The sequence below is a fragment of the Spirulina sp. LEGE 11439 genome, assembly GCF_059821285.1.
This window is the reverse complement of the sequence record NZ_JCAMRX010000001.1, coordinates 1-57,671: the sequence shown is the minus strand read 5'-3', so window position 1 is coordinate 57,671 and position 57,671 is coordinate 1. Positions and strand designations below refer to the sequence as shown.

Below are 57,671 nucleotides of genomic sequence, written 5' to 3'. Positions count from 1 at the left end.
TCTTCGACTCCCAATGCCGAAACTTTAGTAAAAGCAGAAGGTTCGATCTCTCGTACTCGTGCTTCTAGCGGCTTCTCTCCGCCCCAATATTCGAGGCGAATGTTTGCGCCGGGTTGAATTTTAACGGCATCGGTGGAGAGAACATCGATCGCTAATTCTAAAGCATTGGTATTTCCTAACTCTAATAAGGGCGTTCCTTCGCTGACATAGCGATCGCTTTCTTCATAAACCCGCAAAACTTTGCCGCTTGTGGGGGCAGCGATCGTCGTTTGGGCGGCATCGTTACTCAAACGTTGGATTTCGGCTTGAATGCTGGCAATCTCTGCATCGTATACTCTCAATTGATAATCGGGATCGCGCTGTTCGGCTCGCACCCTTACCAGTTCTTCTTCTGTCGCGCGAATGTCGGTTTCGAGGCTTTCCACTGCTTTTTGAGCGACCTCTAATTCCTGACGGCGGCGGGTTTCGGCTAATTGTGCCAGTTCTAAATCTTGTTGGGGTAATGCACCTTCTCTCACTAAAGTTTCCAGACGCAGGCGATCGCGTTTGGCCTGTTCTAAAGTCGCTTCAACCTCTTGCACCCGGGCGATCGCGGCTTGTTTTTGCGCCTGCAACCCGCGAATATTCGCTCTAATTCCGGCGAGGGATGCTTCTTTGGGTCGCAAAGTGGCAACACCATCTCGTTCGGCTTTTAACGCATTTATCCTTGCGTTGGCTGACTGAATTTGGCTGGTGAGGGGGATGGGATCGAGACGGGCGAGAATTTGCCCTCGGTTGACGCGATCGCCTTCATCCCAGTGCATTCGTCGCAGTCGTCCCGCTACGGGTGCAGAGATCGTATAGCGGGACTGGAGGCGGGTTTTGCCCTCGGCATCGACGGTTACGCGCAGATATTGGCGTTCCACGGGCTGCATATCGACCAATAGGGGGGAAGGGCGCAAAGCCAAAATCGTTCCCCCTGCGATCGCCACTGCTGCGATCGCATAGAAAATCTTTTGCGGTAGGTGGCGAAAGCGTTTGGATTTGGGTTCGCTGGGCTTGGGGCTGTAAGCGGTCGCGGGTTTGCGTCCGTTGGTGAGTATTTTATTCATTTTCTCCCCCTTTGGGTAATCCCCTCTTTTCAATTTTAACGGTTTTGTCTTCGCGATCGCTATGATTTGTTAGAGAGCGATACACTTCTTTCCTATCGCCTCGGCTCAATTCTTCTCAGGGTTCATCTTCTGCGATCGCACGAGTTTCTAAGGAAATCAACCTTGCGTCGATCGCTATTTATTTTAACGCGATCGCATCTCTAGAAAACGCCTCATTGAGGAAGCGCGATCGCACCTCATCTCTATTCTCTTATAAACTCGACAATAGCCGCTCGTATTCTGCATGAGAACCCACCCAAAACCAGATAATAACTTCTCCTTCTATTTGACCTATGGCTCTATAGTTTCTGCTAATTCGAGCAGAATAAATCGGTAATTTTGGATGTACTTTCTTGAAACGCAAACTCGGATGATTTGGGTTTTCTCTAAATTGGCGATATGCTACCCGCGTCTGTTCTTGGATTTGTTCGGGTAAAGCTGCAAATAAATTCCGAAATTGGGCTGTAGTTTGCGATTTCACAATGTTTCTGGATCGAGTTCTAAAGTTTTGCCCGCATGATATTCGGCGATCGCATTAGCAGCAAGTTGGGCGAGGACATCGGGAGAACGAGCAAATGCTTTATCCCAACGGCGATCGCTTTCCAGTTCTTCTAATATTATGGCGGCGATCGCATCTTGTTCCGGAGACGGTAAGTTTTTTAATTGGACGATCGCGCGATCGAGTAATTCGGTCATAATCTTTTGACTATTTTCTGAAGGTACTTTTATAGTAGCGCGATCGCATCTCTATCGAAGGCATCATTGAGGAAGTGCGATCGCTTGTCCTCTCGGTGACGGCTGTGAATTTTATTCTCTGGGAGTGCGACTGAGGGGAAGAGGTGCTAAAACAAAACTAACTCTCGAATAAAACAGAAGCGCGATCGCTATGAAAACCCGCACACGCAAGCAGCACGCCAAAAACCGAACTTTTGCCCGAAAATTTATTGTTCCCCTGCTGTCTTTGCTCTTGTCATTCTGTTTTACTGTTTCTTTTGTAGCAGGTTGGGGACACGCGCAACTTACTAGTACTCGATTCTTGATCCCCAAAAATCGACACCCTCAATCTTGGGAAAGAGAAGGAATTTTAGCTGCTCTTGATGACTCAGACCCGGAAATATGGATTAACGCATTAAATAAATTGGCACAATACAAATTATCATCTGTTAGTATTCCAGATCAAAAATTGAGTCAAATTAAGAACTTTGTAGAATATGAAGAAAACGCAATAGTTCGGACTACAGCTGTTCGTGTTTTAGGAAATATGAGAAAAGTAGCTGTACTACCTAAAATTTTAGAACTGTTAGACGATTCCGATCTTTCTGTCAAAAATGCGGCTATCTACGCTCTAGGAAATATGGGAGAAGTAGCCAAAGATGCAATTCCTAAAATGATAAAACTGCTAGACGATTCCGATTCTTCTGTCAAAAATGCGGCTATCTACGCTCTAGGAAATATGGGAGAAGTAGCCAAAGATGCAATTCCTAAAATGATAAAACTGCTAGACGATTCCGATTCTTCTGTCAAAAATGCGGCTATCTACGCTCTAGGAAATATGGGAGAAGTAGCCAAAGATGCAATTCCTAAAATGATAAAACTGCTAGACGATTCCGATTCTTCTGTCAAAAATGCGGCTATCTACGCTCTAGGAAATATGGGAGAAGTAGCCAAAGATGCAATTCCTAAAATGGTAAAACTGCTAGACGATTCCGATTCTTCTGTTAAAAACACTGCTGTTTCTGCTTTAGGAAATATGGGAGAAGTAGCTAAAAATAAAATTCCTAAAATTTTAGAACTGTTAGGCGATTCCGATTCTTATATCAGACGCGCTGCTATCTACGCTCTAGGAAATATGAGAGAAGTAGCTGTACTGCCTAAAATTGTAGAACTGTTAGATGATTCCGATCTTTCTGTCAAAAATGCGGCTATCTACACTTTAGGAAATATGGGAGAAGTAGCCAAAGATACAATTCCTAAAATTGTAGAATTGTTAGACAATTCTGATACTTCTGTCAAAAATGCGGCTGTTTCTGCTTTAGGAAATATGGGAGAAATAGCCAAAGATACAATTCCTAAAATTGTAGAATTGTTAGACAATTCCAATCTTTCTGTCAAAAATGCGGCTGTTTTTGCTTTAGGAAATATGGGAGAAGTAGCCAAAGATGCAATTCCCAAAATTGTCAAATTATTAAATAGTATTAATAATGAAAATTTTAATTATATATTTTTTGATTCCAATGGTTTTTCTATCAACCTTAAAAGTACTAGTATTTCTGCTTTGGGAAAAATAGGAGAAGCTGCTAAAGACCATATACCTCTCCTTATTTCACTTTTACAAGACTCTGATTTCAATGTCAGAAATAGTACTATTTTTGCTCTAGAAAATATGGGAGGATTAGAATTTAAAACAATATTGCAAATTCTCAATGCAGTTTATTATTATCCATCAGAAGCTCCTCAAATTCGCTTTCTCGCCTACTTTACCAGCAATGCTGAAGAAGAATCGATCGCACTCATAAAATGGCTGGCAGAACCTCACGAGTATCCAGATATCCTCAAACGTGAAGAAGCAGTTAAACTCCTAGAGATTTTTGATAAGGCTTGGCAACAAAGCGGAAATTTAAGTAAATTACGTAAAGATCTCGCTCAACAAATCGCTACTATTAGCAAGAAGATTAATTGGCAAGATCGCGACATTCAATTATTACAACAACATTCTAAAAACCTCGCTGATAATTTCAACGAAGCAGATACTCTCAACACAGTCATCAACAAAATTGAGCGCAAACAATGGTTCTTTCGGGCATGGAAAATCTGGCTGGCTCATATATGTTTCTGGCTGACCCTCATTTTCATCTATCCCAAATCTCCCCCCATCCAAGCGATCTTCTTCTGGAATCCTTGGGTGCGGCGCATCACCGGACTCGGCTACGTTGGCTTTTGTCTCACATGGATTCCCTTCCTCCGCGCCAAACTTTTCGCCCCCTTCCGTGCCTCCCTCCTCGCCGATGCCGATCTCGAAAGCCTGCAATATCAGGAATATTTCCCTAACTCCAACATCAGAAGCCAAGCCTCCCAAAAAATAACCCCCCTCGATCGCACCATCCCCGAAATCAAAGGGCAAATCGTCCTACAAGGGGAATCCGGCTACGGAAAATCCATGTTTCTGCGCCACCTCGCTCACAAATCTCGCCGCGTCGTCGTTTATCTGAGAGCCGATCGCTGCGACAAAGGCGTTATCGAAGCCATTAAACTCAAACTCCACGGACAAACCCAAGACCCCAAATTCCTCCGCAACCTCATCTATAGCGGCGCTTTGGATATCTGCATTGACGGACTCAACGAAGTCAACGCCGAGATCCGTGCCAATATTACTCACTTTGTCGAGCGCTACTTCAAGGGCAATATTATCATGACCACCCAGCCCCTCGAATGGCGATCGCCCACCACCGCCAAAACTTACATCCTGCAACCCCTTGATCGCACCCAAATCGAACAATTTCTCTACACTCGTCCCCTTCCTGACGATGCCCAACTTTCCCAACTCGACTATAAAAACGCCTGTACCGCCTACCTCGCCAAAACCCTTGATGATAAACAAGTCCCGGAAGATCGCGCCGCTACTCGACTCATTCTTTCTAACCCAATGGATCTAACTTTTGTCTCGAGAGCGATCGCGATCGCCCAATCTCCCGATCTTTTCCACCTGCAAGAACAACAATACAACCTCATGGCCAAAGATTATCGCGCCAAACAGCACGAAGATTTCCCTCTGTTCCCTTTTTCCGAATGGGTGTATCAAATGCGCCTCAAAGACGAAGTTGTTTTACCTGAAGAGAAATTCTTCGAAGAGTTGCAATGTATGGCGCGTCACAAACTCGTCATTTGCCAAAAATTCCCCGATCCTGAAGGAAAATCCCTGAAAGAATGGAAATTTCGCCACGATAAAATTATGGAATTCTTCATCGTGCAAACCTTCCTCGGAGACAACAACGATCGCCCCCTCAAACATTTTAAAGATCCGCGCTTTCGAGGGGTATACTTCCTTTTAGCTCACCTTCTGCCTCTCGAAAAAGCCAAACAATTACGAGAAGATCTGATACAGTATGCCGCTAAAACCCAAGATCATACGGTTAGTGATGCCTTTATTTTACACTTGAACTCTCGACAAGCGATCGCTTCTTAAAACAAAAGCTATTCCCTCGTTTTCAAAACTTCAATTAAATTGAGCCTGTGCAACTGTCGGCTAATTAACGCCCCAGATGCGATCGCGACAATCACAACCACAATAATCGTAAAAGCATAAGTCGATCGCGTAATAATTAAAGGAATGCGATACATTTCATTATTGTAGGCTTGAGAAGTCAAGGCAGCTAACCCATATCCCATTAAAAAACCGATGGGCAGGGAAAGCAACGTTAAAATACATTGTTCCCCCAAAAAGATAAAAGCAACCTCTCGCCGCGTAAACCCGATTATTCGCAAACTGGCTAATTCTCGCCCGCGTTCGGAAAGTGCAATTCTGGATGTATTATAGATAACACTAAAGGTAATAATTGAGGCAAAAATTACCAAAATTCCTGTAAAAACCTTTAAGTTTTTGCCGCTAATTTCCTCAAAACTATTCAACATGGCTTCACGCGTTGCAATACCAGTTACGGCAGGGATTTCCTTCAAGCGGACGTATAATTCATCCGCCATTTTCTTATCTACCATGAGATAAGCCCCGGAAATGGTTTGACCTTCCCGCATGAATTGATTGAGCGCATCGATGTCTAAATACGCATTAATTCCTAACATTTCATCCACCGTTCCCACCAATGTGACTTCGCGAATAGGGCGATCGCCTTCTAAAACTTCTACCGTGACGCGATCGCCAAGTTCTAAATGGAGAATTTCCGCGAGTTTAGTTGTCACAACCATTCCATTTTGAGGTAACTTAACCGTCGTTAAATCTTCTGCAATTAAACGCCGCAATTCTCCCTCGGGTTCGATCCCCGTTAAACCCGTGCGATAGCGATAATGTTGGTGTTGCAAACGTGCCGGAACAATGCGAAACGGTTCCGATCGCATGACCCCCGGTAATTGTGCCACTTCATAGCGCGTTCTGGCGGGACGAGGTTCGTTAAAAATAATCGTCATATCTTCCCGTTGAACGTGGCGAAATTGCAATTCGACGAGGTAGTTCATCGCATCGGAAAAATAGCGCCCGGTCATTAAAATGGCAACCGCAACCCCAATCCCCACAATAGAGAGAACCGCTTGCAAGGGTTTGCGTTCGAGGTTGCGTAAAATGATGCGCCCTCCTGCCGAGAAAAAGCGCTGTAAGCCCCAACGTTCGATTAATGTGGGTTTGTATTCGGCGGGGGGTTCGGGACGCATGGCGACGGCGGGAGGGAGGGCTGCGGCGCGATATACCGGCAATATTCCTCCGATCGCGGCGGCAGTAATGCTAATAAAAACGGCCTGCACGATGAGCGCAGGAGCGGCTCGATAAGTGAGAATGGGAAAGCGAAAATATTCGGTGTAGAGTTGCGTGAGTCCATTCCCCAACCAGAGTCCGAGAAGAATGCCCAATCCCGATCCCAACAGGACGATCGCGAGGACGAATTTGAGATAATGATTGGCGATCGCACCATTACTATAGCCAAACGCCTTCAATACGCCGATTTGGTCTCGTTGGGTTCCCACGAGGCGAGAGAGGACGATATGCAGCAAAAAGGCGGCGATCGCAAGGAAAATCGTCGGTAACATTGTCGCCATCACTTCCAAACTAACGATCTCGTCGGAAATAATGCGATGAGACATTTGATCGTGTCGTCCGTATGCCCCGAGTCCCCCATAGCGATCGAGAAGGCGATCCAAACGAGAAATCACATCGATTTCTGTTGCCGTCGGACTCATAGTTAAAGTGAGGTCATTAAATGCGCCATCGAGATCGAAGGCATTACCCAAGGCTTGGCGATTCATCCAGAGGATGCCAAAGCGCTTGTTATCGGGATAGAGTTCCCCCGTCCCGCGCACTTCGTAGATATATTCCGGAGAGAGGGCAACCCCGACAATTCGCAATCTTTGCCAACGTCCATTGAGGACCGCACCGATGCGATCGCCCAGTTGCAATTGATTGGCCTCGGCAAAGGCTTCACTCACCAAAATCTCGTCATCGCGATCGCTTCGCAGATATCGCCCGCGTCGGAGAAAAATATCGTTGAGGAGGGGACGATTTTGGCGAGGAAGGGAGATTAAGCGACCGGTTGCCGGTTCCGCGCGATCGGGGATATCGAGGTTAACATCGACGACGATCCGAGATTGAACCCGATCGACTCCCGGAATGGTTTCTATTTGGGTAACGAGGGACTCGGGGACGCGTTTGACACTGGCAAAAACCTCGGCGAAACGATAGCGATCGTAATAGGTTTCTTGGGAGAGTTGTAAGGAATCATAGGCACTCATGGCCATGACAAAACAGGCAATCCCGCAAGCTACTACGAGGGCGATCGCGATCGCCCCTCCCCAGAGTCGAATCAAATCTCGCCATAATTTGCGATCGAGGGCGTGCATGATGTTCGAGCCGAATTCGCTACTTTCTATTTTGACGGAAGACAAGGCGAAAAAACGCGATCGCAATGATTCGCAATCTCAACAATTCTTCCTCGGAGAAATTAAGGGTTTGATGCGTTTACTCTATGACAAATCGATAATACTCTCGCGGAAGAAATTAAAAAATATTGCGATCGCCTTGAATGTTATAAAAATTCATATTCGCGTCTAATTTACAAGTTTCTACTGGTTTTAAGTAAAAATACGATGCAATATCATTGCTGTTTTCAGTATAATCACGCATATCTTTTTTAATCTCAGTTATCAAAATAAACCTATAGGTTAAACATGCAAGGTCGAGAATATCTTCATTCAGATTGTATCTTCACGAGTTTTTCACAAGTTTTTCGCGATTTTATCCTATAGTTAATAACTCTAAAGTTTGCTTGTTTAGAGTCAAATTCTAGTCTAACAAAAAAAATTAGAAATTGCGATCTTTTTTTTGTTATCACTAAAAAAATACAACAAATGAAAATAATGGAACATACTTTTATTGCTAATATGAAAAGCCAATACGATCGCCTCCAAAAAAAATATCGCCGAATCGTTTTTCCTCTCTTACGAGGATTATCGATCGCGATCGCCACAGCGATTTTAGCGATCGCTTGTAATTCTCAGCCATTAGAGCCTTTACGGGTGAGTGCGGGAATTTGGCCGGGCTTTGAACCGTTTTATCTGGCTCGAGAACTCGGCTACTATGATAAAAAGCTCATCAACATGGTAGAGACAACTTATATTCAAGAAGAACTGCGTGCTTTTTTTGAGGGCGAAATAGATATGTTGTGCGGACCGATAGATATAGCCATCGAATTTTTAGAAGCAGAACCCGATATTGGAGTTTTTCTCATCACAGATATTTCTCATGGTGGTGATGTTCTCATCGTCCAACCTGAAATTAACAGTATTGCCGATCTCAAAGGTAAAAAAATTGCCATGCAACCCGCTCCTTTAGGAAAAGTGATGGCCAGTCTTGCCTTGGAAACAGTTGATTTATCCCTAGAAGACGTAGAACTTGTTTCTCTCGAACTTCCCGATCAACAGAAAGCATTTGCAGCGAAAGAAGTTGATGCTATCGTGACATATAGTCCCATTAAAGAAGATCTCCTTACGATTGGAGGAAAAAATATCTTTGATAGCGCTGATGTCCCTGGAGAGATTGTCGATTTGCTCATCGGCAGGAAATCATTAGTCGAGACCCATCCTCAACAATTACAAATGCTTTTAGAAGGATGGTTTAAGGCAATTGATGAATTCAAGAGAAATCCAGAAGAGAGTATGAAATTTATGGCCAAACGCGAAGGAGTATCCCTCGAACAATTTCAACAATCTATGAAAGGCTTGAAACTGGGCGAAATCGAAGTCAATCGAGAACTATTCGAGCAACCTAATTCTAACACCATCAACAGAATGAAAAAAATGGCTACTCATCTGAAAAAAATTGGGATTGTAAAAAAAGAAATAGATCCTAGTTTACTTTTGGAAGGTAGACCTTTTCAAAATCTAAAATTAGATTAAAATACAAGGCAGGTCGATTGTGAAACGCTTTTCTTTATCTTTACGTTATTCTCTTCCGCTCATTCTTTTGACTTTAGGCAGCCTTTCTAGCTTGATTGCTTTTCAGAAGGAAGTGAGTATTACTTTGGCTCGAACTGAGAAAAAAGTGGAACAAGAAGCCAAGTTTATTGCCAATCAAACAGTGAGTTCAATTGAATATCAATATCGGCAAAATAATTTAGCAGGAATCGAGTTAATTATTCGTCGGTTGGGAACAGCTCCCCATCTCGATTTAGCAGTCACGATCGACAAAAATGACAAGATTATTTTCTCAACTGCATTACAATACCAACAAGACAAAAGTTCAGATGTTTTTACAGAACGACTAGAAGCTGGCATACAGAGCGTGCGTCAAAAACGAGTTAGTCAAGCAATTATTAGTAAAGATCGCCAGACACTTTGGATGTTATATCCTATTAATTTAGCCAATTCTGCGAGTTCTGCCGGCTCTCTAGCCGCCTCGCAAGTTGGTGTATTGTTACTTCAATACGATCTATATTTTTTAAAAAAACAAGCTTATGCCGATGCGATTCGTCAATCTTTAACTTATAACATAATTCTTGCTGTTTTATGCTTATTTCTCTGGCTCTTTTTCTCAAAATTTGTGGTTTATCCTTTGAGAAGTTTAACCGATGCTGCAACAAAAATCGGTCAAGGACAATTAGACACTCGCATTCAGATCGAATCTCATAATGAAATTGGAGTATTGGCTCGCTCTTTTAATCAAATGGTACAACAATTACAAGATTCCTTAATCGCTTTAGAAAAAAGCAATGAACGCTTAGAACAGCGAGTTAAAGAACGAACTCGCGCACTCGCACTATCTAACGAACAACTGGAAATCTCCAAAGAAAAAGCCGAAGTTGCCAACCAAGCGAAAAGTTCATTTATCGCCAATATGAGTCACGAGTTGAGAAGTCCATTAAATGCAATTCTCGGTTTCTCTCAAATCATGACGCGCTCCCAAACACTCTCGCAAGAAAATCAGGAAAACATTAGTATTGTTAACCGCAGTGGCGAACATCTTCTCAGTTTAATTAATAATGTTCTCGATCTCTCAAAAATTGAAGCCGGACGGATTACACTCAATGAGAAAAATTTTAATTTTCATCGCCTTCTCGACGATATTGAAGATATGCTTCATCTGAAAGCTAATGCCAAAAATCTACAATTATTAGTTAATAAAACCGACAATGTTCCACCATATATCCGCACTGATGAAGTCAAACTGCGTCAAGTTTTAATTAATCTCATTAATAATGCAATTAAATTTACTTCTGAAGGTGGGATATCAGTGCGAGTCAGTCACCAGTCACCAGTTAAACAACCAATAACCAATAACCAACAACAACCCACCCCCAACCCCTCCCAAGAGGGGAGAGCAAGAGGGGAGAGCAAGAGGGGAGAGCAAGAGGGGAGTAACCAACAGCAAACAACTATTTATTTTGAAGTGGAAGATACGGGAGCAGGTATTGCACCGGAAGAACTCGATAAACTTTTTGAAGCCTTTACGCAGACGGAAACCGGCAGACAAGCTCAAGAAGGAACGGGTTTGGGATTACCGATTTCTCGAAAATTTATACAATTAATGGGAGGAGATATTCGCGTAACTTCTCAAGTCGGAAAAGGAACGATTTTTTCTTTTACAATTGAGGTTAAGATCGTACAAGAAAATGAAATCAAAACTGTAGCTCCTAAACGTCGTATTCTTGCTCTCGCGCCCAATCAACCCCAATATCGTATTTTAATTGTGGACGATAAACCTCTTAATCGCAAATTATTAATAAAACTCCTGTCTCCTCTTGGCTTTGAACTCAAAGAAGCCAATAACGGACAAGAAGCAATAGAGATTTGGCAAAGCTGGCAACCGCAACTGATTTGGATGGATATGCGAATGCCGGTGATGGATGGATTTACGGCTACCCAAAAAATCAAAGAAACAACCCAAGGACAAGCTACTGTCATTGTTGCGCTGACAGCTAGCGTATTAGAGGAAGAAAAAGCGGTTGTTTTATCGGCTGGATGCGATGCGTTTATGAGAAAGCCCTTTCGAGAAGAAGACATCTTCAAAACAATGGAAGAGTATTTAGGCATACGCTATGTTTATGAGGAGATCGAGAGTCAATCTCAAAAAGAGCAAGCTACTCAAGAGGCACTTCAAGAGAAAGTGAGGGCTTTACCTGAAGAATTAAAGGAACAGTTAAATGATTCTTTGCTGACAGGAAATTTAGAAAGAATCGCGATCGCGATCGCCAAAATTCGTCAATCTGATAACACTCTCGCTGACGCAATTAAAAAATGTTGCGATCGCTTTGAATACTACACCATTTTAAATTGGCTTTCTACTTAAATCTTTCCGCATGGGTTTCAACTTTCAAGGTATTTCATTTGAGCGACAATGTTAAAGTGATGCTAAAATTACAATATAACTAAAATCTCATTCAACGTAATTTTATGTTTTCCAATCCCAAAAAAACACGGCAAGGAAATATTTTAGTTGTAGATGATATTCCAGATAATTTACAACTCTTGGTAGAATTATTATCAGAACAAGGCTATCAAGTTCGTCCGATCCCAAGTGGGAAATTAGCCTTAAAAGGGATTCATCTCGACTATCCCGATTTAATTTTACTGGATATACAAATGCCAGACATGAATGGCTATGAGGTTTGCAAATCCTTAAAAGCTGACGAGCGTACGCAAGATATTCCTGTTATTTTTCTGAGTTCTCTCGATGATGTACTTGATAAGGTTCGGGGTTTTGAAGTAGGAGGAATTGATTATATTACAAAACCTTTTCAGCCACAAGAAATACTGGTTCGCGTTCAAACACATATCACGTTATCGCGACTTCAGAAACAATTACAAGATAAAACAGAAGATCAAGATCGACAACTTCAAGAACAGAATTTTCTTTTAGAAGGGATGGTCGAACAATTAGAAATGATGAATAGTAAATTGGAAATGAGCAATCAGGAAATTGGGATTAAAAATAAAGAATTACAAGAAAATTTAGAACAATTGCAAAAAGCTCAACTCCAGTTAATTCAAAGTGAAAAAATGGCAACTTTAGGGCAACTTGTTGCGGGAGTCGCTCACGAAATTAATAATCCTGTTGTTTTTATTGATGGCAACATTCATCATGCTTTAGAGTACATTCGAGATTTAATTTATTTACTCGAACTCTATCAAAATTTAGTTACTAATCCCCATGAAGATATTCAAGAATATATTGAAGAGATCGATCTCGACTTTTTAATTGAAGATCTTCCCAAAACGATCGCATCGATGAAAGAAGGTTCTAATCGCATTCGTAATATCAGCAATTCCTTACGCACATTTTCTCGCGGAGATAGCGATCGCAAAATCAGCTTCAATATTCACGAAGGAATTGATAGCACATTACTCATCTTAAAACATCGCCTCAAAGATATAGGAGAACGTCCAGCCATCAATGTTGTTACAGAATATGGAGAATTGCCAAAAATTGAATGTTTTCCCGGTAAACTCAATCAAGTCTTTATGAATGTTTTATCCAATGCGATCGATGCTCTGGATGAGGCGAATAAAAACTCTACCCTTGTTGCTCCCTTACAAATTACCATTAAAACCGAAATCGATCGCGTAGGAAATCAAGGGATTGTTTGGATTGAGGATAAGGGTATGGGAATGTCAGAGGAGATTAAAAATAAAGTATTCAATCGCTTATTTACGACGAAAGAAGTCGGCAAAGGAACGGGTTTGGGGTTGGCAATCTCTCGCGAAATTATTGAAGAAAAACACGGCGGCAAAATCTGGTTTGAATCGGAGTTGGGCAAAGGAACGAAATTTGCGATCGCACTGCCCCTATCCTAAAATTCTATCGACAATACTGAGTTTTTAAACCTAGCAGTTATTTCCCAGTCTCCATACATTACTTTTCAGTAGAATTACGAATAAATTCTCAATCTCTTCTTAAGCCGTGAATCTTTACATCAACAACACCTAAAATATAACTTTTTTTTTGATTGATACTTTCACAAGTTTTTCACAATTCTTGAGTATAGTCAAGATTAAGATTATACGATAATATAAGGTAAAGATATATCTAATGAACATTAGATCTTTTCTTGTTTTTTTATTTCTATGCAGCTCGACAGTAGGACTTGTCAGTTGCTCTAACAATCAAATTCAATCCTCAAAAGACTCTGCTACTCTAGATTCTGAGGCAATCTCCGAAGTCAGTGAAGAAAATTCACTGGTGATTTGGTGGCAGCAAACCTATGTAAGTGGAGCCGATGAAGTAAGCGCTCGGCTAATCAGCGAGTGGGAAAAAAGTTCTGGGATCAAAACTACTTTACAATTAAAACCTAGAAATATCGACGAAGAACTCGACAGTGCGATCGCACAAGGTAACGCTCCCGATATTGCTTTTATTGCCGATAACTCTCCCATCATTCCCCAGTTAGCTTGGGAAGGAGAATTAGCAGATGTTTCTGATGTCATCGATCCCATCCAAGATTCATTTAATCCGGGCGTTTTAGATGGCGCTAAATTTCTCAACAAAACAATAGATCGGCGCAGCTTTTATGCCATTCCCACAGGGATGAGTATCTACAATATTCACTATTGGAAACCTTATCTCGATCGCCTCGGACTCAAACAAAGCGATATTCCTCAAGATTGGCAGGGTTTTTGGCAATTTTGGCAAGATGTGCGCGATCGACTGCACCAGTTAGGAGAGAAAAATATTAACAGTTTTTGTATAACACTGAATAAAGATTCGGGGGATGGTGCCCAAGCCTTTTTGCAATTTCTGCACGGTCATAATGCCACTATCTTTGATAATAAAGGAAAGTTAGTCATCGATCGCCCAGAAAATCGTCAGGGATTGATTAACGCCCTCTCCCAATTATCGGATTTATATCGAAATGGATACATTCCTCCGGGGGCGATGGAATGGACGAATTCAGACAATAATTTTCAATTTCTCGATCGCCAATGTTTGTTAGTCAGCAATGGTTCTCTCTCCATTCCCACCACTCAAAAACTGCCAGACAGTCCCTACACCCAGAAAGAGAAAAACCGCTACGTTAACGAAATTGTCACTCTTTCACATTGGCCGAATACTGTTAATGATAGTCCTTTTAAAGTTTTTGTCGGACCTTCTTGGATTGTTGTTCCCGCTAATAGCGATCGCCAAGCAGCCGCTAAACAATTTCTGGCTTATTTGTTGCAACCCAAAAATATCCAACTGTTGATCGAACAGCAGAAAGGACAAGATATGCCCCCCATGCCAGAACTATTGAATACCCCGTTTTGGCAGAATCCCGAAGACCCCCACTTTGCCGCCGTGCGAGTTATCTCTGCGGGTAACATTCAGCCTTATCCCAATACAAATCCAGCTTACGCGGAAGTTAGCAAGCAACGGATATTCACTACTGCATTAGAAAAAGTCATTCAAGAAGGAGTTTCTCCAGAAGAAGCTGCAGATAATGCGATCGCTCAAATCAAAAAAATTATCGACCAATATTAAGATTAGGAGAAACAATTATGGCTTTACCTCTGAGAAAAAGTCTGTTAGTTCAATTAACCAGTTATTTTTCCCTCTTGTCCGTTGTCACCGTCGGCATTGTTGCCCTAGTCGCCTATAACCAAGCCAGACAAGCCTTGACAGAAGAAGTGGTCGATCGCTTGACCGTAGCCACAGCCTTAAAAAGCGCTCAACTCGATGAATGGGTTGAAAATCAACTCCAAGATGTTCTTTTAACGAGTCAACATCCTCCCATCCGAAAAGCAGTAGCAACTTTGCTCACAACTGATACTTCAGAACCCAATTATCAAGAAGCCGAGCGATCGCTGGGAGGGTATATCGATCGCTGGACGACCATCAAATCTAATATGCAGAATATCCGCGTTACCACAAGAGGGAGTTATGTTATATTTGATTCTCAAAGTGCAGAAACAAAAGGGAGATATCGACCCAATGCCGCCCCGGCAACCTTTTTTACAGCCGATACTGCTGATGCGATCGTTCCCAACTTCTATATTTCTTCAATCACGGGTAAATCTGCAATTACCTTTGCGACACCGATTGTCGATGAAGAACAAATCCCAATGGGAGCGATCGCCGTCGATCTGCGCTTGGAAGATATTGATGCACTCATTCGTAATAATACGGGATTGGGAGAAACAGCAGAAACTTATCTGGTTGCTGATAGCAAAAAAGGGGCGATCTTTATATCAAGAAAGAGCGGGAAAATTGTAGAATCCCAAGACGAAATGAGTAGCATCGGCATCGATCGCGCGATCGAAGGTCAAGATGGTTTTGGACTCTACGAGAATTATGCAGGAATTCCCGTAGTCGGGGTTTATCGGTGGCTTCCCGACCAAGACTTGGCATTGCTCGCAGAAATCTCTCAAGAGGAAGCATTTGCCCCTGCAAGAAAACTGGCACGGAATATCCTTCTGATTGGCTTACTTTCTGCTGGCGTATTGTTAGCTGGAATCTTTTTACTCTCTCGGCAGATCGTCCGTCCGATCGTTGCCATCAGCCAAGCCGCAGAATCTCTAGCCGCAGGGGATTTAAACCAAACAGCCCCTGTGATGACCGAGAATGAAGTAGGACTGCTGGCACGAACTTTTAATCAAATGGCCAGCCAATTAAAAGCATTAGTTGAAGACTTAGAACAACGAGTTCAAGAGCGCACAGCCGAACTCGAGATCGCCAAAGATAAAGCTGAAGTTGCCAATCAAGCGAAAAGCTCTTTTATTGCTAATATGAGCCACGAGTTGAGAAGTCCCCTCAATGCTATCCTTGGCTTCACGCAAATCATGACTCGTTCTCAAACGCTGACCTCAGAAAATCAAGAAAATGTCGGTATTATCAATCGAAGTGGCGAACACCTTTTAACTCTAATTAATAACGTTCTTGACCTGTCTAAAATTGAAGCCGGACGTTTGACTCTTAATGAGAAAAACTTCGATCTCCATCGTCTTCTCAATGATGTTGAAGATATGCTTTATCTCAAAGCAGAAGCCAAAAATTTGCAACTATTAGTCGAACACACATCAGAAATCCCTCAATATATTCGCACCGATGAAATCAAATTGCGTCAGGTTTTAATTAATCTGATTAACAATGCGATTAAGTTTACGGAAGAGGGCGGAGTCTCAATCCGAGTCGGTCAATTATCTCAGAATCAACCAATAGCTCAGACTAAAATTATCTTTGAGATTGAAGATACGGGAGCGGGAATTGCTCCAGAAGAACTCGAGCAACTCTTTGAAGCCTTTGCCCAAACTGAAACCGGAAAACAAGCGCAAGAAGGAACAGGATTAGGATTGCCGATTTCTCGCAAATTTGTCCAACTGATGGGAGGAGATATTCAGGTCACTTCAGAAGTGAATAAAGGTACAACTTTTGCTTTTGAAATCCAAGTTCTGGTCGTCCAAGAAAGCGACATTGAGACCGAAGCACCCAAACGTCGTATCATTGCTCTCGAACCCAACCAACCTCGCTATAAAATCCTAATTGTGGATGATAAACCCCTCAATCGCCACTTATTAATTAAATTGCTTTCTCCTCTCGGATTTGAACTCCAAGAGGCGAGTAATGGACAAGAAGCAATAGAAATTTGGCAGAGTTGGCAACCCCAATTTATTTGGATGGATATGCGAATGCCAGTGATGGATAGATTCACCGCAACGCAAAAAATCAAAGCAACATCTCAAGGAAAAGCAACAACAATTATTGCCTTGACAGCCAGCGTATTAGAAGAGGAAAAAGCAGTTGTTCTCGCAGCAGGATGCGATGCTTTTATGAGAAAGCCATTTCGAGAAGAAGATATTTTTAAAACAATGGCAAAATATTTAGGCGTGCGCTATATCTATGAAGAGATCGATCGCCCTCATCAAGAAGCGAAAGAAAGCCAAGAATCGATTCAAGAAAAAGTGAGTACATTATCTGGGGAATTAAGAGGGCAACTCAAAGATGTTTTGCTGACAGGAGATTTAGAAGGAATTGCCAATGCGATCGCGGCGATTCGCGAATCCGATAATACTCTCGCTGAAGCTCTGCAAAAATACTGCGATCGCTTTGAGTATCAGAAAATTTTAAGTTGGATTTCTACTTAGAATGACTTCAAAGCGATCGCAAAGTTCAGTGAAAATACGAGCAAATGCTTTCACAAGTTTTTCACAATTTCCCAGTACAATAAGAATCAAAATTACAACTCTAGCCTATATGCGATCGCAGTCATTTAACAATATTAACGATAATGCTAAACTTAGTATCCAGATCGAATACAGTGACCACCACATCTATGATTCCTTCTCAAACAAGTTCCCGGCAGGGCAATATTTTAGTGGTCGATGATATTCCTGCAAATTTACAACTATTAGTAGGATTATTGTCAAACCAAAACTACAAAGTTCGTCCAATGCCGAGCGGAAAATTAGCATTGCAAGGGATTCATCTCGACTATCCCGATCTCATTTTACTTGATATTCAAATGCCAGACATGAATGGCTATGAAGTATGTAAGTCCTTGAAGTCAGACGATCGCACCCGAGATATTCCCGTTATCTTTATTAGTTCCCTTGATGATGTCTTTGACAAAGTTGAGGCTTTTAATGTCGGTGGAATTGATTATATTACCAAGCCTTTTCAAGCCGAGGAAGTATTCGCACGAGTTAAAACTCATATCACATTATCTCGACTGCAAAAAAAATTACAAGAAAAAACAGAAGCTCAAGATCGAAAACTTCAAGAACAAAATATTGTTTTAGAGGACACAATTGAGTGTTTAGAAGATGCTAACCAAGAATTACAAGAACGTTTTCAACAACTTCAACAAACGCAATTACAATTAGTCCAAAGCGAAAAAATGGCAACATTAGGGCAACTTGTTGCAGGAGTCGCTCACGAAATCAATAATCCTGTTGGATTTATTGAAGGGAATATCACGCATGCTTTAGAATACATTCAAGATTTAATTTATCTCGTTGGGATCTATCAAAATAAATTATCGACTCCCGATGCAGAAATTCAAGAATATATTGAAGAGATCGATCTCGATTTTTTAATCGAAGATCTACCCAAGACAATTGCTTCGATGAAAACGGGAGCAGATCGCATTCGCAATATTAGCAACTCATTACGCACTTTTTCCCGAGCAGATAGCGATCGCAAGGTTAACTTTAATATTCACGATGGGATTGATAGTGCTTTACTGATTTTGAAACATCGCCTCAAAGATAATGGCGATCGTCCGGCGATCGAGGTCATTCAAAAATATGGAGAATTGCCCGATATTAAATGTTTTCCGGGAAAACTCAATCAAGTGTTTATGAATCTTTTGGCAAATGCGATCGATGCCCTTGATGAAGCGTTGCACAATCCCGATCGCGCCCAACCTCAACAAATTATCATCAAAACTGAAGTTGCAGAAGCAAAAGATCGAGCGATTGTATGGATTGAGGATAATGGGACGGGAATGTCTGAGGAAATCAAAAATAAAATTTTCGGGCATTTATTTACCACCAAAGAAGTCGGAAAAGGAACGGGTTTGGGACTTTCGATCGCTCGCGAAATTATCATCGAGAAACATGGAGGAAAAATTTGGTTTGAATCAGAATTAGGGAAAGGCACAAAATTTGCGATCGCACTGCCTCTATCCTAAATTCACCAATCAATATAATTAATTCGTGCTAACGGTTCTAATGCTGCTAAAATACGATTACCATAGCTGCGATGATTAACGCGATTATCCAGCACCGCCACAACACCTTGAGGATCTCGCAGAGGGAACACCGCACGCTGTAATTCTCGTAGAGCAACAGGTAGCATATAGTTGCGAAACCAATCTTGACGGCGATTTTTATAATAATTCACCCGAGCGGCAACAAGAGGGTTTTCAGTAGACGGAAAAGGTAAAGTTGCAATGATGAGAAGTTGAGGAGTCGGTAAAATATCCTGACGCGATCGCCAAAATTCCCAACCACTGACTAATATTCCATCCGAGGCGAGATCGGTTTGCTCGACTTGCACCCCAGAGCCAAATTCTGCGGCTAAAGTCGCGCCTACTTGCATTCGTAAGGGGGTATCTTCCACCACGACGATCGCGGGACGTTTCATTGCAGAGATCCATTCCGGTTGATGGCGATGCTGATAGCGCTGTCCCAGCATTCCCCCGCGACACAAGCGCGTTACTTGCTGCAAAAGGGCGCTTTGAAATTCTTTGGTATTGGGAAGCGGCAAGCGATCGGGGAGATAGAGTTGAATGCACTCGGTTTGGCGATGGGGAGAAAACTGAACGCAAGTTAAGTCCCCCAACCCCAATTGCTGCCGATAAATAGGGGCATTTGAGTCCCAGTCGAGAAAGCCTCCCATCAGGACTATGGGCTGTTTTTGCCATACTTCCTTGAGGGACGTGGCGACTTCGAGCGGGGCAATGTTGAGGGTAAATTGAGATCGCGTTTGGGTTGCAGAGATCCAGTTTAATGTTCCTTCCTTTTGCCAAGATTGCCAAAATTTCGACCATGTAGGAGGGAGGCGATTGCTTGGTATCTCTGCAAACAAGGTTGCCAGTAAGTCTGCTTCCTCGGAAGCGATCGTATAGCAGTTGTGAGGATTGTGAGGGCGTTGAGAAAAACATTCAGCTAGGCAATCGCGAATTTGGGTAATGAAAAGTTGGCGATCGGGACAATTGTGAATTAACTCTAGCCAATCTTCAGGGCGAATTTGTACGGTTAATGCCTCTCGCGTCCAGTTTTCCCAATCATCGGCAGGATCGATTAGGGTTGTAATGCCCTCGGGAAAGTGTTGTTTACTTTCATTTAGGGAGAGGCGATCGCACAACCAAGATTGAGGGGAAGCGAATAAGAGTCCTTTAAATGTAGAAGAAGGAAAGCGATCGCTAACTACTATTTCTTTTTCAATTTTTAACCCTTGCAAGAGTTGGGGAATATAATCTTGCAATAATTTCTGTTGTAGAATGGGAGGGGTAACTAGGATAACCGCATTATCCCACAATAAAGCCGAACTGAGATAGCTAAAACCATAAGTTTCTGTGGTACATCCCGTTTGCAGGAGAAGCGATCGCCCCAATCGCAGCGATCGTGCGACTAATCGCGCCATCGTTAAATGATGCTGCCAATAAGGTTTCCCTCGATCGCGTAAAAAGGAGAGTAAAGAACTGTGAACTCGGGCTTCTATGGTCACATCGAGCAAGAAAATATAAAGAACAAAGCAAGGGACAATCCCTTTCTCAAATTTTAGCGTTTTCTTTTAGGTATATCGATAAATTCATTGTTATAGGGAGCATTGATATTTTTAAGTTTCTCTAGAGTAAAATTTGAGAGAACTTTTAACGAGATAAAAAACTAACTCGAATTTGCTAGTTTATTATAATGCTGATAAAATGAGTGAGAGTATTTTGGAGTATTTTGATCCAATGAGTACATCACAATCACCCAGTCCTCAATCTCAATCATCACAAACTAATCCATCTAGTCCTCAACCTCAATCGTCACAAACTAATCCATCCAGTCCTCAACCTCAATCATCACAAACTAATCCATCCAATCCTCAGCCTCAATCATCACCACTCAATCAACTTACTTTACAAATTCAATCACCACAACCCACTCAAGCTAGTTCTCAAGCTCCAATTGGTTTAACTAAACCTCTGGCAAGCAATCAAGAAGGTAATTCAGCGCAGATATTAACAGTATTGATAGTAGGATCGTTGATTGGTTTATGTATTGGAGGAATAAGTGGATGGTTTTTGGGAAACCCAAAAGAGAACATCGCAACTTATCGCTCTAATCAAAAATACGAAGACCATAGTCAATGTCCAACCCTTGAAGATAAATTGCAAGGAATGGAAATTTTATCAATTCAGTGGGAAGTAGGGAGCAAGAAATGTATTTATCAATATCGCGTGAATGTAGATTAACCTAAGTTCGGGATAAGCGAAAACCTGCATTCTCTCATTAATTGTAACTCCTAAGAGTTCAAGCGATCGAGAAGTTGGCGAATTTTATAAGTATCTATTGTTGCAGGGGCGTTGTTTAAATAGAGTTCAAAATCAGATTTTGCTTGACTCCATAATTCTAACTGATAGTACAGCAAACCACGATCGTGAAGTTCGGAGAGATTATCGGGAAAGAGTAATAAAATTCGTTCCACCACTGAAACTGCCTTCTTTAATTTCTGACGACGGAGATAAATAAATTTTAGATTGGTCAGCATGCGTGCTAAAAATTGTTTCTTCGTAACGGGTTCTAAAAAATGGGGTTCAATTTTAACAGATTGGCTATAAAGTTTTTGTAGGAGTGCTTCACAGTCTTGTTCAAAGAGAATTTCTCCGTTATTAAACGCATCGACAAAAATACCAGATTCTGCAAAATCTGGACGGATGAGAAAATGCCCCGGCATTCCAATTCCCACCATTGGAAAATCAATACGTTTGGCGATTTCGAGATAAACAAGAGATAAAGTAATTGGAATTCCTACTCGGCGATCGATGACTTTATTAAAAAAACTATTGCGAGGATCGTAGTAATCATTGCGATCGCCTTGAAATTGCAAATCTTCATACAGATAGCAATTGAGAATTTGAATTGTTTTTAAAGGATAGGATGTTTCTTTCAGTCGTTTTTTGACTGCCTCAGCCATGATATCTAAGGCATTGAGATATTCTTCGAGATCGAGATCGGGATATTCTTCACAAGCGATATAGAGTGCTGCTTTTGCTAAATCAATTTCTGGTTCTGCTCGCCTAATTTCATGATAAAATTGTTGTCTGAGAGCAAATTGTCTAGGAGAAGAGAAATTCATTTTTTGAGAGAAATTATGCAATTTAAATACGTGCGATCGGTTCGGACTTTAATCAAAATAAAGAGATAAATGTTCTTCGAGCAACTGTTCGGCTAAAATTTCATCAGCAAAATACTCAGATAGCGTTTCGGAAATAAAATAGCGCTCTAAATCTTTTTCCGTAACTGCGCTATTGTTTCGCATAACGGGATCTCGAACAATTGGTAGATCGTTTTCACAACCTAGATTATGAGGGCTGATAAAACAATTATTGGGGTCGGCGGAAGCGAAGGAGAGAAACTCAACCACAAAGCCAACTGTCATCACGCCCAGAAATATGATACCAAAGATCGAAAAAAATATTCGCCGCTTCATTTTCCGTCACCCTCAGAAAAATCTTCTACTACAACACTCTAACAATTAAACTCGGGCGAGTGAGTAAAGATTTGATGAAACGCATTGAAGAAAGGGTAAAGATTTAGTGGATTCAATTGCCGATCGTTCCTTGAGAAAGCAAACTGGAAAAAGACAAACAATCTCTGTAAATTTACGGTTTTTTTATGCTAGTATTATCCCAACTTCTTCATCAAAATGTGAAGATTGTCGGATAAGAGCAAGAATATCGCTTAATATAAGAGTGCCATCTGCACGAACAGGAAAATTTGCAATACTGGTGCAAAAAATGAAACCCAGGGGGATAATGTGCGTTAATTTCATAAGAAGATGCGATCGGGAAACTCCGATTTTAAACTCATTCAAGAAAACGACTCATGTTAAAAGCACTCATTTTTGATGTAGATGGAACCCTTGCAGAAACCGAAAGAGACGGACACCGCATCGCCTTCAATCGTACTTTTCGCGAGGCAGGATTAGACTGGAATTGGTCGAGAGAATTTTACGGTCAACTTTTACCCGTTGCTGGCGGAAAAGAGCGCATTCGCTTTTATTTAAAGTATTATGGCCAAGAATTCCCAAAACGCGATCGCTTCGATGAATTCATTGCCGACTTACACTGGGCGAAAACACAACATTACCAAAACTTGTTGCGACGGGGAGAAATTCCCTTACGTCCCGGAGTCAAGCGCTTAATTAACGAAGCACGCGATCGCGAGTTGCGCTTGGCCATTGCCACCACCAGTTCCCATCCAACCACGATCGCGCTATTAGAGAATACTCTCGATCCGGCATGGTTTGAAGTCATTGCGGCTGGCGATATCGTCCCTCAGAAAAAACCCGCTCCCGATATTTATTTATATGTCCTAGAAAAATTGAATTTAGACTCTTCAGAATGTATTGTGATTGAAGATTCAGAAGCCGGTTTGCAAGCTGCAACAAGCGCTAATTTAAAAACCATTATTACGGCAAACAACTATACAAAAAGTCATAATTTTGCCAAAGCAACCCTGATTCTCAATGGTTTGGGAGAACCCGATCGCCCTTTTCTGTCCTTGCGCGGAGGAGTCGGCGATCGCCAATATGTCGATGTAGACTTACTTCAGTCCTTGTGTAGGGCTGGAATCTAGCCAAGAGTTAATATGAGAGCTAAGATAATAGCTTAATGATTTTTATTTCTCAGCGCGATCGCATAAATCCGATGTTTAATTTCTTTAAAAGTAAAAAATTCTTAGTTTTTATTGCTCTCGTTGCTTTCAGTTGTTTGCTCACAATTTTGCTGGCAAGCTGCACTCAAACTGCCTCAGAATCCCCAGAAATTCGCATTGGTTTAATTGCCCCTTTTAATGGCAATGCCGCAAAAACCACCGGAAATCCAACGGAACGCGGGGCAAAATTAGCGATTCAACCCATCAATGACAATGGTGGTTTAGAAATTGAAGGTAAAAAGTATCCCATCTCTTTAATTATTAAAGACGATCGCGATAATCCCGATGAAGCTGTTGCAGTTACTAATGAGTTAATCAATCAAGAAAAAGTAATTGCTATTGTCGGCCCCCCGCGCAGTCGTAGCGCTATTCCTGCTGCCGAAGTTGCCGAACGCGCTCGGGTTCCCATGATTAGTACAAAATCAACTAATCCGCAAACCACAGCCAATAAAAAGTACGTTTTTCGAGCGACTTATACTGACGAACTGCAAGGTAAAGCGATCGCGCGTTTTTCCACACAAGAATTAAAAATAGCCAAAGCAGCCGTCCTCTACGATATTGCTAATGATTACAGTCGCTATTTAGCAGAAATCTTTAACGAGGAATTTGAACGCTTAGGAGCAGAAATCGTGGCTTTTGAAAGCTACACGACAGATGTTGAAAATTTTCAAGAATCCTTAGAAAAGATCCGCGATAGCGAAGCCGAATTGATTTTTTTACCGAACTATGCAGAAGAAGTTTCCCAACAAGCCAAACAAATTCAAGAATTAGGTTTAGATATAACGCTAATTGGGGGGGATTCTTGGGGATCTTTATTAAAGGAAAGTTATACCGATCTCGAAGGTGCATTTTTTGCAGAAGTTTGGACGGCAGATCTGCCTAACCCAGAAAGTCAAAAGTTTCTCGAACAGTATAATAATGCTTATCAAGACCCTGTCAATAGTCATGCGGCTCTGACCTATGATGCCGTGAATTTAATTTTAGATATCATACAAGAGCAAGGAAAAGCCGATCCTGAAGCCCTTCGCGAAGGCTTGGCAAATTTGCAAGATTATCGCGGTGCAACCGGCAGTATTTCCTATGAAGGAAATGGCGATCCGGTAAAAAGTTTGGCTATCTTACAAGTCAAAAATAATCAGTTAGAATTTTATCAGCAAATCGATCCTTAAGAGATTACTTTTTCATTTTACATCGCTTATGTTGTGGCGCAAATTTTTCGGTTTCGCGATCGCGAGTTTTCTTTTAACCTTTCTCCCGGTAGCTTGCTGGTTTCCCTCTCCCGAAACCCCAGAAATTCCCATCGGCTTGATTGTTCCTTTAACAGGAGAAGTTGCAGAAATCGCTGGAGAATATTCTCTTCAAGGGGCCGAACTTGCCGTTAAAGAAATCAATGCAATGGGAGGATTACAAGTCGGCGATCGCAAGCAAAAAGTGAAGCTATTGATTGAAGACGATCGCGATACTCCCGATATTGCGATCGCCGCTGCCCGTAAATTAATTTATCGCGATAAAGTCGTGGCTTTAGTTGGATTGCCTTTGAGCCGAATTGCAATTCCCGTTGCCAGAATTGCTGAAGCATCGGCGATTCCCATGATTAGTAATTGGTCGAGCAATCCCGAAACAACTGCCGGTAAAAAATATATTTTTCGCATTATTTATACAGATGACTTTGCTGGCAAAGCGATTGCGCGTTTGGCTCGAGATGAATTAAAATATAAAAAAGCAGCTATTCTATATGATATTGCCAGCGAATACAATCGAGGACTAGCAGAATTTTTTCAACGAGAATTTGAGAAAGTCGGAGGGAAAATTGTTGCATTTGAATCGTTTATTACGAATGAAATAGATTTTTCCTCTCAACTCGATCGCATTCGACAGAGTGGGGCTGAAGTTTTGTTTTTACCCAATTATGCCGCCGAAATTTCTCGACAGATCGCTCAAATTCATGCACTGGGAATTGATATCGAGTTATTGGGTTGTGAAACTTGGTCATCTCTGCGCGAGAGCGATCGCTTTCTCTTAGAAGGGGCATTTTTTACCGATCCTTGGAATCCAGAATCAGAAGATGCAAAAACTCAAAAATTTGTTGAGGCATATCGCCAAATCTATCAGGAAATACCACCCACAGTTGCCGCTTTAACGTATGATGCGATGGGTTTGTTGTTTCAAGCTATTGAGACCCAAAATAAAGCGGATTCTGAATCGATTCGTCAAGGATTGGCAAATATTCAACATTATCATGGTGCAACTGGAAAAATGTTTTATCCGGATAATGGCGATCCCCACAGAAGTATTTTAATGATGCAGTTTAAAGGGGGTCGAGCCATAATTTACAAAACCATAGAACCCGAGTCCATATCTTCAAAGTTCCTTGAAAGCTCGATCGCCCATTGAGTTTGCACAAACTTTAATTTCGTAATTTTCCGATTGCAAATTTTCAGGATTATAATTGGGAACGTCTCGCGGGAAAGCAAAAAGGCCAATTTTATGAATTTTTGGAAACAAAGCCTCATGTCAAGGCTGATCGGTGCCTTTTCTCTCCTGTCACTGGTCACAGTTTCCAGTGCGGGGGCGATCGCCTTTTTTCGCGGAAGAGCCGAAATTGAAAAATTAGTCTTTGAACGCTTGGAAGTCACGGCAGCCCTGAAGGAAGAAGCCTTAAATCTCTGGGTAGACAATCAGCGCGAAGCCGTCACCTCCCTCGCTCGCGTCCCGGAAATTCGCGATTTAGCTGGAGAATTGCTCAGACCCGAAACGACAACTTCAGAGACCGTATACGAGACTTTACATGAGTATTTAGACTCCGTTCGCGCCACCAAACCTGAATTTTTAGAACTCTTTATCTTAAGTGATATCGGTGGTCGGATTTTAGTATCAACCCAGCGCGATCGCGAAGGACAATATCGCGTCAAAGATCGCTATTTTACCGAAGGTCGTCAAAAAACCTTCGTACAAAATGTTTATCCTTCCTCGGCAACCGGGAAACCTGCCATGACCATTGCGACCCCCCTCACCGACAGTCAAGGAGAAAAAGTAGGGGTTTTAGCCGCTCAGTTAAATCTCGAAAAAATGGATAGTATCATTTTTGAGCGCACTGGATTGGGAGAAAGCGGGGAATCCTACTTAGTCGATCGCTTTAATTTGTTTGTCTCGGCGGATCGCTTCGGACGAAAAGATTATCCGAAAGGCGTTCATTCTCGCGGTATCGAGCGTGCTTTACAAGGAGAAGACGGACGCAACTTGTATCGCAACTATGCCGATATCCCTGCCATTGGCGTATACCGGTGGATGGAAGAGCGGGAATTGGCATTATTGGTAGAAATGCAGCAAGAGGAGGCATTTGCGCCGGCGCGGCGACTGGCTTGGGCGATTCTCATTTCGGGTTCGATTTTAGCCGTATTACTGGCAGCGATCGTTTATATTTTGGCCAGACAAATCGCCCGACCGATTTTAGCGATCGCCGATGTCGCAGTTAAAGTTTCTCAAGGGGATTTATCTTTAATGGCACCGGTTTTAACCGAAGATGAAGTGGGCAAACTCGCTAATAGTTTCAACCAGATGACTGCGAGAATGCAGCGCAAAATTTTACAGTTGCAGGACGAGCGGAAAAAATCAGAAGACTTACTCCTGAATATTTTGCCCCAACGGGTGGCGGAACAACTCAAAGCAGGACAGGGAACGATCGCGGAAAGTTTTGCTGATGCAACGGTACTGTTTGCCGATTTGGTGGGATTTACCCCCCTTGCCTCCCAACTTCCCCCAGTAGAACTCGTGAGCGTCCTCAATGAGATTTTCTCCTCTTTTGATGCCCTCGCGGAACGGTACGGACTGGAGAAAATCAAAACCATCGGCGATGCTTATATGGTAGTCGGGGGCATTCCTTTGCCCAAGAAAAGTCACGTTGAAGCGATCGCAGAGATGGCCTTAGCCATGCAGCGAGAAATTCGCCTGATTGGGTTGGAAAGCGAGCGATCGTTTGCCCTGCGAGTGGGAATTCATACGGGTCCAGTGGTGGGGGGGGTGATCGGATTAAAACGCTTTAGTTACGATTTATGGGGAGATACGGTGAATATTGCCTCTCGCATGGAATCTCAAGGCGTGCCGGGCTGCATTCAAGTGACAGAGGCAACTTATCACCGCTTGCACGATAAGTTTTTGTTTACCGAACGCGGCGCGATCGATATTAAGGGTAAGGGCAAAATGCAGGTTTATTTATTATTAGAGAAGAAGTTGAAAAAAGATCCCGAATCTTTATTAGCAGGATAAGCCTTGGCCACCTTTGAAGAAACCGCAAAATTTGATGAATTTCCTGAAGGCACAGATCGGGCACTCAACATTTTACTTTATTGACCTTCCCCGCTCTTTTCTCATATTCCCGATTCCCCGAGGGTGAAAAACAACAAACATTTATCGATTAAAAATTTTGAGAGATATTCAAAAAACTTCTATCCGGAATGATTAGATTATAATGAGTAAAGTTCATTATAATCTAGTCATTCCATTTCGGAGCGCTAAAGTGCATCAAGAGAACAAGCCTAACTTCATTTTATGTAATGGCACGCTTTTTTCCTAAGTTCTCCATCGGAGTCAAAATTTTTGCGATCGCCACCAGTATGCTCGGTTTTCTGGTATTAATGGTCGGAATTAATTACGATCGCATCAAAAAAGTAAATAACGAACTCATCGATCTGGCTGAATACCTGACTCCACTTACAGCACATACCAATGTTATCAATGTTCGCCTCCTCAAACAGCAAATTCACATCGAGCGAATTTTGCAACTTTACGAAAGCGAACCGATTAACTGGCAACACATCGAGGGAGAATTTGTCGAATTTAAACGACAAGGAGACGGTGTAGATCGGGAGGTAAACGCGGCGATCGCTCTTTCTGCCCAAGCAATTTCTCATGCTAAACTGATTCGCGATATCATTCAAGTTGCTCGCCTTGAACCGCTTTTATACGCTCTAGAAGAAGAACACCAAGAATTCCACAATCGCGGTTTACAAATTGTCCAATCTTTACAAGCCGGAAATGTAGAACGACTTCACTTTCTTGAAGCAGAACTCAAAGAAGATGAAGAACAGTTTAATCAACAAATTCAGAATATTGTTCGAGAATTGGCAGACTTTACCCAACGTTCTGCTCATCTTGCCGATCGCGGCGAACGCGAAATTCTCCACCTCAATTTACTCCTGATGAGTCTGGCAACTGCCTTCGGTATCTTCTGTGCATTTATGCTGACAATGGGATTAGTGAGCCCTTTGAAAAAATTGCTCGGCGGTACCCGAGAAGTCGAACGAGGAAACTTAGAAATTCAAGTTGCGATCGCCTCGGGAGATGAAGTGGAAACCCTCAGTAATGCTTTTAATCTGATGGTCGGAGAAATTAAAGAAAAAGAACAAATTAAAAATACCTTTGGACAATATGTAGACCCTCGTATTGTGGAAAATTTAATTCAGCAACAATCTCAAAAAAATATTGAGAAAAAGCAAATCGCCACAGTCTTCTTTTCAGATATCGTCGGCTTTACTTCTATTAGCGAAATGCTCGCCCCCGAGGGACTCGTAAAACTCCTCAATCAGTATTTTACCCTTGCCGCCGAACCTATTGCTCGCTATAACGGCGTTATCGATCGCTTCATCGGCGATGCTATGAGAGCTTTTTGGGGAGAACCTTTTGTCAATGCGGAAGACCACGCTAAATTTGCTTGTTTTTCTGCTTTAGATCAGTTTGTCCAATTAGAAAGATTACATCGCATGATGCCAGATCTAATGGGATTTCGGAAAGGATTGCCCGATTTTAATATTCGCATTGGTTTAGCAACCAGTGAAGTGATTGCTGGTAATATTGGTTCGGAACAGTTTAAATCTTATACAGTCATGGGAAGTGCAGTAGAATTAGCCGAACGATTAGAAGGACTCAATAAACAATATGGAACGAAAATTTTACTCGCAGAAGATACGCGCAAACTCGCAGGCAATGCTATTGAAACCCGAGAAATTGCAGCGATCGAACTTCACGATCGCCGAGTACAAATTTATGAGCTATTAAGTCGGAAAGGCGAACTCGATCTCGAATTAGAATATCTGCGCGATCGTTTTGAAGGTGGTTTGATGGCCTATCGAACTGGAGATTTAACCCGAGCGCGATCGTGTTTTGAAACCTGCTTACTTGCTAAACCTAACGACAAACCCTCGCAAATTTATTTAGATTTTATCAATGAGGCATAAACCAAACAATCGCACCTCTACATCTGCAAAATTCCCCTTGATTAAGAGAGGATTGAGAAGAGTCAATCAACACCTCAAACTCGATAAAAAAGTCCCTATCGGTGTTAAGATCTTTGGACTAGCATTAGGAATGCTCGGATTATCGATTATTACTGTTTCTATTTCTTATTATAATCTCCGTCAGGTTAAACAAGAAATTCATAGCTTGTCTGAATATACCATTCCTCTGACTAATTTAGTGGCGGAAATAAATATTCATCTCTTAAAACAACAATTTCGCCTACATCGAATTTTCCGACTTTATGAAAAAGAACCTATCGATCGCCAACTCATCAATCGGGAAATTGCCGAATTTACACAACAGGGAAATCGTGTCGATGAAGAATTAGAAACAGCTAGTAATCTTATTAAAACTGCTTTGTTTGATATTCAATTACCAACGACACAAGACAGATTTTTGCGTTTACCTCCTATTTTAGACCATATTGAAGAAGACCAGCAAAACTTTCGCGATCGCGCTCTCGAAATCATCCAATTATTGGCAGAAAATAAAAAAATACAAGCACGTCAACTAGAGAATCAATTAGAAATTGAAGAAGAAAAATTTAATCAAGAAATTGCCAATATTTTACAAGAACTCAATCAATTTAAGATTCAATCAGCACAATTGGGTCAAAAAAATCAGCAAAGAGTTTTAAATCTGGGAATTTTCATTGCGATTATTGCTACAATTTCAGGCTTACTCGCAGCATCTGCGATCGCGACGAGTTTGGTCCAACCCACTCGCCATTTAACGCGTCAGATCGAACTGATTCGAGATGGTAATTTTGAGAGAACGATAATGATTAAAACGAGAGATGAAATTAACGAACTTGCCCACTCTTTTAACAAGATGTTAGCAGAACTAAAGCAAAAAGAGGAAATTAAAAAAATCTTTGGTAAATATGTCGATCCCAGAGCGATCGCACATTTGATGGAAGATGCTCAGAGAACGCAAACAATCGGAGAAAAACAAACAATGACAGTTTGTTTTTCCGATATTGAAGGTCTGGAAAACTTAGAAAATCGGTTAGTTTCTTATGAATCGATTCAAATTATCAATCAATATTTAACAATTATGTCTGCGCCAATTTCTCATCATCGAGGGGTCATTGATAAGTTTCTCGGCACGACCATTATGGCTTTTTGGGGCGAACCTTTTACGACGGCAAAAGATCGCGATCGCTTAGCTTGTTATGCTGCGTTAGAGCAGATCGATCGCTTAGATTCTCTCCGTCAGTATTTAACAAATGCGATCGCACGAGAAGAGTTAAAGGCGATCGATCTGAGAATTGGTTTGGCAACAGGTCAATTAGTTGTGGGTAATATGGGATCGGAATCTTCTAAATCTTATACTGCGATCGGGGATGCTGTTAATTTGGCTTCGCGTTTGCAAGGAGTCAGCAAACAATACGGGGTTCGCATTTTGATTGCAGAAGAAACTCGCAATCAAGTGATTGATATTATTGAAACCCGAGAAATCGATCGCATTCAAGTTGTTGGCAAGGAAGATGCGGTCAGGGTTTATGAAGTATTGTCTCGCAAGGGAAGTTTGCCCGCAAAGGTAGCAAAATTGAGAGGTTGCTTTGAGGGCGGATTAAATGCTTATCGACAGCAAAATTGGCAACAAGCAGAGCAATTTTTTCGAGAATGCTTGCAACTTCAACCTCGCGATCGACCCGCGCAAATCTTCTGCGATCGCATCCTCCAATTCCGAGAAAATCCCCCTCCTCAAGATTGGGATGGGGTTTGGCGTTTAACTAAAAAATAAGCAGAAAAGAGAATTAGAGATTGAGTTACAGGCATTTTTCAATGAACAATGAGCAATTATCAATGAACAGTGCGATCGCACTGAACGAAATAGAAGAGATGTAAGAATATTGGAGCGATCTCGATAATGCTCGAATACAGTATAATGGAAGAACAATAGCTATTGAGAGCCAGAGAAATAAGGATACCGATCGCATTGTAGAAATTGCAATATGAAATCAATTTCTGGAAAAATATCTTGTAAGATTTTGGAAAGAAAAGGCTGGATTTTGAAAAGAGTAAAAGGCAGCCATCATATTTATTAAAATCCAGAAAGCAATGCAATTGTTTCTGTTCCCGTCCATAGTAATAAAGATTTAAAGATTGGAACATTAGGCACTTTGATGAAAAATACTAACTTATCAGAAAGGGATTTACAATAATTGCTCTTCTTTCATGAACTATCAACAATTCGATCGCATTATAGCAAAAGAAAAGCGATTCTCGTAAACGAACGCTTCGCGATCGCACTGGGGAAATAGAGGAAGTGCGATCGCGCCTGTTTCTCTCTGCAATAAAAAGTGCGATCGCAAGAGCAAATAGAGCTATACTGAAATTCAGATGCACTTGATAATAATTTTTGTATGCCACGACTCGATCTCTACCATAATGTTGTTAGAGTTGCTCTTGTTAAAGATGGTTGGACAATAACTCACGATCCGTTGACAATTGAGTTTGAAGATCTGACAGTTTATGCCGATCTCGGTGCTGAAAAAATTCTTGCTGCTCAAAAATCAAAGCTCAAAATTGCGGTTGAAGTCAAAGTATTTAGCAGTCCCTCACCTGTGACAGAGCTAGAACGAGCTATCGGTCAGTATTATCTTTATTTAACATTTATTGCTAAACAAGAACCCGATCGCGATCTTTATTTAGCAATTCCCGAACGAATTTATAATAATTTTTTTCAACGTCCATCAATTCAAGTATTTGTCAAAGAACGTGAGATTTCTTTCTTTGTTTTCAATCCCGAACAGGAGGAGATTATTAAATGGATCGTCAATTAGAACAATATCAAATCATTGCTAGAGAGATCGTTAATGATTATGCTCGTTATAAACCCAGTTTAGGGAATATTGAGTTACAGGCGATCGCTGATGGTAATAGTTATTTACTCATTAGTTTTGGCTGGAATGGCGATCGCCGAGTTCACAGTACAATTTTACATCTGCGAGTTGTCGAGGGAAAATTTTGGTTAGAACGAGATGAGACGGAGGAGGGAATTACTCAAGATTTACTCGATCGCGGTGTTCCGAAAGAAGATATTGTTCTCGCTTTTTATCATCCCGAAGATCGAAAGTTAACTGAGTTCGCGATCGCTTAATCGCTTTTTTCAATGAAGAAAAGAAAAGCGATCGCACTGGGGGAAATGCAAGCAGTGCGATCGCTTTTTCAAAAATGTTCTTTTGGAATCGGGAGAGAAATGCGATTTCTCTTTCTATCGATTTCTTAATTGCCAATATGCTTGTAAAGGACTCATCGTAACATTACGAACATAATTTTGATTGGTATGAGCACCTCCCGTTGATTGTCCAGCAGTACGAACTTCTAAATGGAGATGATGAGAGCCACTTTGATCTCCTATCTGACCAATAACTTGACCAGCATTAATCCTTTGACCATTTTGAAAGCCATTTCTTGTTTGTAGATGTCCGTAAACCCATTCTTTTCCGTCATCCCCCTTAACAGAGATAAAAGCACCTTTTGTTGAGCTATACCATGTCCATGCAACAGTACCTCCCACAACAGTACTTACATTTGTGCCAGCAGGAGAACCAAAATCAATGCCCGCGTGCCATTTACTAAAACCACGATGATATCCAGCATCATAAAGATATCCTGAGTTCATTGGATAACGTCGGTCAAAGATGGTGTGAGAAAGATCGGTGAAAATTTGACGTACTTCAGGGAGTGTATCTCGACGATCGGAAGCACTATCCCATTGGGAGTTAAAGTCAAATTGGCTACTATCTCCACTATAACGATCCCACTGATCGTTACTAAGAGAATTGAGTTGGCTATAGTATTGCCCATTACTCCCACTTCCATTTTGATGCTTATTCAGCCAATCGGGTGATGCTGTAAATGTACCCGTGTTCCCACTGTGAGTACCGCTATCAAACAATGGTTTATTGGCTGAAGAATAAACGACGAGATTACCATCTCCTTGAATCGCGAAGTAAGCACCAGAATGACCTGCTGTATCTGTTGCCCAAACCGCTTTATTGTTGTCATACAAAACAACATTGCCATCTTTTTGAACGGCAAAAACATCCGCACTCGTTCCATCCGTTCCCGTTGCCCAAGTTGCTTTTCCTTGGGGATTATACATCACCAAATTGCCGTCATGCTGGAACACAAACTTATATCCGGTAGATGTTACCCATTCTTGACCCCGCGAGAAGGTTAGATTAGATGTACTTGGCTTGAGAACAATATTTTTAACTGGAGTGGGATTTGGTGGTGGCGTAACGGGCTTACCTGTTCCCTGCTGATGGCTTACGGGAATATAAACAGACTGACCAATTTGTAAAGACTTCGCTTCCTCAGAAGTAAACGTACCGCCATTCGCCGTTTTCATAAGTTCTCGCCAACGATGACCACTTCCTAAGTAGCGTTGAGCGATCGCCCAAAGCGTATCGCCAGCTTGAATAACATGCCGTCGAGATTTTCCGGGTATTCCGGGAGGTGAAGAATAGGAGTTGGTCGAAGCATTTTCAAGCTGAACAAATCGGACTCCACTATACTGAGATGGGCTGAGAATTCGTTCGCTGATTCCCTTACCACCCCAATTCGATTCAGAAATCCGAACGCGACCATCGGGATAGACTTCTTCCAAGAAAGCAACGTGACCATACTCAGAGTGTGCATATTGAACTCCGGGCGGCCAAACTACAATTCCTCGCGCTCCTTGAGGAGGTGTAGAAGTAACGGGTAAACCAATTTTCTGTGCATCTCCTTCCCATTTGTACGCATGACTGCGGAATAAAGCATTAGTGAGAGCAGCATTCGGCATTAAACCCGTTTCTTGCATTCGTCCATAAGCAAACCAAGTACATTGACCAATCCAGCTATAAGCAAACGGATTCACCGATCCCTTACGATAATTATCAGAATTTGGATCGATTGGAACAGTCGGAATCGGTGCGGGCTGAGGATTTGGTTGAGGTTTGGGTTGAGGTTTGGGTTGTGGAGGGGCTAAAACTGGAGGACTGCTGTTCGGAAAGCCAAAAATATAGGCACTGGGAACCCAGTAATTTGTCCCAGAAACGCGGTACCATAACTCATCTGGCGTACCAGCTTGATAATCAGTTATCCGTTCGCCATAAGTCCAAGCATCAAAGTGTAAAGTCTTGTAGTAGGGTTCTGCCAAGCCACTACGATCCTCATGGTTGGTGCTATTTCGTAAAGCAACCCCAATATGAGGCATGACCCAACCATTAAAACTTTCACCAACAACAGGATAATTTACAGCCCGATCGCTAGGCGTGAATGTTCCTTCACCACTCCAACTTTCAGGAATGAGTTTTGCAGGTGCGTAATACTCTTCAGGTTTAGTCGCTTTAGCAAAACTCACGGCGGCTGCAATATTCAGCAAACCCGATCCGGTTTCTGTATCCCAGCCTGAAGTATTGATATCTATTGCTGTATCTTTGAGGATTTGTTTGACCTGAGCAAAACTTAAATCTGGATTAGCCGCCCAAACTTGAGAAGCAGCACCCGTTACCTTTGCAGCCGCGACAGAAGAGCCAGCCATGTTACCAACACCATCTTCTATAGTCGAGAGAACACCATTCTCTACCGTACCGCCTTCAGCAAGGAGATCGAGACCATAACCATAACTGGAATATTCAACCCGTTCTGTCCCATCTGAGGCACCAACGGTAATGATATTTTCAAACTCTTGAGATGCTTGTCCCAAAGCCGACATTACATCTCCATCATTGCCCGCAGAGGTAACGATTAAAACGTCATGCTGACGGGCATACTCGATCGCAGCCCGTTCCCCCGGAGTCAACTCATAGCGCGTGGTCACATTTCCCTCGGCATCAATTTGAGTCAAATCCATACTCAAATTCACAACAGCATTGGGCTGATCTGACTCTTGCGCTGCATCGACGAACTCTACCAAAGAATCCGCCCAACGACCAGATCCCACGGCACGACCCAACCAAATCGGCGCATCGTCGTTAATGCCATCAATGCCTAAACCATTGTCCTGCGTGGCTCCAATGATACCTAAAACATGGGTACCGTGTTCGTTTCCTTCCCCCGCAGCCAAGAAAGGATTGTCATCGCCATCGACAAAATCCGAACCCGTAATAATCCCCGTATAGTCAATATCGGGATTATCGCCACTAAAACCCGTGTCGATGATACCCACTAAAGGCTGACTGCCATCGCTAAAGTCTGTTTGTAGAGGTTCGTAATCTGTCCCATCCGTGTAAGCGCGGGCGTAGGACACTAACGCTTGACCGAAGTCCTCATTGCGCCAATCTCGTGCCGAATCTACCATCTCATCCATTAAGGGTGCATCTCCCTGTGCCCCCCGGATTTGGAAGACCACATCGTTATAATCGCGATCGCTATTGGCATCCAGTCGCCAATCTTCCATCGCAAAGGTATTCCCATCCCCCGTCACATCAGCGATGCGGGTTAAGTACAACCCATCCTCGGGGTTGGCGCTGTCGAGGGAAAACAACGGGGTCTTATTCCCCCCAATACCGGGATTGTCGTGAACTTGCTCTACGGAACCATTGGGAACCAGCATAATCGCAAAGCGATCGCCCGCGTTCATGGTCACGGTTTGTACCCCTTGGTAATCTCCGCCGTTAAAGTTGGCTTCCCAATAAGGAGAATTGGTGAATTTAGCTGCATCTGTGACATCGTGGATGACTGTATGACCGAGATCGGAATTACTTAAAGCACGTTCGGCGGCGAGGTGGATAAAATCCTCGGATCCCACTTCGAGATCCTCCATTCCTTCTAAACTGAAGATCGCGACCTCTCCTCGGTAAGCACCGCCGTCAAAGAGAAAGTCAATCCCCACTTCCCCGGTGTCCCCCACGACGAAGACTCCCGGATTTTCCAACTTATCGGGAATATACCAAGGACTAAAATCATAGTCATCGGCACTAATGGGAGTCGGTGGCGGTGCATCGTCTGGCGGGGCAATGTCCTCATGGTCATGCCCATCATCCCCATCGAAATTCTCCGTTATTCCATCATCGACATCATCGATATCCAGATCGAGATCGTCGCCGGAATCATTGGGATTATCGACTAAAGCACTGGGGGTTAAAATTGGCTCCAGTACAAAGGATTGAAGAAAGCGATCGCTCTCCGGTTTCTCTTTTTTCTTGGCTCGAGCGGGCTTCGGAAATAAATTTTGCAGTAATTGTAACGAAAGCAACATAGGTAGACCCTCGATCGGCTAAAGGATAAGCAAGAAATCAATGAATATCAATCAAACTCATTTCTTTCTCACTGGCGATCGCGAGACTCTGTAGGTTATGAATCTAGATTGTGAATCTAATCTGTGAATCTGGGTTTTAAAGTAATCGGTTGTTGGTTTTAAAGGCAATGAGCGCGTTTGTGAAATCAAAAATGTGGAATAATAAGCCAGAACGACAAATCAGTAGGTTTTGACTTGTTGTCAACGGTCTGAGTTCATCAATCACTTTATATTAAGTTAGCATACCCGATCCTTTTTTCTCTGACAAGGGTTTTTTAGAAAGATCTCAATTTTTCGTGGGAAATTGGCGAAAAATCTCTGACTCAATGAGAGAGATCGCATCCCAAGGCACTTACCGAATAATTTATGATTTTCCAGCTTTTTAGAAAAAGAGAGAGTTTTGCTCACCAAACGAGAAATGCGTTGTCGCATCGTACAATTGAAACGTTCAATAGCATTTTTCTTGGTTGGTTGGATAAGGCGAGGAAACCTCGCCATCCCCCAACCGCAGTTTTTCCAGTTTCTTTACCAACCGCTTTATAGCGTTTACTGGGGAATACGAGGGCATAGGCGTTCCAAAAATCCGTGTAAGCGATCGCACTTCTCCAGAGGAGGAAGAGGAAGTGCGATCGCGAGAGGAAATTGAGAATGTTCTGGACTACGATAGCGATTGCAGTATCGAGGATAGAGAAGAATGAGGCGATCGCCAAGGCTGGAAAATCTCCGTCTCATCCAAAACATCTATTTCAGTGGAATAAACATTATCAGAAGAAAAATTGTCAGAGAACATCTCGTGGATTATACTGAGTCATCATCTAGAGAAAGAAAAATGGCGATCGCAAAAAGAAGCCCCCTTTTCGCCTTGAAACTGCTATCCCTCAGTTGCGCCTTTTGGGTCATTACCGCCTATAGAGTCCTGTCGCAATCGATAACAGCAGCCCCCGACGGCACGGGGACGATAATTCACCACAACGGCAACACCTACAAAATCGACGGCGGCACCCAAGCCGGGGCCAACCTCTTCCACTCCTTTCAAGAATTCGGTTTAAACCCCCAAGAAATCGCCAACTTCCTCTCCAACCCCAACATTAGTAACATATTGGGATGAGTGACAGGAGGAAACCCCAGCATTATTCAAGGAATGCTGAAAATGAGCGGAGGGAATTCCAACCTATTCCTAATGAACCCCGCAGGCTGGGTATTTAGCCAAGGCGCAAGTTTAGACCTATCGGGGAGTTTCGCAGCCACAACAGCAACAAGAATCGGCTTTGACGGGGGATACTTCAACGCCTACGGAGACAATATCTATAGCAACCTTACTGGAAATCCAACCAGTTTAATATTCGACCAAGAGAATCCCAGTTGGATAGCCAACGAAGCCAACCTAGCGGTGAAACCGGGAGAAAGCCTATGGTTAGTAGGCGGAGGAATCATATCTACCGGAACAGTAGAAGCAGAAGGAGGAAACATCACCCTCGCAGCCATCCCCGGTAAAAAGCAAATCGAACTGTCCCACGACGGCTTAATCGTAGATCTCGTATTAAATGCAGCCCCAGCAGAAGGAAGTGTTAGCCTACCGGGAAGTGTAGCGGGAATCAGAGCAGCCGACATCCCTCGTTATCTGAGTGGGGGGAGTGAAATCGGACACGCAGACACCATCAGCATCGACGAAAACGGCAATATCGTCCTCGGAGACAGCCAAGATACAGTTATCGCCGGGAAAGTCAACGCCGAAGAAGTCACCTTTATGGCAGCCGGAAGAGTCATAACCACGACTCCAGAATTAATCGCAGGAAACACAACAGTGGTGAGGTTTCCCGAAGCAGGAAGAACAAATATCCTCAACATTATTGACTCCCGTGCCGACAATGCCGAAGACTTATTATATGGGGCAGAAGCGGGAACAATATCGAGTATCATCGAACGGGAAGAAGGAGGAATCGCAGCGATAACGGGGAAATTAGAGGAAATAGACAGAGAATTAGACGGCATCGCCATAACAGCAGAAGGACATGAAGGAAACTTCTGGTTGGGGAAAGATTGGGTCACCGATGAGAACATCGATAACTATGCAGGACAATTAGCAACATGGGCAAAATCTCTCAAAGATGGAGCAGATATATTGTTGTACAGTTGCTTTGCCGCCTTGGGAGAAGCAGGAGAAGGGTTAATTGGAGACATAGCCGACTTAACAGGAGCAGATGTAGCAGCATCGACGAACGCGACGGGAAGCGAGAATTATGGGGGAGATTGGGGATTAGAATATGCGACGGGGAGTATAGAAGTAGGAACAACCTTTACAAGCGAGACTCTGGGAAGTTGGGATGGGAAGTTGGCTACTCTGACGGTGACGAATTTGAATAATACAGGGGCGGGGTCATTGCGAGAGCGGATTCAAACCGATGCAGCCGATGGGGATACAATTGCGTTTAACGTCAGTGGAACGATAACGCTGACAGGGACGACATCGGGAACGGATGGAGAGATAACGTGGGCAAAGAATAATTTAACGCTGGATGGAGGGAGTAATATTGTTGTGGATGGAGGAGGGAATTCGCGGATATTTAATATCTCGGCTAACACTGCCACGATTGAGAATATTACCATTCAGAATGGGAGTGCTGCTAATGGTGGCGGTTTGTTTGCGGGCAACAACATCACATTAACGAACAGTACAGTGAGTGGCAATAGTGCTGTTAATAGTGGCGGTTTGTTTGCGGACAACAACATCACATTAACGAACAGCACGATCGCATTTAACACGGCAGGCAATCAGGGTGGCGGAATTCGCTTAAGTCGTGGCACGGGAAAGATTTATAACAGCATCATCGCTAACAATCAAGCCTCCACGGGAGCGGATTTATCCGGCACATTCGACACCATCGAATCGAGCCTCATCCAAGATACCTCCGGTGCGAGCCTGAGAAACGGCAACAGTATCAAAAATCCTGCTAACGGCAATATCACTGGAGTTGACCCTCGATTGCTCCCCCTCGCCGATAATGGCGGTCTCACCCAAACCCACGCCCTCCAATCCAATAGTCCCGCTATCAACGCCGGAAATAATAGTCTTATCGGCAGCTTAACAACGGATCAACGCGGAAACGGATTCCCCCGCATTTTCAACAACATTATTGTCGATATAGGCGCTTATGAATCCCCATTTACGCCCGCCAATCCTTCCTCCTCCACCTCCACTGCGATTAAAGCATCCTCAGATCGACACCAAGAATTCGAGTCGCGAGTGCCAACAACAAGCCCGATTAACTCCCATACCAATGAAAACATCAACGTCAACCTTAACGAAGAGATATTCCCTGTATCGGGATGCGTAGCCGTCCCGGAGGATGAAAACCAAGAGAGTCAAGGCGATCGCGCTTCCCCAGAAGAGGAGGATCGATCGCGAGAGGAAAGCGAGAATGCTTCTCTGAACTACGACAGCGATTGCAGTGTCGAGGGTGGAGAGGAATGAGTCGATCTTCTCATTAGAAAGTCATTGGAGAATCAATGAAGATTCACAAATTATGTCGATTTTTGCATCTACGCTCTCATTTGCGCTCCGCCGGGGATTTTTAATCCCCGTCTCATATAAAAAGTCCTCTCAAGAGGACTGTACCTGTCAATTTGAGATCGAATCTTGTAGTTTTAATCCATTTCAATGGATTTTTCGTATGAGGCAGGGATTTTCAATCCCTGACGGATCGCGATAAGTCAGACAATCTCATTACCGATTTATTGAATTTTTGCATCTTATTCAACCTCCGACAGATTGCGATACAGAAGCAAAGATCGGCCAATTAAATCGAAACCCAACGCACTACCAAAAACAAAATGCACCTACCCAAATCAAGCCTAGCCACCAGTGCTATTCTCTTATCTTGCCTTGCCCCTGCCGCCCTTGCCAAAGACCCCATTAATTTAGAGACCCGCGTTTCCACACTTCCCGCCAACCCCTCCGAAGACGCGATCGCATCCCAAAATCCCAACCCCTTCAACTTCCTCAACGAAACTGCGATCGTTCCCCATCTGCCCCATTTTCACAACAATATCAGCTTCAGCGCCGGAGATTTAATCGGACAGAATCCCCAACAAGAAAGCGATCGCACCAACCCCGATGGCGACTTCCTGCAACCCATCGATCCCGTACTCCCCAGAGAAGAAACCGATTTATTTCCCGATCGCGACGATACACCCCCATCTCCCCCAGACAGAGACGGTATGTCTTTCCTTCTCAATCGCATTGACGTGCAAGGAAGTACCGTTTTTACCCCAGAAGACTTGTCCCCCATCATAGACCCTCTCCAAGGGCAAAACGTCACCCTCGGGCAACTCCAAGAAGCCGCCGATGCTATCACTCAACTGTACGTTCGCGAAGGTTATATCAACTCCCGCGCCGTCCTCAAAAAACAAACGATCGGTGATGGGATTGCCATTGTAGAGATCGTAGAAGGGACGATTTCCGATATTCAGATCGTCGGACTCGATCGCTTCAAACCCTTCTATTTTACCTCTCGCCTCAATCGCGGCATCGATACCCCCTTCAACATCAACAAACTCGAAGACGCACTGCGTTTATTGCAAGGGAATCCTTTCATTGAAGATTTCGATATCAATCTCCAACCCGGAGACAACATCGGTGAAAATACACTTCTCTTCACCATTCAAGAAGCCTCTCCTTTTTTCGGTGTTGCCTTCGCCGATAACTACTCGGCTGCCAGTGTCGGTTCCGAACGCTATGGTTTGAATGCAGGCTATCGTAACTTATTGGGAGTTGGCGATATTTTCCATGCTACGGTGGTTCGTTCCACCACTGGAGGATCTCGCATCTATGACTTAAACTATCGCATTCCCTTCAACGCCATGGAAGGGACAGTAGATGCAAGCATCTCTCTCGATCGCAACGATATTACCCAGTCCCCCTTCAGAGAATTGGGCTTTCGAGGAGAGTCGGAAACTTATGCAATTTCCGTGCGCCAACCCCTGATCCGCACCTTTACCGATGAATTTGCCCTCTCTTTAGGACTGAGACATAAAACCGGGCAAACCTTCTTATTTGATGATGTGGGAACGCCCTTCAGTAGCGGTGCGGAGGAAGACGGCACCACTCGCACCATGGTCCTCAGTTTCGGACAAGATTACCTCAAACGCGATGGCACCGGTGCTTGGGTTTTCCGTTCTCAGCTTAACTTTGGATTGGATTGGTGGAATGCCACCCGAAACAACGATCCGACCCCTGACGGTCGTTTTTTCAGTTGGACGGGACAGATGCAACGGTTGCAACAATTGGGCAAAAATCACTTGTTAATCCTGCAAGGAGACGTGCAGCTTTCTCCCAATAACCTGTTAGCGTCAGAACGTTTTAGTATTGGAGGCGGTCAAACTTTACGAGGCTATCGTCAGGGGGCGCGATCGGGGGATAATGGTTGGCGTGTTTCCCTTGAAGATCGCATTACTTTGGTAGAAGAACAAGAAGCCATTCATTTATTGCAAATTATTCCTTTTTTCGATATGGGTATGGTGTGGAATAATCCCAGCAATCCCGACCAAATCGATAACGAGCATTTTTTAGCCGGAGTAGGAGTAGGTTTTCTCTATTCTCCGGTGGACAATTTAACCATGCGCCTCGATTTAACCTTGCCTTTGGTTCAGATTAGCGATCGCTCTGTTAATGCCCAAGATGATGGCGTTTATTTTAGTTTGGCTTACAATTTTTAGTCTGGCTTATCGTTTTTGAGCGCAGAAATCTAGACTTCCTCTCTGTACATTTCCGATTGTTCATTGTTCATTGAAATGACGTTACCAATTCTGTAACTCCAACCCGATCGCCCATCGCGTCGAACATACTAGACAATAGTATTAGGATGAGGATTTTATCACCATGAAACCGCAATTTTTCGGCGCGATCGCCTGTGTTAGTCTTGTCTTTACTGGATGCGCTTCAGCCCCAGAGACAAGCAGGCTAGAAGCCCCACCTGCAATGGAACAAGATATCGCAATCGAGGAAACGACAGAGGCAGCGAAAAAAGTCGCTAATGTCGCAGGAGAATCAGTTCCTCGAGTGGCTCCTCAATTGATTAAAACCGCAGAAATCGATCTCGAAGTCGAATCCATTGACGCGATCGTGACAGCAATTACCGATCTGGCGAAGCGTAACCGAGGGGATATTCTCGAATTACAAAATAATAAGCCTAGTAGTGTCAATCAACGCCATCGAGCTTTTCTCCGCTTGCGAGTGCCGCAACACCGATTGGATTTCGTCCTTGCAGAAATTGGCGAATTGGGAATTTCCCAGCGACAAACTTTGAGTGCGGAAGATGTGAGTAATCAATTAGTGGATCTCGATGCGCGGTTGCGAAATTTGCGAAAACAGGAAGAGTCATTATTGGAAATTATGGATCGTTCCGGATCTGTCGGGGATGTTCTCAAAGTTGCTCAAGAATTAGGGAAAATCCGAGCAGAAATCGAACAAATTGACGCGCGACAGAAAAATCTCCGCGATCGCGTGGCATTTTCAACGATTCTCGTGAATCTGGAAACCGCAACGACTACCATTCCGCGATCGCAACCTTTGGGGGGTCAATTGGGAGAAACATGGGAAAATGCCGTTTATGGGGTCAGTTCTTTAACCACGGGTTTATTAAAATTAACCCTCTGGCTATTAGCATTTAGTCCCTATTGGCTGGCGATTGGAGTCGGTATTTGGTTGATTCGCAAATATAGTCGAAAAATGGCTGCTCAAACTGACGATCGCAACAATAATACTTAAAAAATAAAGCCTCTACCCTCGCATTTTTTGCACTCGGTGAAGTTCTGGATCGAAATGTTTCGCGATCGGAAAATCTCGCCGAGAATTTCTATTTTTTGTGTAGAAGAAAGTAAAGAGTAAGAATAATAAACTGCTTTCGATGCGAATCCAGAATAAGCGAATATTTAATTGTTTTCTAAGTTGGTGTTTGTGAGTGGGTTTTGAGGAGTATTAGCAACGGGTTCGCTTCATTGTGTTGCCATGCTTGATGACTATTTTTACAGACTTAGAGCGCATTGGCAACTCCCTCATTTTTGAATCGGAGTAAGATTATGAAAAGTCATTTTTTTCCTCGCTGTCAACCTTTGTTAGTGGGAACTGCGATCGCTTTAACCCTATTTAGCGTTTTGAGTTTTTCTCTACCTGCTTTTGCAAACCGGCAACCCGAGCCGATCGCCTTGGCAACACTACGACTGGAAACCTCGCAAGATCGCTGGATCGAAATCGATCTTTCCTCACAAAGATTGATTGCCCGAGAAGGACGAGAAAAAGTTTATGAAGTGACCATCTCGACAGGTAAAGATGTAACCCCAACCCCTACGGGAGTTTTTGAAATTCACTCTATGCTGCGTCGCGATCGCATGCGCGGTGCTGATTATGATGTCCCTAATGTTCCTCACGTCATGTATTTTAATCGAGGCTATGCGATTCATGGGGCGCATTGGCACAATAACTTTGGCACCCCCGTCTCGCATGGTTGCGTAAATCTGCCTCTCGAGGATGCCGCTTGGCTCTATAATTGGTCTTCTGTGGGGACAACTCTCGTCATTCACGAATAGCAATATCAATGGGAAGAGAAGATGGCGCGATCGAGTTTCTCACTTAATCTGTCATCTCTTCCCATTAATTGTTCATAGTTCATTGATAATTGTTCGTGGATAAAATTTTGGTATAATCTGATGCTTGTCCCTAATTCCAGAATTTAACTCGGGAGATCGTTTTATGGCACGAATGTATTATGACGAAGATGCGAATTTAGACTTACTGGCAGATAAAACCGTCGCAATTATCGGTTATGGTTCTCAAGGTCACGCTCATGCCTTGAATTTAAAAGATAGCGGCATTAACGTTATTGTTGGTTTATATTCGGGCAGTAAATCCGCCCAAAAAGCAGAAGCAGCCGGATTAAAAGTTCACTCGGTTGCAGATGCGGCCAAAGCTGCCGATGTAATTATGATTCTCCTCCCGGATGAGGTACAAAAATCGATCTATCTTGAGGAAATTAAACCCAATTTAAGCGCCGGCAATGTCCTTGCATTTGCTCATGGGTTTAATATTCATTTTGGGCAAGTTGTTCCTCCAGATGATGTTGATGTCGTCATGGTTGCACCCAAAGGTCCCGGTCATTTGGTACGCCGGACTTACGAACAAGGAGAAGGGGTTCCCTGTTTATTTGCCGTTTTTCAAGATGCTTCGGGACAAGCTCGCGATCGCGCCATGGCCTATGCAAAAGGAGTAGGGGGTACTCGTGCGGGGATTCTTGAAACAACGTTCCGAGAAGAAACAGAAACGGATTTATTCGGAGAGCAAACGGTATTATGCGGCGGTTTGAGTGCTTTAATTAAAGCTGGTTTTGAAACTTTAGTCGAAGCAGGATATCAACCAGAATTGGCTTATTTTGAATGTCTCCATGAAGTTAAATTAATTGTCGATCTTGTGGTGGAAGGCGGTTTGGCAACCATGCGAGACAGCATTTCCAATACTGCGGAATACGGCGATTATACTCGAGGTCCGCGTTTGGTGAACGCGGAAACCAAAGCAGAAATGAAAAAGATTCTCTCGGAAATTCAATCGGGACAATTTGCCCGAGAATTTGTCCTTGAAAATCAATCTGGAAAACCCGGTTTTACCGCCATGCGTCGTCAAGAAGCCGAACATCCCATTGAGGAAGTTGGTAAGGATTTACGAGCGATGTTTAGCTGGTTAAAGAAAAGATAACTAGTAGGGTGCGTTATGCTATCGCTAACGCACCTACACAATACAATTAACGAATTAGAATCGGTCATGCTCAAAATTCGAGAATATCAACCCCAAGACTGGGACGCGATCGCAGCGATTCACGATCGCGCCAGATTAGATGAACTGAGAGCATCCGTAGGGGTTGAGGCTTTTTTGTCGTTAGCGGAGACCTACGAGAATGAAGAGTTATTCGCGGGAGAAGTATGGGTCGCTTGTCAAGGGGAAATTGTCGTTGGATTTATTGCCTTTGCAGATGATGAAATAACTTGGTTGTACGTATCGCCAGAGCATTATCGACAGGGGATCGGATGCAGGTTATTGCAACACGGGATCGCACGATGCGGGGATATCGTGCAAACTTCCGTCTTGAGTGGCAATGATGCCGCACTCAATCTTTATTTGCAGGAGGGATTTAAAATTGTGGAAACTAAAACCGGACGATTGAATGGCAATGAGAGGTTTGTGACAACCGGACATATCCTTTGTCGCGAGCGATCGCGTAACCCTTAAAATACAATCAATCGTAAAACGACTCCACCACAAAATTAGACGAGTAGTTTTACTATTTTTGGCTTAGAATCAAGATTCAAGAGGGAAAATTCATGGATGAAATTATACGGAAATTAGCAGGAGTTGGTTTTCCAGCTATTATACTTTTGATTGCAATGGCAACAACAGGATTAGCAGGAGCAGCTGCTATTACTGCCGCACTCGCAATGCTTGGGCCAGGAGGAATGATTGGTGGAATTGTTTTTCTGGGAATTATTGGATTAGCATCGGATGCTTTATCGAAATACGGGCTAGAAGCACTTCTTAAAGGAATTTACAAACAACGTTATCTAGATGGTGAGTCTTGTGATAAACTCTTAAAAGAAATTGATACTTTACCTGTGTCTAAAGAACTCAAATTAATTCTTATTGACGATCTTAATTGTGAGTTAAAGTGAATGATATTATACAATTTTATAAAAATATGGAATTAGAGTTTTTAGTTAATATTGCTTCTCAATTTAAGCCCGATCGCCAGATTTTAGAGGTTCGAGAATTTGGTAATGGCAATATTAATAAAACGTTTCGTGTCAGCGTAGATGATTCTGAGGAATGTCATTTTATTTTGCAGCATATTAATACGCAGGTATTTTGCCAACCAGAATTGGTAATGCAAAATATGAGAGTTTTCTGCGATCGCGCTCGAGAAAATCTAACTAAACTTACCTTAGAACAAGATCGTAGATGGGAAATTCCTTCTGTACTCTTAACAAGAGAGGAGCAAGAATATTGGCGCGATCGCAAGGGTGGGTTTTGGCGAGCAATTCGTTTTATCGAAGGACAAACTTTTGATACGATTACCAATGCTACTCAAGCGCAAGAGGTGGGTTATGGGCTAGGATTATTTCATACACTTCTAAGTTATATTCCTTGCGAAGAATTAGCAGATACTTTAGAAGGCTTTCATATTTTACCCCGCTATTTAGAGCAATACGATCGCGTTTTAGAAGAAACTTCCCTGACTACAACTCCTGAAATGAAATATGCCTTACAGTTTGTCGAAAATCGCCGCAGTTGGACAACAATTTTAGAAGAGGCAAAACACTTGGGAAAACTTCCTTTACGTCCCATTCACGGCGATCCCAAGGTGAATAACATCATGATGGACGATCGCACCGGACAAGCGATCGCAATGGTAGACTTGGATACGATTAAACCCGGTTTGGTTCACTATGATATTGGGGATTGTTTGCGATCGGGGTGCAATACTCTTGGGGAAGAAACAGAAAATTGGGATAAGGTTTCTTTTAATATCGATTTGTGTCAAGCTATCTTACAAGGTTATTTCTCAATGGCACAGAATTTTTTAACTAAAAATGATTATGATTATCTTTACGATGGCATCCGCGCGATCGCTTTTGAATTAGGATTACGATTTTTGACTGACTATCTCGCAGGAGATATTTATTTTCAGGTTCAATATCCAGAACATAACTTAAATCGTGCAATGGTTCAATTCAAACTGGTAGAAAGTATTGAGCGACAAGAGAATATAATTCGGGATTTAATCCAACAGATAGTTGACAAATGAGCGCTAAAATGCAGCAATTTTCATTAATTCCCTTTCCTTCTGCCGCGCAATATAACTTAACGATTTCGGGAACGATTTCTCGTTGCGATGGCATTCTTTCTCTTCATTATCAGATTGACGGAGATAGAGAAAAATTGGTTATTCCTTCTGCGATCGCTAAACCTCATCGCCAAGATGAACTTTGGCAAGAAACTTGTTTTGAATTTTTCCTGAGATCTCAAAACTCGCCTCAATATTGGGAATTTAATCTTTCTCCAAGTGGAAATTGGAATATTTATCATTTTGATGACTATCGACAAGGAATGAAGGAAGAAAGAGGATGGAAGAAATTACCATTTTTAGTTCGAGAAGAGCATAATCGCGTATCATTAGAGATAGAAATCGATTTGTCTGCGATCGCTGCCTCAGAATGCGTGTTAGAAGTTGCCATCAGCACTGTTATAAAATACAAAAATGGCGATATAATTTATTATGCTCTGGCTCATCCTTCAAAACAAGCCGATTTTCATCATCGTGATAGTTTCAGTATTACACTAGATTGAATGATATTTCGCGAATTAGTTCTAGAAAATTTTGGTCCTTATCACGGTCGTCAAACGATCGATCTTGCTCCAGAAAACCAAGGAGAACATTATCCTATTGTTTTATTAGGAGGCATGAATGGAGGTGGAAAAACAACCTTAATGGATGCCATTCGCCTTGCTTTTTACGGACAACGCGCTCAATGTTCGACACGAGGTAATTTAAGCTACCAAAACTTTCTCGAACAATGTATCAATCGCAATACAAAAGGGACAGAAGAAACAAAAATAGAACTTGCTTTCGATCACATTAAAGATAATAAACCTGTTATTTTTCGCATCCGTCGGCGCTGGACAAAAAACCCAAAAAATGGTAAAGATTCTCTAGAGGTTATTACCGATACATGGTTGGATGAAACGATTACCAAAACATGGGATGAGCGAGTTGAATATATTTTACCGATTGGAATTTCTAATTTATTCCTATTTGATGGAGAACAAGTTAAAGAATTAGCAGAACTTGATGCTCCTCCTCCTCAAGTTGTTGAGGCAATTCAATCTTTATTAGGATTAGAACTGGCAAAACGATTAGCGGCTGATTTAGATATTTTGGCCAGTCGCAAACGCAAAGAGTTAGCAACTCAAAAAGAGTTAAAGGATTTAGAAGAATTAGAACGCCAGATATTGCAATTACAAGCAAAAAAAAATAAAATTTTAGAAGAGATCGAAGGTTTAGGGATTAAAATTAGAGCAGCAGAACGTCAATACGATCGCACAGATGATAAATTTCTGACAGAAGGAGGTGCAATTGCTTCTCAGCGTAGTAAACTGAACCTCAAGATCGAAAAGCTAAAAACAAATTTGGAAAAAGAACGCTTGAATTTACGCGATCGCGCGGCAAATATTCTCCCTCTGACCCTAATTTCGACTTTGCTGGCAACAGCAAAAAAAACTGGAGAACAAGAATTAGAAAATAATTCGGTAAATATTACGAGAGAGGTGATTTTAGAACGAGACGATCGCTTATTAAATTATTTACAAAATTTATCTCTAAAATCAGACAAATTAGGGAAGATTAAAGAATTTTTAGAACGAGAAAATCAAAGTTTTGCCAAGACACCGGAAACCCAAAGATATTTAGGAGCAGATCGAGAAACGTTAAACACTTTAGAACTACTGCTGCGAGAGCGATTGCCAGAACAAATGAAAGGAGCGCAAAAAGATTGCGATCGCTTGCAAGAGCTAGAAGAAAAAATTCTTTCTCTCGAACAACAATTGCAAACGGCAGCATCTCCAGAATCTTATACTAAGCTAGAAGAAGAACGCAAAATTGCTCGAGATAATTTAATTCAACTAAAAGCGGAATCAGAAGCAAAAAAACGTAAAATTGAAGAAATCGATCGGGAGATTGAAGAGATCAAACAAGAACTAGAAACCTATAGCCAAGAGACTCTCGATCGCAAAAACAAAGAGCATATTATTCAATCCATTGCCAAAGTTAAACAAACTTTAAAACTATTTCGCGAAAAATTAACCTTAAAAAAGCTCAATAAATTAGAAGTCAAAGTGACACAATATTTCCGCCACCTTCTCCATAAATCCGATCTCGTGCATACCGTCACCATTGATACAGATAGCTTTAAATTATCCCTTTACGATCCCCAAGGCCAAGAAGTTCCCAAACATCGCCTATCCGCAGGAGAAAAACAACTGTTAGCGATCGCCTTCCTCTGGGGACTGGCGAAAATTTCTGGGCGCAACCTTCCCATTGCCATCGACACCCCTTTAGGTCGTTTAGATTCATCTCATCGAGCCAATTTAGTCGAACGATATTTTCCTTATGCTTCCTCGCAAGTCATTCTTCTCTCGACAGATACGGAAATCGGAAAAACAGAATACAATAAATTAAAAGAACAGGATGCGATCGCGCGATCGTACCACCTGAAATATAATTCCGCATCTTGCCAAACCACAATTGAAAAGGGGTATTTTTGGAACGATGAATAATTAAAAATTATCTAATAATCGATCGCTAATAACTAACCGATAACTCAGAAATCTTCTCTCCCCAAAAAATTAGCTCCTCTAAAACGATTGCTGAAAAGCTAAAGAAAATGTTAAAGTCAGCAAAACTTAATCTAGAGCTAAACTCTCGGGAAAGCAAGGTGCGTACCTAGATTCCTCTATTGCCGATGAGCATTCAGACCTCCGTGCTGACAGAACTGCTGCACGATCTCCCGGACTGGCGATCGCAGATGTATTTCAAATCTTCCCTCGTTGCCCTTTCTCATGCAATGGAAGACCGCATTCTCGCGAGTTCCGATATTCCTCTCGTGATCGCCACTTTTCAACAAGAACGCTTTTATCGTCAAGAAGCGCATCGCTACCGTCGCATTGCTAAGAAAAGTCAACAAGTTTATGTTTTAGCCGTCCCGGAAACCGAATTTAAAAATCATTCGGGGGAATACGAAACGGTTGCTTTTGAGGCCAGCGATGCTCTTGCTCAAGAATGGCATTTGGTAGTTTTGGGGGAAAATTATGCCAATTGTTTAATTTGTCGGGAACGCACCTCGGGAGCGGAGGAACATTCTAACTCAGCAATGGACTCTAGCCGAAGATTTGAGGGGATCTGGACCTCAAATCGCAGCATTACCGCGCGATCGGCAGAACTGCTCCTCGATCGCATTGCTATTTACCGTCCCGAGTTAGCCAAAAAGCTAGAAACCGCAAAAAAACGCTATCTCAAAACCAAACGCAAAACTCGTTCTTCCCCCCCAGAACTCGATGCGACCAGTCCCGATCCCTTTGTCAACCGCCTCGTAAACTACTTGCAAGTGGGGCAGCACAAACTCATTAAAGCCTATCAAAAAGTGGAGGCACAAGAACAGCGAGAGCGATCGATTCACTTAATGACTGCAGCCATTCGGCGATCGCTAGATCCCGATATTATTTTACAAGTTGCGGTCGAGCAGTTGGGACGGGCATTAGGGGCATGTCGTTCCCTCGTTTATCAGTGTAGTGAAAGTGATGAAACAGCCACGATCGCTTACGATTTCCCCAGTCCTCATATTACCTCTCTAAAAGGGAAACAATGGCCGCTTCAGCAAAACCCTTTCTTTCAAACCATCGTCGAAACCCAAGAAGTACTCTTTGTTCGCGACGTTCGCCAAGACTCTAGATTTAGCGAACGAGGGAATCAGCAATGGCAAAAAGTTATCGAAGATGCAGCGATCGTCTCTTGGCTTTTAATGCCCGTTCTCTATCAAGGTCGCTTATTAGGAATGGTAGAACTTCACTATTGTGGCGAGAAATTTGAGCGGTGGCGATCGGAAGATACCAGCTTGGTCGCAGCGATCGCCAATCAAATCGGGGTCGCGTTGATTCAAGCTGAGGCTTATGCCCACCTCGAAGCATTGAACGAACAACTAGAAGCCTTAGACCGTACCAGTTCAAACCTCGTTGCCATCACCGGTCACGAGTTGCGAACCCCTCTCTCAACCATTCAAATTTGCCTTGAAAGTCTTGCCACAGAACCGGATATGCCCCCAGAACTCCGTCAAGTGATGCTAGATACTGCCTTAAGCGATGCCGAACGAATGCGAAAGTTAATTCAAGACTTTCTCACTCTTTCCAAACTCGAGAGCGGTCGCGTAGACTGGAATCCCGAAGTGTTGTCGATTAGCGAATGTATCGACTTGGGAATTAGTAATAATAGTGCCAGAAAATTACCGGGAGAAATGCCTCGTATTCGTATGGCGATCGATGAAGATTTACCATTAATCAAAACCGATGGGGAATGGTTAGTGGAAGTGGTGGCAAAATTGCTCGATAATGCCTGTAAATTCACGGCTGCCAATGGAGAAATTTTAATCGAGGCTAAAACCAACAGCAATAACTTATTAGAAGTCACGGTTTCGGATACGGGACGAGGGATTGAACCCAGTCGTTTGGAAACAGTCTTCGATCGCTTTTACCAAGAAGAAGGAGCCTTACAGCGCACAACCGGGGGAGTCGGTTTGGGTTTGGCCATTTGTCGCCAAATTACTCAACAATGGGGGGGAGAAATTTGGGCGGAGTCAGAAGGAAAAGATAAGGGGAGTCGGTTTCATTTTACCATTCCCATTTTTGACACTCCTCCTAAAAGAGCAAAAAAAACTTCGCAAACAACTTCAAAAACAGGCAGGCGATCGCGCAAGAAAAAATAAAGACATGGCTGTAAAAAGAGGGTTTAAAGTTGATTTATTCCCGTTCCCATTCCCCAGCAATCTCGACTTTAAGAAGATTGGGAGTATCGATGGTTAAAACGTCTCAAACCAGCAATAACGATCGCCTCGATCCAGAATTATTTGCAACTAGATTGGTCGCTCGATCCAGAATTATCTGCAACTGAGCCAGAATTAAGGCTCTTGGCCGCTTTTGGTGATGTTGGTTTCTAGGAATTAGGCGAATCTAACGGCCGACGCATCATACACAAAGGCATCGTCAGCAACGAGATATCCTTCTCCACCTCGAAGCCTTCTCGGAGGTAGAACTCAAAGGCTGGTGTCGGCTTGGAGGTTTCGAGTACCACGGATGCGTAACCCCGTTCGCGGGCAAAGCTGAAGAGGTGGTGCAGCATCGTGCGGCCCAAGCCTTGACCTTGGTAGTCACTGTGCGTGCCTAACAGCATCAGTTCTAGTCGTCGCTCATTGCTTGTGCGTTTCTCAGACATCACGTGCCCCATCGCACGAAACCTTTGCAAACCGAGAGCTCTCACCATACGCCAAAAGAACCATACTAAGGCCAAACCGCTAGGTTCATAGCCCTCAGTAAACACGAACGCTACACACGCCAATTTACTATCGTGTGTGATGCCAAATATTGTCGCATCGGGTGCGCCAGCGAATGCGTTGAGGATCGCAACGACCATCAAATGCGATCGGTGGCCAGTGGGATCGGATGGCAGCACTGGATGGTCACGGAACGCACTCATTAGCACGTCAATGGCTTCACTGCGCCGCGCTTCAGTTAGTGTTTCGATTCGGTCAATGTGTTCGTCCATGAATGCTATTCTCCTCAGTAACAACTTCGAGGATTAGCTGGGATCTAATTCTAACAAACAAGCTAAAATAAGACCTCTCCCTCAAGCATAAGATACAACTCATCTCAATTTTGGCGATCGTTCGTGTCAATAGCGATCGCGGCGGAGGTTAGTCCTAAACAGATAAGGATGAGTTGTAGTGATGGATAAAGAGCCAAATAGCACCAATGTGATTTTCAAGTTTCTTGGAGAAAGAAAGAGTCTTTCTCACTAAGCGAGAAATGCGTTGTCGCATCGTACAATTGAATCGCTCAATATGATTGGTTTGTCCAGTCTCCTTACCCACTGCCTTGTGGCGCTTGCTGGGAAATATTAAAGCATAGGCACGCCAAAAATCTGTATAAGCAACGGCACACTGACGATAGATGCTTGGTAATGAATCCCCAACTAAATGTCACGATTCCCCTCCCGTAGCGGGTAAGGGTTGAAGGTCGCCCTTCTTCCCTCCCCTAAAAACCGTGCGTGACAGTCTCCCATCACACGGCTCAAGACTTACTTCAAGCCTTTAACTTGGGTTTTTGAATGTACCTGTTTATGGCACGCTTTGTGCAAGTGGATAAGATTCTCTTTGTCATCAGAGCCACCTTCTTTCACAGGTACTATATGATGGGTTTCGATTTCCTCTCCATTGAATAGGCTGTCATTGCAAATCGGGCATTTCCAGTTTTGTTCTTTAGCAATTTGTTCATATTTTGAACCTTTTGCCCAATATTTCTTACCTTCTTTTTCTTGACGTTTTTGCCAGTATTCTTTTAAGGAGGGGTCATCAGGGCTGGCTTGACCCTTGACCTTGATGTGCCTGATGATAGGGGTATTATCAGTGATGACTTCTTCTTGGGTGTTAGTTTTCATCTGTGATAGGGTTTCTCCTATCTTTTTGCAGAAGGCTAATACCTTCTTTTTCTGGGGCTTAATCAGTAATTTGCCATTATAATGACGAAGGTTAAACCCAAGAAAATCAAATCCATCATCGATGTGAACTATCCTTGTCTTCTCAGTGCTGATTTCGAGTCCTCTTTGGGATAGCCATTGCTTTATCTGAATAAACACTCTTTCTAAGGATTCCTTGTCCTTAGCTGTGATGACAAAATCATCAGCATATCGGATGATGCCTAGTTTTGGGTTAAATTGTTTAACATATATTTCTAACCCGTGCAGCCCGATATTAGCCAGTAATGGGCTTATTACACCACCTTGAGGAGTGCCTGTCTCCGTTGAGTTGTGTTTTCCTCTGTCGATAAATCCAGCTTTTAACCATTCTTGGATTAGTTCATTTTTTGGGAATGAACTAATTGTATTGAGAATGGATTCATGGGCAATATTATCGAAGAAACCTTTGATATCAGCATCTAAAACCCAATTATGTCCGTGTTGCCATCCTCTTAGTTTTTTATAACATTGGTCGATGGCATCGTGACAACTTCTTCCGGGTCGAAAGCCGTAGGAATTGGCTTCAAACACCGCTTCCCATTCAGGTTCTAGTGCGTTTTTAACTATTGCTTGTGCGACTCTATCCTTAATGGTGGGAATTCCAAGGGGACGTTTCTTGCCATTTGCTTTGGGAATATAAACCCGTTTTGTGGGTTGTGCCTTTGGCATTTCCCATTCCTTGGTAAGTTTTACTTGCTGTGCAGGGGTGTTAATTACCTCAATTGTTCGTTGACTCCATTTGTCGAGCAAGCTGACATCTAACTTCTGTCTCCGTTAGGTTTCTGTATCATTGTTTCTTTTGTATAAGACCCAAGAGAAGTCTGCTATTCCTTTCGGTCAAGGGCAAATTTTGAACCCTTATCTGATTCATTACAAATCAGCATTCGCTTTTTCTCTCATCTTCTACCCCCCAAAGGTTTCCGTCTTTGTTGCCTCAGACCTACTTAGGTTGCGGTTGAGAGATGGCGAGGTTGCCTCGCCATATCCAATCAACCAAGAGAATCGACCTTTCCCCTAAGACTTTGTTGGGTTTACCCTGTTGTATCATTTGAAGTTTTGAATCGGTTTGGATGACTGCCTATTTCACGGAAGGAGTTGTGTTTTCACGATTGGATAAGATTTAAGTATCCAGCCCACCTTCTTACCTTTTGGTTACAGCCTATCAGGGATAATTTGGCTGTTTAATCTGTGACGTGATTTAATCAGCAATTTAGACCATGTTCATCCTTCCAATTCTTTCCCTCTTGCTCCTGACCGCTTAATCCCTTGCAGCTTCGGTTACTTTCGAGGCTTGCATTCCTTCCATTTCATTGCTTACTCTGGAAGTAGCCGGACTCAATGAGTCTTTTCCGTGAGGGTTAGAGGTGAAAATCTCTAAAAAACTTGGTGTTTCGGTTCAAATGACCTTTCAGGTCGCGCTAAATCGGAGATTCTAACGGGAGACCCCTCGTGACCAGCAACAGAAATCGACTGAAAGGAGTCCTTAAAAAGAAGATGAAATTGATCGTCTTTTGGAAAAAAATGAGTATTGATTATTATTAGATTTTTAGCTAAGTAGTCAGACAAAAACAAAGTAAACTAAGTCAAGAAATGTAAAAAGGAGGCAAAAATTTCATCACCCCCTCTACGAGTATTCTTAAACAAGGAAGAAGAAGATTTAAAATTAATAGAGGAAAAGTTAGAAGAACCCAGAAGTTATAACAGCAAGCAACTCTGTAGAATTTGGGAGAAAGAGAGAAAAATAAAAGTCAGTGAAAGGCAAATGCAGAGAATATTAAAAAAAAAGAATATCTCTGGAAACGAACGAGAAAATCATCGAAAGCAAAACAAAAACCGAAAGAGCAAGTGAGAAAGAGAGCAGATTTAGAAATGTTGGAGTGTAGGGCAGCAGCCGGAGAAATTTATCTAAAATATGAAGATGAGGCAGGATTTAGCTTATGGTCAGAAGTGCAATATGGTTGGCAAAAAGAGGAAAACAGAAGAAAATCGAGCAAACAAAAAGGAAAGGAAAAAGATTAAATGTCTGTAGATTTTTAGAGAAGGGAGTCGGATTTGAATATGGATTAGTTCTTAAGTCTATCAAAAGTGAAGAATACATAGAAATGATGGATTGGTAAGCAAAAAAAGCAGAAGAAAGATGGAGAAAAACCCAAAAAATAACAGTGATAGTCGTAGATGGAGCATCAATACATAAAAGTAAAAGAGTGAAAGAAAAAGAGAAAGAATGGGAAAGTCAGGGATTATATATATTTGTATTGCCGAGTTATAGTCCCGAACTAAATCGAATAGAAAATGAATGGGAAAGAATCAAAGAAGATGAAATAGCGGGACGCTCATTTGAATGGGAATATGATTTAGTAATAGAAGTAATCGCAGCAATAGAAAGACGAAGGGAAGAAAGAGACAAAAATTCTCTTTCCCGACTACAAAGAAATCTACTCGGAAGTGCAACAAATCAATCTGCAAAGATTGGATAAGGCCTGGAAAAGATGGAGAATTCCCGACAAGAAGGGAAAGAGAGGAGGGCGACCAAGATTCAAAAAAGTTGGAGAAGCGAACTGGCTAACGAGGTGCTATGACTTAATTGCGGTTGAGGATTTAAACATCAAAGGACTGGCGAGAACTCGACTTTCTAAAAGCGTTCTTGATGCAGCATGGGGAAAATTTATCACTATCTTGAGGTCGAGGGACGGCGAATCGAATTCGCCATGTCCAATCGACCTGTTAGAAGCAGTGGCAGTCAAATGCGGCGTTCGGGTAGTGAAGGTCAATCCTCATGGTACAAGTCAAGACTGTAGTAGTTGCGGTACAAAAGTCCAGAAAACTCTCTCGGTTCGCACTCATGAATGCCCGAAGTGCGGATTGGTCATGGATAGAGATGAAAATGCTGCGATTAATATTTTACAGCGAGCAATTGAAGAGCTACAGGTGGTGGGTCTCATCATCTCTGCTTGTGGAGGCTTAGGCAATAGTCAGCCTGCGAAGCAAGAAACTTCAAAGAACTGGGTTCAACTCAGTCTCTTTTGAATCGGGTAAGGTTTGGGAATCGCTTCCCTCCCCTCCCCTAAGAACCGGACGT

42 protein-coding genes and 4 pseudogenes (1 of these 46 running past the window's edge) are annotated in these 57,671 nt (G+C 42.7%); 33 read left to right on the top strand and 13 right to left on the bottom strand.

The window, feature by feature from the left end; all coding sequences use genetic code 11:
• The 3 genes from AC6RV6_RS00230 to AC6RV6_RS00220 all read right to left on the bottom strand — a co-directional run.
• On the bottom strand, positions 1 to 1,091 hold the 5' portion of the coding sequence (locus AC6RV6_RS00230) for an efflux RND transporter periplasmic adaptor subunit (protein WP_500237930.1). Its footprint begins 316 nt before the window's first position; 1,091 of the gene's 1,407 nt are visible here — the first part of the coding sequence; the start codon lies at positions 1,089 to 1,091; the stop codon falls past the left edge of the window.
• A 250-nt stretch (positions 1,092 to 1,341) separates the two neighbouring features.
• A complete protein-coding gene (locus AC6RV6_RS00225; protein ID WP_500237928.1) occupies positions 1,342 to 1,611 on the bottom strand; it encodes a ParE family toxin-like protein in 270 nt (89 codons plus the stop codon).
• Complete coding sequence (locus AC6RV6_RS00220; RefSeq protein WP_500237925.1) at positions 1,608 to 1,826, bottom strand: hypothetical protein; 219 nt, start codon at positions 1,824 to 1,826, stop codon at positions 1,608 to 1,610. The genes AC6RV6_RS00225 and AC6RV6_RS00220 overlap by 4 nt, the downstream gene beginning before the upstream one ends.
• A 190-nt stretch (positions 1,827 to 2,016) precedes the next feature.
• Here AC6RV6_RS00220 and AC6RV6_RS00215 point away from each other — a divergent pair, with 190 nt between their 5' ends.
• Positions 2,017 to 5,313 carry a HEAT repeat domain-containing protein gene (locus AC6RV6_RS00215; RefSeq protein ID WP_500237922.1) on the top strand — a complete coding sequence of 1,099 codons (3,297 nt, stop codon included), beginning with the start codon at positions 2,017 to 2,019 and terminating at the stop codon, positions 5,311 to 5,313.
• Positions 5,314 to 5,321: 8 nt separating this feature from the next.
• Here the strand turns inward: AC6RV6_RS00215 and AC6RV6_RS00210 are convergent, their stop codons facing one another.
• Positions 5,322 to 7,688 carry an ABC transporter permease gene (locus tag AC6RV6_RS00210; RefSeq protein WP_500237921.1) on the bottom strand — a complete coding sequence of 789 codons (2,367 nt, stop codon included), beginning with the start codon at positions 7,686 to 7,688 and terminating at the stop codon, positions 5,322 to 5,324.
• Here AC6RV6_RS00210 and AC6RV6_RS00205 point away from each other — a divergent pair.
• The 7 genes from AC6RV6_RS00205 (at position 7,687) to AC6RV6_RS00175 (ending at position 18,943) form a co-directional block, all read left to right on the top strand.
• On the top strand, positions 7,687 to 7,899 hold the full coding sequence (locus tag AC6RV6_RS00205; RefSeq protein ID WP_500237918.1) for a hypothetical protein: 213 nt from the start codon (positions 7,687 to 7,689) through the stop codon (positions 7,897 to 7,899). The genes AC6RV6_RS00210 and AC6RV6_RS00205 overlap by 2 nt on opposite strands.
• 305 nt (positions 7,900 to 8,204) lie before the next feature.
• Entirely contained in the window at positions 8,205 to 9,242 is a 1,038-nt protein-coding gene (locus tag AC6RV6_RS00200) for an ABC transporter substrate-binding protein (RefSeq protein WP_500237917.1), read from the top strand.
• Between the two features lie 19 nt (positions 9,243 to 9,261).
• Positions 9,262 to 11,631: an ATP-binding protein gene (locus AC6RV6_RS00195; protein ID WP_500237916.1), complete on the top strand. Its 2,370-nt coding sequence runs from the start codon at positions 9,262 to 9,264 to the stop codon at positions 11,629 to 11,631.
• 104 nt (positions 11,632 to 11,735) lie between these two features.
• Positions 11,736 to 13,136 carry a hybrid sensor histidine kinase/response regulator gene (locus AC6RV6_RS00190; protein ID WP_500237914.1) on the top strand — a complete coding sequence of 467 codons (1,401 nt, stop codon included), beginning with the start codon at positions 11,736 to 11,738 and terminating at the stop codon, positions 13,134 to 13,136.
• A 385-nt stretch (positions 13,137 to 13,521) separates the two neighbouring features.
• Positions 13,522 to 14,796: an ABC transporter substrate-binding protein gene (locus tag AC6RV6_RS00185; protein ID WP_500237911.1), complete on the top strand. Its 1,275-nt coding sequence runs from the start codon at positions 13,522 to 13,524 to the stop codon at positions 14,794 to 14,796.
• A 17-nt stretch (positions 14,797 to 14,813) separates the two neighbouring features.
• A complete protein-coding gene (locus AC6RV6_RS00180; RefSeq protein WP_500237909.1) occupies positions 14,814 to 17,396 on the top strand; it encodes a hybrid sensor histidine kinase/response regulator in 2,583 nt (860 codons plus the stop codon).
• A gap of 173 nt (positions 17,397 to 17,569) precedes the next feature.
• A complete protein-coding gene (locus tag AC6RV6_RS00175) occupies positions 17,570 to 18,943 on the top strand; it encodes a hybrid sensor histidine kinase/response regulator (RefSeq protein ID WP_500237906.1) in 1,374 nt (457 codons plus the stop codon).
• Positions 18,944 to 18,945: 2 nt separating this feature from the next.
• On the opposite strand, the gene AC6RV6_RS00170 is transcribed toward AC6RV6_RS00175, so the two are convergent.
• Positions 18,946 to 20,484 (bottom strand): helicase C-terminal domain-containing protein, encoded by a 1,539-nt coding sequence (locus tag AC6RV6_RS00170; RefSeq protein WP_500237903.1) that lies wholly within the window; start codon positions 20,482 to 20,484, stop codon positions 18,946 to 18,948.
• 232 nt (positions 20,485 to 20,716) lie between these two features.
• On the opposite strand from AC6RV6_RS00170, the gene AC6RV6_RS00165 reads away from it, so the two are divergent.
• On the top strand, positions 20,717 to 21,220 hold the full coding sequence (locus AC6RV6_RS00165; RefSeq protein WP_500237901.1) for a hypothetical protein: 504 nt from the start codon (positions 20,717 to 20,719) through the stop codon (positions 21,218 to 21,220).
• Between the two features lie 50 nt (positions 21,221 to 21,270).
• Here AC6RV6_RS00165 and AC6RV6_RS00160 read toward each other — a convergent pair whose 3' ends face one another.
• Together AC6RV6_RS00160 and AC6RV6_RS00155 are read right to left on the bottom strand one after the other, a co-directional pair.
• Positions 21,271 to 22,104 (bottom strand): SirB1 family protein, encoded by an 834-nt coding sequence (locus AC6RV6_RS00160; RefSeq protein ID WP_500237897.1) that lies wholly within the window; start codon positions 22,102 to 22,104, stop codon positions 21,271 to 21,273.
• Positions 22,105 to 22,152: 48 nt separating this feature from the next.
• Positions 22,153 to 22,407: a hypothetical protein gene (locus tag AC6RV6_RS00155; protein ID WP_500237896.1), complete on the bottom strand. Its 255-nt coding sequence runs from the start codon at positions 22,405 to 22,407 to the stop codon at positions 22,153 to 22,155.
• Between the two features lie 446 nt (positions 22,408 to 22,853).
• Between AC6RV6_RS00155 and AC6RV6_RS00150 the strand changes: the two genes are divergently transcribed.
• The 9 genes and pseudogenes from AC6RV6_RS00150 (at position 22,854) to AC6RV6_RS00110 (ending at position 33,086) form a co-directional block, all read left to right on the top strand.
• The gene (locus AC6RV6_RS00150) at positions 22,854 to 23,606 is read left to right on the top strand and encodes an HAD family hydrolase (RefSeq protein ID WP_500237895.1); all 753 of its coding nucleotides are present in this window, start codon (positions 22,854 to 22,856) and stop codon (positions 23,604 to 23,606) included.
• Between the two features lie 35 nt (positions 23,607 to 23,641).
• On the top strand, positions 23,642 to 24,853 hold the full coding sequence (locus tag AC6RV6_RS00145; protein ID WP_500237891.1) for an ABC transporter substrate-binding protein: 1,212 nt from the start codon (positions 23,642 to 23,644) through the stop codon (positions 24,851 to 24,853).
• A 28-nt stretch (positions 24,854 to 24,881) separates the two neighbouring features.
• The gene (locus AC6RV6_RS00140; RefSeq protein ID WP_500237888.1) at positions 24,882 to 26,078 is read left to right on the top strand and encodes an ABC transporter substrate-binding protein; all 1,197 of its coding nucleotides are present in this window, start codon (positions 24,882 to 24,884) and stop codon (positions 26,076 to 26,078) included.
• A gap of 117 nt (positions 26,079 to 26,195) precedes the next feature.
• Positions 26,196 to 27,950, top strand: coding sequence for an adenylate/guanylate cyclase domain-containing protein (locus tag AC6RV6_RS00135; protein ID WP_500237886.1), 1,755 nt, complete (start codon positions 26,196 to 26,198; stop codon positions 27,948 to 27,950).
• Positions 27,951 to 28,237: 287 nt separating this feature from the next.
• On the top strand, positions 28,238 to 29,917 hold the full coding sequence (locus tag AC6RV6_RS00130; RefSeq protein ID WP_500237884.1) for an adenylate/guanylate cyclase domain-containing protein: 1,680 nt from the start codon (positions 28,238 to 28,240) through the stop codon (positions 29,915 to 29,917).
• Complete coding sequence (locus AC6RV6_RS00125; RefSeq protein WP_500237880.1) at positions 29,907 to 31,727, top strand: adenylate/guanylate cyclase domain-containing protein; 1,821 nt, start codon at positions 29,907 to 29,909, stop codon at positions 31,725 to 31,727. The genes AC6RV6_RS00130 and AC6RV6_RS00125 overlap by 11 nt, the downstream gene beginning before the upstream one ends.
• Positions 31,728 to 31,938: 211 nt before the next feature.
• Positions 31,939 to 32,148: pseudogene (locus AC6RV6_RS00120) on the top strand (type II toxin-antitoxin system HicA family toxin).
• 201 nt (positions 32,149 to 32,349) lie between these two features.
• The gene (locus tag AC6RV6_RS00115) at positions 32,350 to 32,769 is read left to right on the top strand and encodes an element excision factor XisH family protein (protein WP_500237878.1); all 420 of its coding nucleotides are present in this window, start codon (positions 32,350 to 32,352) and stop codon (positions 32,767 to 32,769) included.
• The gene (locus tag AC6RV6_RS00110) at positions 32,754 to 33,086 is read left to right on the top strand and encodes a XisI protein (RefSeq protein ID WP_500237877.1); all 333 of its coding nucleotides are present in this window, start codon (positions 32,754 to 32,756) and stop codon (positions 33,084 to 33,086) included. The genes AC6RV6_RS00115 and AC6RV6_RS00110 overlap by 16 nt, the downstream gene beginning before the upstream one ends.
• A 114-nt stretch (positions 33,087 to 33,200) precedes the next feature.
• On the opposite strand, the gene AC6RV6_RS00105 is transcribed toward AC6RV6_RS00110, so the two are convergent.
• The 3 genes and pseudogenes from AC6RV6_RS00105 to AC6RV6_RS00095 all read right to left on the bottom strand — a co-directional run bounded on the left by AC6RV6_RS00105 (position 33,201) and on the right by AC6RV6_RS00095 (position 37,949).
• Positions 33,201 to 37,178 (bottom strand): S8 family serine peptidase, encoded by a 3,978-nt coding sequence (locus tag AC6RV6_RS00105; protein ID WP_500237875.1) that lies wholly within the window; start codon positions 37,176 to 37,178, stop codon positions 33,201 to 33,203.
• A 405-nt stretch (positions 37,179 to 37,583) separates the two neighbouring features.
• Positions 37,584 to 37,816 (bottom strand): annotated as a pseudogene (locus AC6RV6_RS00100) (IS1 family transposase); the annotation flags it as partial.
• On the bottom strand, positions 37,764 to 37,949 hold the full coding sequence (locus AC6RV6_RS00095; protein WP_500238358.1) for a hypothetical protein: 186 nt from the start codon (positions 37,947 to 37,949) through the stop codon (positions 37,764 to 37,766). The pseudogene AC6RV6_RS00100 and the gene AC6RV6_RS00095, both read right to left, overlap by 53 nt.
• Between AC6RV6_RS00095 and AC6RV6_RS00090 the strand changes: the two are divergent.
• From AC6RV6_RS00090 to AC6RV6_RS00035, 12 genes and pseudogenes are all read left to right on the top strand, one after another.
• Positions 37,912 to 38,733, top strand: a pseudogene (locus AC6RV6_RS00090) (filamentous hemagglutinin N-terminal domain-containing protein); the annotation flags it as partial. The gene AC6RV6_RS00095 and the pseudogene AC6RV6_RS00090 overlap by 38 nt on opposite strands.
• Before the next feature lie 231 nt (positions 38,734 to 38,964).
• Positions 38,965 to 40,689, top strand: a complete 1,725-nt coding sequence (locus AC6RV6_RS00085; RefSeq protein ID WP_500238337.1) for a DUF4347 domain-containing protein — start codon at positions 38,965 to 38,967, stop codon at positions 40,687 to 40,689.
• Between the two features lie 359 nt (positions 40,690 to 41,048).
• A complete protein-coding gene (locus AC6RV6_RS00080; protein ID WP_500237874.1) occupies positions 41,049 to 42,932 on the top strand; it encodes a ShlB/FhaC/HecB family hemolysin secretion/activation protein in 1,884 nt (627 codons plus the stop codon).
• A gap of 163 nt (positions 42,933 to 43,095) precedes the next feature.
• Positions 43,096 to 43,983, top strand: a complete 888-nt coding sequence (locus AC6RV6_RS00075; RefSeq protein ID WP_500237872.1) for a DUF4349 domain-containing protein — start codon at positions 43,096 to 43,098, stop codon at positions 43,981 to 43,983.
• Positions 43,984 to 44,294: 311 nt separating this feature from the next.
• Complete coding sequence (locus AC6RV6_RS00070; RefSeq protein WP_500237870.1) at positions 44,295 to 44,801, top strand: L,D-transpeptidase; 507 nt, start codon at positions 44,295 to 44,297, stop codon at positions 44,799 to 44,801.
• 133 nt (positions 44,802 to 44,934) lie between these two features.
• Complete coding sequence (ilvC, locus tag AC6RV6_RS00065; protein WP_500238335.1) at positions 44,935 to 45,960, top strand: ketol-acid reductoisomerase; 1,026 nt, start codon at positions 44,935 to 44,937, stop codon at positions 45,958 to 45,960.
• A 15-nt stretch (positions 45,961 to 45,975) separates the two neighbouring features.
• Positions 45,976 to 46,491, top strand: coding sequence for a GNAT family N-acetyltransferase (locus tag AC6RV6_RS00060; protein ID WP_500237868.1), 516 nt, complete (start codon positions 45,976 to 45,978; stop codon positions 46,489 to 46,491).
• A gap of 92 nt (positions 46,492 to 46,583) precedes the next feature.
• A complete protein-coding gene (locus tag AC6RV6_RS00055; RefSeq protein WP_500237866.1) occupies positions 46,584 to 46,928 on the top strand; it encodes a hypothetical protein in 345 nt (114 codons plus the stop codon).
• Between the two features lie 5 nt (positions 46,929 to 46,933).
• Positions 46,934 to 48,061, top strand: a complete 1,128-nt coding sequence (locus AC6RV6_RS00050) for a phosphotransferase enzyme family protein (RefSeq protein WP_500238332.1) — start codon at positions 46,934 to 46,936, stop codon at positions 48,059 to 48,061.
• 8 nt (positions 48,062 to 48,069) lie between these two features.
• On the top strand, positions 48,070 to 48,603 hold the full coding sequence (locus AC6RV6_RS00045) for a DOMON-like domain-containing protein (RefSeq protein WP_500237863.1): 534 nt from the start codon (positions 48,070 to 48,072) through the stop codon (positions 48,601 to 48,603).
• A complete protein-coding gene (gene dndD, locus AC6RV6_RS00040) occupies positions 48,604 to 50,589 on the top strand; it encodes a DNA sulfur modification protein DndD (protein ID WP_500237861.1) in 1,986 nt (661 codons plus the stop codon). It abuts the gene before it with no gap.
• Positions 50,590 to 50,774: 185 nt separating this feature from the next.
• Positions 50,775 to 52,787, top strand: coding sequence for a DICT sensory domain-containing protein (locus AC6RV6_RS00035; RefSeq protein WP_500237860.1), 2,013 nt, complete (start codon positions 50,775 to 50,777; stop codon positions 52,785 to 52,787).
• A 227-nt stretch (positions 52,788 to 53,014) separates the two neighbouring features.
• Here the strand turns inward: AC6RV6_RS00035 and AC6RV6_RS00030 are convergent, their stop codons facing one another.
• The 3 genes and pseudogenes from AC6RV6_RS00030 to ltrA form a co-directional block, all read right to left on the bottom strand.
• Positions 53,015 to 53,623: a GNAT family N-acetyltransferase gene (locus AC6RV6_RS00030; protein ID WP_500237859.1), complete on the bottom strand. Its 609-nt coding sequence runs from the start codon at positions 53,621 to 53,623 to the stop codon at positions 53,015 to 53,017.
• Between the two features lie 154 nt (positions 53,624 to 53,777).
• Positions 53,778 to 54,044 (bottom strand): annotated as a pseudogene (locus AC6RV6_RS00025) (IS1 family transposase); the annotation flags it as partial.
• A gap of 110 nt (positions 54,045 to 54,154) precedes the next feature.
• Positions 54,155 to 55,261, bottom strand: a complete 1,107-nt coding sequence (gene ltrA, locus AC6RV6_RS00020) for a group II intron reverse transcriptase/maturase (RefSeq protein WP_500237858.1) — start codon at positions 55,259 to 55,261, stop codon at positions 54,155 to 54,157.
• A 1,176-nt stretch (positions 55,262 to 56,437) separates the two neighbouring features.
• Between ltrA and AC6RV6_RS00015 the strand changes: the two genes are divergently transcribed.
• The 3 genes from AC6RV6_RS00015 (at position 56,438) to AC6RV6_RS00005 (ending at position 57,619) form a co-directional block, all read left to right on the top strand.
• The gene (locus tag AC6RV6_RS00015; RefSeq protein ID WP_500237857.1) at positions 56,438 to 56,611 is read left to right on the top strand and encodes a hypothetical protein; all 174 of its coding nucleotides are present in this window, start codon (positions 56,438 to 56,440) and stop codon (positions 56,609 to 56,611) included.
• 143 nt (positions 56,612 to 56,754) lie between these two features.
• Positions 56,755 to 57,069 (top strand): transposase, encoded by a 315-nt coding sequence (locus tag AC6RV6_RS00010; RefSeq protein ID WP_500237854.1) that lies wholly within the window; start codon positions 56,755 to 56,757, stop codon positions 57,067 to 57,069.
• The gene (locus tag AC6RV6_RS00005) at positions 57,038 to 57,619 is read left to right on the top strand and encodes an RNA-guided endonuclease InsQ/TnpB family protein (protein ID WP_500237852.1); all 582 of its coding nucleotides are present in this window, start codon (positions 57,038 to 57,040) and stop codon (positions 57,617 to 57,619) included. The genes AC6RV6_RS00010 and AC6RV6_RS00005 overlap by 32 nt, the downstream gene beginning before the upstream one ends.
• Positions 57,620 to 57,671 lie beyond the last annotated feature (52 nt).

Bases quoted from the DNA above. Each gene is read 5' to 3' on its own strand.
- AC6RV6_RS00220 (WP_500237925.1), bottom strand. From the start codon at position 1,826: ATGACCGAATTACTCGATCGCGCGATCGTCCAATTAAAAAACTTACCG.
- AC6RV6_RS00215 (WP_500237922.1), top strand. From the start codon at position 2,017: ATGAAAACCCGCACACGCAAGCAGCACGCCAAAAACCGAACTTTTGCC.
- AC6RV6_RS00205 (WP_500237918.1), top strand. From the start codon at position 7,687: ATGATGTTCGAGCCGAATTCGCTACTTTCTATTTTGACGGAAGACAAG.
- AC6RV6_RS00210 (WP_500237921.1), bottom strand. From the start codon at position 7,688: ATGCACGCCCTCGATCGCAAATTATGGCGAGATTTGATTCGACTCTGG.
- AC6RV6_RS00200 (WP_500237917.1), top strand. From the start codon at position 8,205: ATGGAACATACTTTTATTGCTAATATGAAAAGCCAATACGATCGCCTC.
- AC6RV6_RS00190 (WP_500237914.1), top strand. From the start codon at position 11,736: ATGTTTTCCAATCCCAAAAAAACACGGCAAGGAAATATTTTAGTTGTA.
- AC6RV6_RS00180 (WP_500237909.1), top strand. From the start codon at position 14,814: ATGGCTTTACCTCTGAGAAAAAGTCTGTTAGTTCAATTAACCAGTTAT.
- AC6RV6_RS00165 (WP_500237901.1), top strand. From the start codon at position 20,717: ATGAGTACATCACAATCACCCAGTCCTCAATCTCAATCATCACAAACT.
- AC6RV6_RS00160 (WP_500237897.1), bottom strand. From the start codon at position 22,104: ATGAATTTCTCTTCTCCTAGACAATTTGCTCTCAGACAACAATTTTAT.
- AC6RV6_RS00155 (WP_500237896.1), bottom strand. From the start codon at position 22,407: ATGACAGTTGGCTTTGTGGTTGAGTTTCTCTCCTTCGCTTCCGCCGAC.
- AC6RV6_RS00150 (WP_500237895.1), top strand. From the start codon at position 22,854: ATGTTAAAAGCACTCATTTTTGATGTAGATGGAACCCTTGCAGAAACC.
- AC6RV6_RS00145 (WP_500237891.1), top strand. From the start codon at position 23,642: ATGATTTTTATTTCTCAGCGCGATCGCATAAATCCGATGTTTAATTTC.
- AC6RV6_RS00140 (WP_500237888.1), top strand. From the start codon at position 24,882: ATGTTGTGGCGCAAATTTTTCGGTTTCGCGATCGCGAGTTTTCTTTTA.
- AC6RV6_RS00135 (WP_500237886.1), top strand. From the start codon at position 26,196: ATGTCAAGGCTGATCGGTGCCTTTTCTCTCCTGTCACTGGTCACAGTT.
- AC6RV6_RS00130 (WP_500237884.1), top strand. From the start codon at position 28,238: ATGGCACGCTTTTTTCCTAAGTTCTCCATCGGAGTCAAAATTTTTGCG.
- AC6RV6_RS00125 (WP_500237880.1), top strand. From the start codon at position 29,907: ATGAGGCATAAACCAAACAATCGCACCTCTACATCTGCAAAATTCCCC.
- AC6RV6_RS00115 (WP_500237878.1), top strand. From the start codon at position 32,350: ATGCCACGACTCGATCTCTACCATAATGTTGTTAGAGTTGCTCTTGTT.
- AC6RV6_RS00110 (WP_500237877.1), top strand. From the start codon at position 32,754: ATGGATCGTCAATTAGAACAATATCAAATCATTGCTAGAGAGATCGTT.
- AC6RV6_RS00105 (WP_500237875.1), bottom strand. From the start codon at position 37,178: ATGTTGCTTTCGTTACAATTACTGCAAAATTTATTTCCGAAGCCCGCT.
- AC6RV6_RS00095 (WP_500238358.1), bottom strand. From the start codon at position 37,949: ATGAGACGGAGATTTTCCAGCCTTGGCGATCGCCTCATTCTTCTCTAT.
- AC6RV6_RS00085 (WP_500238337.1), top strand. From the start codon at position 38,965: ATGGCAGCCGGAAGAGTCATAACCACGACTCCAGAATTAATCGCAGGA.
- AC6RV6_RS00080 (WP_500237874.1), top strand. From the start codon at position 41,049: ATGCACCTACCCAAATCAAGCCTAGCCACCAGTGCTATTCTCTTATCT.
- AC6RV6_RS00075 (WP_500237872.1), top strand. From the start codon at position 43,096: ATGAAACCGCAATTTTTCGGCGCGATCGCCTGTGTTAGTCTTGTCTTT.
- AC6RV6_RS00070 (WP_500237870.1), top strand. From the start codon at position 44,295: ATGAAAAGTCATTTTTTTCCTCGCTGTCAACCTTTGTTAGTGGGAACT.
- AC6RV6_RS00060 (WP_500237868.1), top strand. From the start codon at position 45,976: ATGCTATCGCTAACGCACCTACACAATACAATTAACGAATTAGAATCG.
- AC6RV6_RS00055 (WP_500237866.1), top strand. From the start codon at position 46,584: ATGGATGAAATTATACGGAAATTAGCAGGAGTTGGTTTTCCAGCTATT.
- AC6RV6_RS00045 (WP_500237863.1), top strand. From the start codon at position 48,070: ATGCAGCAATTTTCATTAATTCCCTTTCCTTCTGCCGCGCAATATAAC.
- dndD (WP_500237861.1), top strand. From the start codon at position 48,604: ATGATATTTCGCGAATTAGTTCTAGAAAATTTTGGTCCTTATCACGGT.
- AC6RV6_RS00035 (WP_500237860.1), top strand. From the start codon at position 50,775: ATGAGCATTCAGACCTCCGTGCTGACAGAACTGCTGCACGATCTCCCG.
- AC6RV6_RS00030 (WP_500237859.1), bottom strand. From the start codon at position 53,623: ATGGACGAACACATTGACCGAATCGAAACACTAACTGAAGCGCGGCGC.
- ltrA (WP_500237858.1), bottom strand. From the start codon at position 55,261: ATGCCAAAGGCACAACCCACAAAACGGGTTTATATTCCCAAAGCAAAT.